Genomic DNA, 57671 nt, shown 5'->3' on the forward strand with positions numbered 1-57671 from the left:
GGCGGGCGGAAGCCTGGCGCTGGCCGCAGGGCACGATCTGTCGATCGCGTCGAGCGTGACCACGACCCATCCGTACGCGTGGAGCAACACGATCACCGGCACCACGGCCAATGGGCTCACGCTCAGCGCCGGAAAGGACCTGTCGCTGGTCGCCGGCAACGACATGACGCTGTCCGCCACCACCTTGAAGGCGGGTGGCAACGCGGCCTTGCAGGCAGGGAACGACCTTACCCTGGGTGCAGTGCAGAGCGGCACACGCTGGAAGACGGAGACGACCGGTAGTTCGATCGACGCTGGTGGCTCGCTGTCACTGCAAGCGGGTCACGATCTTGCCGTGCAAGCCGGCACGCTGAAAGCCGGCGGCGACATGGCCCTGCTGGCAGGCCACGACCTGTCGCTGACTGCGACCAGCAACGGCACGTCGACCAAGGTCACCCACGATGTGACCACCCTCGACGCAGGCGGCAACCTCGCGGTGGCCGCCGGGAACAACGCGCTGCTCGAAGGAACGCAGATCAAGGCAGGCGGCACGGCGGCGCTCCAGGCCGGCAACGACCTCGACCTCACCACGGTAACCGACAGCACGACGAAGACGGCGAGCTGGAAGGAGGGAAAGAAGCGCGTTACGGAGACGACGACGGATGAGACCGTTCGCGGCGTGACGATCGACGCCGGTACGGGTGTGCAGATCGCCGCCGGTCACGACGCCACCCTGGATGCGACGACCGTCGCTACCAAGACCGGCGACATCACCTTGGCCGCGGGACACGACCTCACGCTTGGCGCCGAGGACGAAACCCATACCGTCGTCACGGACACCAAGAAAAAGAAGAGCGGCCTCTTCAGCAGCAAGACGACCACGACCCACGACACCAGCGAGCAGACGTTGGCTGTCGGCACGTCGCTCAGTGGCGACAACATCCGCATGGTGGCCGGAAACGACCTGACTGCCATGGGTGCGACGGTCCAGGCAACGGGCGGCATCGCCTTGGCGGCGGGCCACGACGTGAACCTGCTCGCGACGACGGACACCTATAACGAGACCCACGACAAGACCGTCAAGAAGTCCGGCTTCACGCTCAACCGCGGCGGCGGCATCGTCCAGGCGGGCAAGAAGACGGTAACGAACGACGACACGGCGCAGCATGTCGCCAACGGCACCCTGCTCAGTGGCGATTCGATCTCTGTCGCTGCGGGCCACGACGTGCTTGGCGAAGGCGCGAAGATCGCCGGTACACACGACGTGGTGGTGGCAGCAGGGAACAACCTGACGCTCACCACGGCCGTCGATATCTACGACGACAGCCACAGCAAGACGGTCACCAAGACGGGCTACTCCAAGAGCGGGATGAACGAGCTTTACGGGCAGGCGAAGGACAGCCGCTCGGATAGCTCGCACCAAGTAACTCACACGGGTAGCGTCGTCGGCTCCACCGATGGACAGGTGACGCTGACGGCGGGTGGTGACCTCCACCTGACCGGCACGGACGTCATCAGCAAGACCGGCACGACGATCGTCGGCAAGAACGTCACGATCGATGCCGGGCTGGACACGCTGGATACGACGCAGTCGCAGAAGCATAGCGAGGGGGGTGTCACCGGGGGATTGGGCGGCGCTGCGTACGACCTCGCCATGAGCGCACGGGATTCGACGAAGCGCGCCAGCAATAGTGATGACGATCGTCTGAAGGCGCTGTATGCGGCCCGAGCAGCGTACGAAGCGAACGACGCTGTTAACGCAGTCGGCGATTTCAGCGGCGTGACTGACGCACAGAGCGCCGCGGGCGCGGCGGGCATCAACGTTCAGGTCGGTATCGGCGGTAGCAGTGCGAGCAGCAAGACCACGACGCATGACAGCACGTCGTATGGCGGCCACATCACCAGCGGTGGCAACGTCACCATCGGTGCGACGGGCGGCGACCTGACCATCATCGGCGGCGAGGTGACCGGCAAGAACGTTGCCCTAGCAGCGACGCACGACATCAACCTGCTCAGCCAGTCCGAGGAACACAGCCTAAAGAACGACTCGAAGAATTCCGCTGGGAGTATTGGCGTCAGCTTCGGCTCCGATGGCTTCGGCATCTATGCATCGGCTAGCGTCGGCAGTGGCAAGGCCCACGGCAACGGCAGCACTCATGCCGAAACCACGGTCAATGCCGGCGACAAGCTGACCATCATCAGTGGTAACGACACGACCATTGAGGGCGCCCAGCTGAAGGGCAATCAGGTGGTGGCCGACATCGGCAACAACCTGACCATCCGCAGCGAGCAGGACACCGACGACTACGCAAGCAAGACCATGCAGGCCGGTGGCAAGCTCATGGTCGGCATCACCCAGAGCGGATTTGTCAGTGGTAGCGCCTACTACGCCGCAAGCAAGGTCGACAGCCAATACACCAGCGTGAACGAAGTCAGCGGGATCAAGGCCGGCGACGGCGGCTTCCAGATCGACGTTGGTGGCACGACTCATCTGGTGGGAGGGCAGATTGCCAGCTCGGCTGACGCTTCCAGGAACGTGCTGAGCACAGGCGATCTGGTCTGGGAGGATCTGCACAACGAGTCGAAGTACAACGCCAGCCAAGTCAGCTTTAGTGGCGGTAGCACGATGTCAAGCAATGTTGCCGGAGCCATTGGCGCGGCGATATCCATGGCTACACCGCACGAAGGGAACAGCAGCAGCGACACTCATTCGGGCATTGCTGAAGGCGCCATCATCGTTCGGAACGATCCGGGTAAGGATCTCAGTAGCTTGGATCGAAATCCGACGCTTGACGACGAGGCGTTGAAGAATAGTTATGACCCCAAAAAGGTGTCCGAGCAGCAGGAGTTGGCTACGCAGGCTGGCTATGTCGGAATGCGCACCGTCGGGGCTATTGCGGAGTACATGCAGTACAACGCAACTACAGACGAGCAGCGTGCGGCTTGGGCGGACGGGAGTCGAAACAAGGTCATTCTTCACGGTGTCGTTGGCGCGGCGATGGCATCGCTTGGAGGCGGTAATGCGCTGCAGGGTGCGCTCGGAGCGGGTGCTGCCGAAGCCGCCTCGAAGGCCATGCAAGACTATTTGGCTACGACGGACGCGACGCCAGAAGAGAAGAAGACCTATATGGAGCTCGGCGCTGCCGCCATCGGTGGTGCCATTGGCGGCTCGCGTGGTGCCGCTGCTGCCCTTAACGGTGAACTGAACAATCGCCAACTTCACCCCGACGAAACCGCGTGGATCAAACGGCACGCGACGGACTTCGCTCGGCAGGAGTGCGGCGGGTGCGATCCGTCGCAAGAGCAAATCGAAACGGCCACAGCACGGCTCGGTCAGCAGGCATCCAAGGATGTCGACTTCATCTGGAAGAGTGTTCTTGGCTCGGGGGACGATTCCGCAGCGCAGGCATTCCTCGCGTCGACCGACGCGACATTCACGAACGATCTTGGTAAGCAGCAAATCATGTTTACCGCTGAGCGCGGCCAGTTCTTTGCGCCAGCGCAGAATGCGCCAGACGCCGATCTCGACTTTATCGGCAAGTATGTGCGCCCGGCTGTTACCCGTGATCTAACCACCGGAATGGCTGAGGAATCAGAAAAGTACGCATCGGCTATTGGAGGAGCGATTAAGGATGATCCCTTTGGAGTGGGTAAGAACGTAGTGATCGGCTTGGGTTCCGCAATTGGTGGTGTGTTTGCGCACCCGATAGATACCTACTATGGGCTGAAGGATGGATTCGTTTCGGGCGCCCAGAATATGGGCGAAGGCGCTGCCGTAAGTTTTAACCAGTCCCTTCAAGATCGGATGCAGCTGATCTATGGACAGGACGTAAGCGGTGCTATTCAGACGGTGACGGCATTGCAAGTTACCGCCGCCCTGGGAAATGCTGTTGGTGCCGGCAAAATTGTTGGTGCTGGCGTGAAGGTTGCTGGTAAGGCTGTCGAAGCCACAGCAGAGAAGGTTGCCGTGTCTCTTGAGAAAGAGGCAGCGAAGTCGACTGTCGACGATGCGACGAAGATATTGGCATCGACGGGGGACGTCGCGCCCTCTGCCGAGGCATCCGGAAGTATTGGTGCGACCAAGGGCGCGTTAAAGGGCGAGCCGGAGGTACCTCCGAAGAATGCGCCGCCGGATCAGGTGCGTGCTATCGCCAGGCAGAACGAGGCGGCCGAACTGCTCGCAGGTGCAGGGTTTGATGTGGAGCAATTGCCTAATACTGGAAAGGTGGGGCCAAATCCCGATCTCAAGATAAATGGTGCAATAGCCGACGTCGCTTCACCTACAACCTCTAGCGTCGGATCAGTGCTCAAAACAGTGAGTCAGAAAGTGGAGAAGCAGGCGGATACTATTGTGCTTAATCTCGCCGACTCGCCGCTTGGTCCGGATGACATACAGAATGGAATAAGGTCTTTTCCTGTGAATGGCCTTAGCCGACTCTATGTTATAAAAGATGGAAAGATTACGCTTATTGAGGGATCCTAATGTCGCTTCATTTTACTCTCGAGATTGAAGAGGGCATCCCCGTAAGTTCGCTATTTCGCCTTGCGGAAGCTCTAGGTGGCGTCAAGTCCGATGATCACATCTGGTTCGAAGCGTCGGGTACGAACTTATTTATCGAGGACGCCAGGGGTAACTTGGTCGTCGGTGCGGAAGAACCGTCGCTCACTTGGAGGGTGGGTGCGCGTTGCTACGCATTCATCAGACCGAGCACTTATGACGACGGTTGGCGCGATCTAGAGCGTTTCGTAAGGTCACTCGCCGAGCATTTCAGTCAGCGATTCGTTCTCTCGTTCGAATATTCGTCGATCTTTGCGGTACGAGATGAGAGTGGATTGCATTTCCTGAAATCAGGGCTTGCAACCTGAATCCTTCTGAGGAGCGCGGAGTCGAGCCCTGCATAATTACGGCGGTTGGCAAGTGTGGCGGAAAGGTTTGCAACTGACCATGAAATTTGATCAAGAGAAGAAGCAGAAGATCATGAAGGAGTTCACGATAGCCTACGTGAACGGCACCGAGTTCAGCCCAGACAGGCCTATGGGGAAAGTTTCCAGAAGCCGTATCGGTGCCATTGTTGAGGCGGCCTTCGTGGATCTTTTTGGTGAAGTTAGCGGATCGCTTCCCAAGTGCTTGGAGTGGCTTCGTGGAGCGATTGTTCCGAGAGAAGATTTTGGTTCGGCGCCAGAATTCCATATCTATCGGCTCAATGAAACATTTGGAATTGCGAAATGGCTGTCCGGCGATGCGATCGATGTGTAAGTGTGGAAGGCGGCAATGAAATCTGAACTCGTCGCTTCCCATGAAGAGCACGTTTATCGACCCTCAGACATGAGGACACTCCGCCTGGATGACTTCATGCCGGTCGCTCTGCTGGCTGGTGAACGCGATCTTGCGATAGCCGAGTACGAAGCGATTCATGGTGCTAGTCAGGTGAAACGGGGAAGCTCTCCGCCGCTGCGAAAGTTCGGTTATGCCGTGGCGTTGTCTTGGGATAGTCTCGACAAGGATCGAGAAGCGTTCTTTGACTGGGGGCGCAAAGTCCTTGCGAAGAATCTGGATGGCTGGATATCCCACGGTCAGTACATCGACGCTGCGAAGTGGGTATGCCTTGTATTTACAATGATCGGTGGACAGCAAGATGCAGCCATGGCGCTAAGGACTGCACTCGCCGATGCGAAGGCTTATTCGCCGTGACCTGCCACCTCCTACCTGACTGTCGGTGTGAACGTCATTCAGGCCAAGTGTTTCCTCTCCTGAGAAATCGTACATGGGCCATTCCCTTCTTTACGGATGTAAGAGCATGTCCCTTCCTGAATCCAGGGAGGAGGTTGAGCGGTGCTTTGGTGTAAGCCTGGACGAGCGTGAGAGCGATTACCACGGCGGACTGTACTACCTGCATAGGGCTGGGAATGGTGGAAGACTGATGCTGAAGGCGAATGTCGACCTGTACGACGATGAGCCTGCGGAGCGAGCATTTCCCGAGTGGGCAGTCCTGTTGTACGTCGATTTTGTTGGGGATATAGGTGCGTCTCCCGAGTTTTTGCCTCCATCGTTCACTCTCCTTGCCGCCCTCGAGTCGGGCTTGCCGGCAAAGAGGCGACGTCCCCCCGATTTTGAGTAGGACGGTGCTGGTTAAATAATGGTGGCGCTGGAGCTCTGAGCCCATATATCTATGGGAACGTATTGGGGCCTACGACGTCCGAAGCCATCCAAAGCACCATAGATAAGGTGCCCGGTTGGACCTCTAAAGGCTCAAAAAAATGAAGCTAAGTAGACCGGTGCGTATTCTAATGGTGGGCGGCGTCCTTGCGATTGTTTTTTTATGCTTATCGTAGCCATCGTATTCGTCCGCTGCCTCATTGCGGGAATTGCTTTCAATTTTGAAGCCATCTGGCATACCGCGTTTAAGAACAGCATTTTTATCGGATTCGTAGCAATACTCCTGACGGCGGTGGGGGCGCCTAGGCCACGGCAGAAGCATTGAAATTTGTTTGCTACATCGACACGTCACCACCACGTGGCGGTTGACCGGCGAGCGCAACTAGAACGCAGAACGATACGCACAACCTGCATCACGCCCCATCTGCCGCCATGCACTAGGAAACGGCACGACGCGGCTCCCCGCAAATTGTTCCGCCAGGGCTCGACGAAGAAAGCGGATAACACGATCGCCCCTGCCGGCGAACAGGAGGTCGCAGGCGGTCTGTTCGCCCGTGCCGGGCAGGGGCGTGCTCATGAACCACTGCCATGTCGCCGAGGGATCGGGCTCGATGAGGCTCGCCAGGGCGAAGATGCGGCGGGTGACGGTGCTCATGCTCAGAAGCGGTACGAGAGCGCGACGAGGTAGCTGCGGGTGCTGCTGCCCGTCACCATGGGGCTGTCTTTCACGGCGTCGGGAAGGCGGCTGAGGCGTAGCGTGGCGAGCAGGTTCCATCGCGTGCCGAGCTTCGCGTTCGCCGTCACGCCCGCGTACGGCGCGGTGCCGGAGCCCGCCCGGTAGGCTGGCAGGCCGCTTTTGAGCGCCTCTTTGTCGGTAATGCCGTAGTAGTAATCGTTGAGCGCGTCGCTGGTATACGTGGCGCCGACCATCGGTATCAGTACCAGCCCGCCCCCGAACGGCAACGGGTAGCCGTAGTTTGCGTCGAAGACATGACCGCCGCCGTGTCCGGTCACTTCCTTCTGCGCCGCGAGCTGCACCACGCCCCACGTGCCTCTCGATCGCCATTGCACGCCCAGTTGCCCGGAGATATCGCGGTCGGACAGACGGCGTAGGCGGGTGTCGTCGGTGTCGTCGTGGCGGAATCGGTTGCCGATCGGCGAAGCGACCAGCGACAGCTCGTTACCTTCATCGCGCCACAGACGCATGCCCACGCCGACGCCACGGATGAAGAAACGCTCGCCTTCGTAGTTCGCCACGGGCAGTGGCCATGCCTTGTTGTCGTACGAGCGATAAGGGCTGGGGCTCCATGCGAACCCGACGCCGAGGCTGAATTGAGATGTCGATGGGGCTGCCATCGGCACACTGGGTATCAGCAAGGCGCCTGCCAGAGCGAGGCAGGGGAAGGTCATCTTTGCCATCGGGACATCCGTTCAAGATCCGGTCCCGTCATGCTGCGCCAGCGAAGTTGTCTGAACATTGCGCCGCGTGCATCCAGTGCGGCGATCTGTGAGCTTGTTCCGTTAATCGAGCTCCTTCAGCAGATAACCCACGCCGCGGATGACACTGATCTCCACGCCGGCACCGGCTTCATCCAGCGCGCGGCGCAGCTTGGAAATGTGCGCGTCCAGCGCATTCGATTGGATGGCATCGTCGAATCCGTAGACGGCTTCGCGCAGGGCCTCGCGGCGCACGGTGCGTCCTTGCCGGTAGATCAGGGTTTCCAGGATGAGCAACTGGCGACGCGGCAGGCGCAGCATGCGCCCGCCGACGGCGGCCTCCCGTGCGCCGAAGTCGTACGTCAGCGCGCCCATCGCCGCCTGGGGCAGCGCGATGGTGGCGGGGCGGCGTGCCACGGCACGGATGCGCGCGAGCAGCTCGTCCGTGGCGACGGGTTTCACCAGGTAATCGTCGGCCCCTTCGTCCAGGCCCTCGATACGCTCGGGCAGTTCGCCCCGCGCCGTCAGCACGATGATGGGTAAGCCCGGCAGCATCCTGCGTGCCTGTGCGATCAGATCCACGCCATCGCCGTCGGGTAGCGAGCGGTCCAGTACCAGCAGGTCGTGAACACCGGAGCGCAAGGCCGCCGCGGCGACAGACAGCGATCCGGCGATGTCTACCAGGAGACCATGGCGCTGCAGTGCGCTCCGCATCAACAGCGCCAGTGGTTCGTCGTCTTCGACCAGCAATAGGCGCACGTGTGTCGGCTCCGTCCTGCAAAGGGCAGCATGCTAGCCGATCGATCCGGAGTCACCGGCAACGTTCCGGCAATGTTGCCGGTGGGGCCGGGCAGGGTAGACGTCAGGCTGGCTCGGGAGCGGGGAGCTGGGGCTGCGACAGCGCTTCGAACGTGACGGCGAAGCACGCACCGCCTTCCGCCAGGTTCTCCACCGTGATGTGCCCGTTTTGCCTGCGCACCAGTTCCAAGGCGAGATGGAGACCGAGGCCGTGCCCCGGGTCGCCCGTCTGCGCGCGGTAGAACGGCTCGAAGATGCGCTCGCGGTCCTGTTCGGCCACGCCGGGCCCCTGATCGCAGACCCGCAACGTGTTTGGCGCGACCACGCGCAGGCTGATGGTGCCTGCACCGCCGCCATGGACCACCGCGTTCTGCACAAGATTGGTCACCACGCGGCCGAGCGAGAGGGGTTCCGCGGATACCCACACGGGATCGTCCGGCGCATCTACTTCCAGGCAGTAACCCTGCGCGGACGCCAATGGCGCCACGTCAGACGCCACGTCTCTCGCCACTTCACACAGGTTTACCGGCGTCCGCTGGACGCCTTGCGCCTGGATGCGTTGAAGATCGAGCAACTGTTCCGCGAGCGTGGCGAGCCTGCTGACGTCAGCCCGCAGCAGTGCCTTGTCGGGCCCCTTGGGCATGGTGTCGATGCGCGCCATCAGCACGGCGATGGGCAGACGCAGTTCGTGCGCGGCGTCGCGCAGGAACTGGTCGCGGGCCACGTAGGTCGTGCGCAGGCGGTCGATCGCTTCGTTGAACGCCGCCACCAGGGGGCGGATCTCGCGTGGCACCGTGTCCAGCTCCAGTTGCACGGCCCGGTGCGACAGGTCGATAGCCGCCGCCGACTGTGCGAGCTTGCGCACCCCCGCCATGCTGCGCCAGATCAGCAGGGGCGCAATCACGAGCGTCGAGAGGATCAGCGGCACCGACACGATGGGGCTGACGACACCACTGACCACGGCCACCCAGCGTCCGAGGTCGTCGCGAGACGCGCCGCCGGTCATGATGTGGATGCGCCGGCCATCGACCTTTTTCACGTCGATGCGTACGCCGTAGGGCGCGCGCTCTTCATAGGCGTGGATCTCGGAGGGCCCGATCCAGGCGAGCTGCTGTGACAGCTCCGTGTAATAGGAGGGCGGGTTGCCATAACGCGCGGAGTGCCCATCGGCGTCCGCCACCATGAGCCAGAACGACGGATATTGGCGGCGCAAGTCCTCCAGCCGTTCCGTGTGCTCGATCGAAAGGCCTGCCGGGCTGGTGCGGACTGCCTGCGCGGCCGTCTTGATCACGCCGTCCGAAATATAGGTATTGCGGCCGTCCAGCAGCAGATAGAGCAGGCCGCCGAAGGCGAAGAACAGCACCACGGTCTGCACCACGGAAAGCGACACGAACAACTGCCACAGGAGCGATTTACGTTTCACCGGGGGTCTCGGAGGGCTGCGGACGGCGCGGTACGCTGAACCGAAGCGTGACCAGAGCGACGTCGCTGCACGAAGCGGATAGGGAGGCTGACCGGCTCGCATGGTGGCACAGCTCGTATCGCCGTCGCCCTGTCCCTCGGTGGAGCGCCACCTCCCCTAAAGCTTTCCCTCACAAAGCCGATAAGCCCATCGAACGACCCCAAGGCGATGTGCGCCAAGGGTCCCAACGGTACGGACGATGGCGAAGAAATCCTCCAAAGACGCCCCTCGCGCCCCGCTGGCGCTGGATGCCGACCTGCGCATCGGCGCTGCGCCCGCGCTGCGCGACGCCCTGCTGGGTGCGCTGGCCGCGGGCGAGGCCGTCCAGCTGGACGGCACGGCGGTGACCCAGATCGATACGGCCGGGTTGCAGGTGCTCGCGGCGTTTTCGCGCGATGCCCGTGCCGCCGGTCTGCCGGTCGCCTGGACCGGTGTCAGCGATCCCCTCCGGCGCGGCGTGTCCGTGCTGGGTCTTCATGCTTTGATCGAACTGCCGGCCGAAGCCGGCGTGAACTGAAGGTGCTCCCATGGCAAAGATTCTTGCGGTAGACGATTCGGCTTCCATGCGCAGCATGGTCGCCTTCACCCTGCGTGGCGCGGGCCACGACGTGGAAGAGGCCGAGAACGGCCAGGCCGCGCTCGATACCGCCGGTAACCACAAGTTCGACCTGATCCTCGCCGACGTGAACATGCCGGTGATGGACGGTATCTCGATGGTTCGCGAGATTCGCACGCGTCCGGGTTACAGCGGCGTGCCGATCCTCATGCTGACGACCGAGTCGAACCCCGAGAAGAAGATGGAAGGCAAGGCGGCCGGTGCGACCGGCTGGCTGGTCAAGCCGTTCGATCCCGACCAGCTGCTGGCCACCGTCGCCCGCGTGCTCGGTTAATTCCCTTCGCAAGACGTTCCGGTAATTCAGGGTCCACCATGTCCAAAGTCGATCTGGCGCAATTCCACAAGGCGTTCCATGAAGAGAGCCTCGACGGTCTCGACGCCATGGAGCAGGCCCTCCTCGCGCTGGACGAGGGCTCCGACGATCCGGAACTGATCAACGTCGTGTTCCGCGCTGCCCATTCGATCAAGGGCGGCGCGGCCACGTTCGGTTTTACCGACGTTGCCGCGTTCACCCACGTGGCCGAGAACCTGATGGACGAGGTCCGCAGCGGCCGCCGTCCGATGGAAAAGGCCGTGGTGGAGCTGCTGCTCCGCTCGGGCGACACCGTGCGCGACATGCTGTCCCTGTCCATGGCGGGCCAGCCGGCGGCCACGCCCGAGAGCCAGGCTCTGCTCGCCGAACTGTCGGCGATGGTGTCCGGTGGCTCTGCCGCGCCGGTCGCCGCCGCGAAGGCTGCGGCCCCCGCGGAGACCGTCGAGGGCTGGGACATCACGTTCCGTCCGTTCGATTACTTGCTCAAGACGGGCAACGATCCGGCGCGCATGTTCCGCGAGCTCGGTGCCCTCGGCCCGCTGCGTGTCGAATGCGACGCCAGCAAGCTTCCCTCGCTGGCCGACATGGACGCCTCGTCGTCCTATCTCGGCTGGTCGCTTCATCTGGACGCCGGCGCCAAGCGCGCCGCCGTCGAAGGCGTGTTCGACTGGGTGGACGGGGATTGCGAGCTGAATCTCGCGCCTCGTATTGCTGCCCCGGCCCCCGCGCCGGCTCCTGCCGCCGCGCCTGCGGCACCGGCCGCGCCGCGTGCCGTGCGCGATCCGGCTGCCAACAGCGAGGCCAGTTCGGTCCGCGTCGGTATCGAAAAGATCGACACGCTGATCAACCTCGTGGGCGAGCTGGTCATTACGCAGTCCATGCTCAGCCAGTTCCAGGACGGCGTGGACGAGTCGCAGTTGGAAATGCTGCGCGATGGTCTGGCCCAGCTCGGTCGTCACACGCGCGAGCTGCAGGAAAGCGTGATGAGCATCCGCATGCTGCCCATCAGCACGGTGTTCAACCGCTTCCCGCGCCTCGTGCGCGACCTGGCGCAGAAGCTCGACAAGAAAGTGGTGCTCGACCTGCGTGGCGAGACCACCGAACTCGACAAGACCGTGCTCGAGAAGATCGGCGATCCGCTGGTCCATCTCGTCCGCAATGCCATCGATCATGGCCTAGAAGTACCGGCCAAGCGCCTTGCCGCCGGCAAGGGCGACACCGGCACGCTGCGCATGGAAGCCTTCCATCGCGGCGGTGCCATCGTGGTTGAAGTGGCGGACGACGGCGCCGGCCTGAATCGCGAGGCCATCGTCGCCAAGGCCGTGCAGCGCGGCATCATCGCCTCGGGCGACGGTATGTCCGACGACGCCGTGGCGGAACTGATCTTCGAGGCCGGCTTCTCCACGGCCGCCGCCACCACCGATCTTTCGGGGCGTGGCGTGGGGATGGACGTGGTCCGGCGCAACGTGATGGATCTCGGCGGCACCGTCGCCATCCGCAGCACGCATGGCAGCGGCACCACCTTCACGATCACGCTGCCACTCACTCTCGCCATCATCGACGGCCTTACGGCTGCGGTGGCGGAAGAAACCTACATCGTGCCGCTGGTTTCCATCGTGGAATCGGTGCAGGTGCAGCCCGACGGCGTCCGCAGCGTGGTCGGTGGCGGCGAGCTGTTCCGCTTCCGCGACCAGTGGTTGCCGATCGTCCGCCTGTTCGACGTGTTCGGCTGCCAGGGCAAGCGTCCCCCGGTGGACGAGGGCATCGTCATCGTGGTTGAGGGTGAGGGCACGCGCATCGGCCTGTTCGTGGACGAGTTGATCGGCCAGCAGCAGGCGGTGGTGAAGTCCCTGGAGGCCAACTATCGACGCGTGGCGGGCGTGTCCGGGGCGACGATTCTCGCCGACGGCTCCGTGGCGCTCATTGTCGACGTGGCCGGCCTCGTACGCATGCAGGCGCGCCGCAAGGCCGCCTGACGACAGATGTAAGGAAGCGCCGCAAGGCGCTTCATATTCCCCCTCAAGTCCCCACGGCCACGGCCGATACCCCTTGAGAAGGGGTCCCGGACCGCCACTGATCCGACGTGGGAACGACATGAACCAGCCATCCAGCACCAATACCGCCACGCCCGAAGAGGCTGCGCAGTACCTCACCATCAACCTCGGCAACGAGGAATACGGCATCGATATCCTTGCCGTTCGCGAAATCCGTGGTTGGACCGCGGTCACGCGCATCCCGCAGGCGCCGACTTACGTGCTCGGCGTGCTGAATCTCCGCGGCGCCATCGTCCCCGTGCTCGACCTGCGCCTGCGCTTCGGTCTGCCGCGCGAGGAATACACCGTCACCACCGTCTGCGTCATCGTCATGGTCGCCGGCCGCCAGTTCGGCGTGGTGGTCGATGCGGTGTCCGACGTGGTCGATGTCCTGCCTGGCGCGGTGCGTCCGGTGCCCGACATGGGGACCACGGTCGACACCGAGTATCTGAAGGGCCTGACCTCCGTGGGCGAGCGCATGGTGCTGCTCCTCGACGTGGATCGCCTCCTGCAGCCGCAGGACGCCCAGATGCTAGAAGCCGCCTTGGCCTCGTCGGATGTGAAGGCCGTCGCCTGAGCTGTCGAACGCCGATAGCCGCCAAACCCTCACTGGCTTGCCCTTGTCGCCCTTGCCGATTGGAATCGTGATGAAGAAGTTCAAGTTCAAGATCCCCGCCTTGACTGTCCGTGGCCGCCTGTACGGCGTCGTCGGCATGCTCTCCTTGATGCTCATTGGCGGCGCCGCCATCGGCCTGGGCGCGCTGCACTTCCAGAACGAAGGCATGCGCCGCATCTACGAGGAAGAAGTCGTCCCGGCGGAGATGCTCGCACGCATCAATCAGATGTCGCTGATGTCGTTCGTGGTGCTCGGCGAGGCTGCCGCCAAGGTGGGCAGCCCCGACCAGGTGAAGCAGAAGGTCGCCGAATTCCAGAAGTTCCAGGACGAGACGAACAAGGCCAAGGCCGAGTTCGTGAAGGTGCCGATGTCGGCCGACGTGAAGAAGCTCTACGACAAATGGCAGGCCACCAATAGCGACTATGATCAGGCCAAGTCGGACATGGTCGATGCGCTGAACGAGGGCGACCAGGGCGCATCCGACGTGCTCGAACTGCAGGTTCGTCCGTTGTTGATGGACCGCCAGTCTCATCTTGGTGCGTTGATCAAGATGAAGGGCGACGAGGCATCCAGCATCTATGCCGCGGAGTCCTCGCAGTACAAGATGGTCCGCGCGATCTGCATCGCTGCGTTGTCGATCGGCCTCGCGCTGTCGCTGCTGATCGCGGTGCTGGTCGTTCGCTCGATTCTGCGCACGCTGGCTCAGACCGTCGCCGTCGCCCACCTGATTGCCGAGGGCAAGCTCGGTCACGACATCCAAGTCACGCGCAACGACGAACTCGGCCAGTTGCAGGGGGCGTTCCGCGCGATGGACGAGCGCCTCAGCGCCATCGTGTCCGAAGTGCGCCACGGCGCAGGCTCGGTCAGCACGGCCGCGCAGCAGATTTCCCGCGGTAACGACGATCTGTCGCAGCGTACGCAGGAACAGGCGTCGAGCCTCGAGGAAACGGCCTCGTCGATGGAGGAAATGACCTCCACGGTGAAGCAGAACGCCGAGAATGCCAGCCACGCGAACCAGCTGGCGCGCGGTGCCCGCGAGCAGGCAGAGCAAGGTGGCGCGGTGGTCGCGCAGACGGTCGTCGCCATGCGCGAGATCAACACCTCCAGCAAGAAGATTTCCGACATCGTCAGCCTGATCGACGAGATCGCCTTCCAGACCAATCTGCTGGCGCTGAACGCGGCGGTGGAAGCGGCGCGTGCGGGCGAGCAGGGTCGCGGCTTCGCGGTAGTCGCGACCGAGGTGCGCAACCTCGCGCAGCGTTCGGCGAATGCGGCCAAGGAGATCAAGGGTCTCATCAACGACAGCGCGAGCAAGGTCAAGACGGGCTCGGAGCTGGTCGACCAGTCGGGCAAGGCGCTCGCCGAAATCGTGGAGAGCGTGAAGAAGGTGACCGACATCGTCGCCGAGATCGCTGCTGCCAGTTCGGAACAGTCGGCCGGTATCGATCAGGTCAACCACGCCGTGCTGCAGATGGACGAGATGACACAGCAGAACGCGGCGCTGGTGGAAGAATCCGCCGCCGCGGCGCGCGCCATGCACGAGCAGGCGACCGAGCTGAGCCGTCAGGTCGCGTTCTTCCAGATCTCGGGCCATGCGTCCCAGGCGCCGGCTGCCAAGGCCGCGCGCAAGGATGCCGCCAAGGAAGAAATGGAAACCGTCTTCGCTGCCGTGCGCAGCGCCCCGGCGCCGCGTGCGTCGCGCCAGGCGGAACCGGCTGACGCTGGCGCCTGGAAGGAGTTCTGATCGATGAATGCGCTCGTCAACCACGGCGAAGCCGCCGGAATGGCGGGCGCCGGAGGGCCTAACCTCGGCGAAGCCGAGTTCGCCTTCCTTCGTGAATTCGTACTGCAACACTGCGGCATCGCGCTCGGCGATCACAAGCGGCAACTGGTCCAGGGGCGTCTGCTACGCCGCCTGCGCGCCCTGGGTCTTCCCGGTTTCGGCGCGTACTGCGACCTCCTGCGCCGCGATCCGGCATCGGAGCTGGGCGAGTTGGCGAGCTGCATCAGCACGAACGTCACCTCGTTCTTCCGCGAGATGCATCACTACGACATGCTCGTGGACGAACTGCTGCCGCGTTGGCTCGAAGAGAAGCGCGGCGGTGGCCGGTTGCGCATCTGGTCCGCCGGTTGCTCCACGGGCGAGGAACCGTACGCCATCGCGATGGTGCTCGCCGAAGCGCTCGAGCGAACAGGCAGCAGCGTGGATGCGAAGATCCTCGCCACCGATCTGTCGCCGCAGGCACTGGAAGCCGCGCGCAAGGGCGTCTATCCGGTGGATCGTCTCGGCGGCGTGAGCGATGCGCGTCGCAAGCGCTGGTTCCTGCGTGGCGAAGGCTCGTTCGACGGGTATGCGCAAGTGCATCCGCGTCTGCGCGAGCTGGTCACCATCCAGCCGTTGAACCTGTTGCATGAGTGGCCGATGCAAGGTCGCTTCGACGCGATCTTCTGCCGCAACGTCGTCATCTATTTCGACAAGCCCACCAAACAGCGTCTGTTCTCGCGCTATGCGGGCATGCTGGAAAGTCGCGGTTACCTGTTCCTCGGGCATTCGGAGTCGATGTACGGCCTGTCCGACGACTTCGACCTCATCGGCCGCACCGTCTACCGGAAACGCACATGAGCGATGCGTACGCGATTCAGCCTCGTACCTTCGCCGGATTCGATCCGAAGAGCGTGCTGCCGGGCTTCGAACACGTGCGCCGTTTCTGGGATCCGGCGCAGGAAGTGGTCACGGTCAAGATCCTGCCGGGCGAGTACTACGTCAGCGTGCAGGAGGAAATGATCTCCACCGTGCTGGGCTCGTGCGTCTCTGCCTGCGTGCGCGATGCACGCCGACGCATCGGTGGCATGAATCACTTCATGCTACCCGAGCCGGCAGGCGAGCGGGACGGCTGGAGTTCCACCGTGGGTCGTGCCGCGCGTTACGGCAACGACGCCATGGAGCAATTGATCAACGCGATCCTCAAGGCCGGCGGCAAGCGCGACGACCTCGAGGTAAAGATCTTCGGCGGCGGGCGTGTGCTCGCCACCATGACGGACATCGGCCAGCGCAACATCGCTTTCGTGCAGCGGTACATCGCCACGGAAAAGCTGAAGCTCTGCGCGGCCGACGTGGGCGACATCTACCCGCGTCAGGTCCAGTTTTTTCCGGTGAGCGGCAAGGTGCGCGTGCGCCAGCTTCGCTCCATGCACGACCACAGTCTGGCCGATCGCGAGAAGCGATACCTCAAGCGATTGGCTGACGATCCGATAACGGGAGAGGTGGAACTGTTTTGACGCGTCGCGTCGGCAGACCACCTTGTCATTGTCATCCTGTCGGTTCGCCGACGTGACCGTCCTTCCACCGAGTTGCTAGAACCCATGCAGAAAGTACGCGTTCTCATCGTCGACGATTCGGCCCTGGTGCGTAAGGTGCTGTCGACCATGCTCGAGTCCGATCCGGGCATCGAGGTGGTGGGCACGGCCGCGGACCCGCTGATCGCGCGGGAGAAGATCAAGCAGCTCAATCCCGACGTGCTCACGCTGGATGTCGAGATGCCGCGCATGGACGGTCTCACCTTCCTCGAAAACCTGATGCGCCTGCGGCCGATGCCGGTGGTGATGGTGTCCACGCTCACCGAGCGCGGCGCCGACGTCACGCTGCGCGCGCTGGAACTCGGTGCGGTCGATTTCTTCACCAAGCCGTCGGCCGACCTCGCCAACACGTTCATGGAGCACGCGCCGGAGATCTGCGCGAAGGTGCGCCTGGCCGCCGGTGCGAAGCCGCGCGAGCGCAGCTCCGTCGCCAAGCTGGACGTGGCGCCGCGCCTTTCGGCCGACGCCGTGTTGCCGCGTGCTCAGACCGCAGGCAGTCGTGGCGGTACGCGCATCATCGCGATCGGCGCGTCCACCGGCGGTACCGAGGCCATCCGTGTCGTGCTGGAGGCCATGCCGCCGACGGCACCGCCGATCGTCATCACCCAGCACATTCCCGCCGCTTTCAGTGGCCCGTTCGCGGCACGCATGGATACCTGCTCCGCGATGCGCGTCTGCGAAGCACGCGACGGCCAGCCCATTCAGCCCGGCCACGCATACATCGCCCCCGGCAGCCAGCATCTGCTGGTGATGTGGGACGGTGCGCGTCACGTGTGCCGTCTCCACGACGGCCCGCCCGTGAACCGGCACAAGCCGGCCGTGGACGTGCTGTTCCGCTCCATGGCCGCCAGTGTCGGCGCCGCCACCATCGCCTGCCTGCTGACCGGCATGGGCGACGATGGCGCGCGCGGCCTCGGTGAGCTGAAAGAGATCGGCGCGCCGACCCTCGTCCAGGACGAAGCCAGTTCCGTGGTGTGGGGCATGCCCGGCGCCGCCTGGAAGGCCGGTGCCGCGAGCGAGATGTTGCCGCTGGACGCCATTGCCGCGCGTCTTCTCGCGCTTGCCCAAACCCCCGTGTCCGCCGCCGCCCGCGTCGGCACCTGATCACCGAGACGTCATCATGCAGATACCAAAAAACGAACGAACCATCGGCTTCGCCGCCAGCGCCGTGGCGCTCGTGCTGGTGCTGGTGTTCCACTCGCCCTGGGTTGCCCCGGTCGTTGTGGCCCTGCTGACGGCGACCTGGATCGCGATCAGCCTGATTCCCGCGCCATTGCCCGCGGTGGAAGTGGTGCTCAATTCCACGTCCAGCGACGAAGCGTCGGTGCGCGAAGCGATGGAAGACGTGCGCAGCGCGATTGTCGACGAACTGGGTCACGCGAGCCGTGAACTCAACCAGGCACTTGATCTGTTGCGCGACGCCGTCGCGGAATTGGGCGGCGGCTTCAACGGCCTGTCGCACAAGACCGGCAAGCAGCAGAAGCTGCTCAGCGAAATCATCGAGGGTGGCGGCAAGGGCATTTCGGTGCAGGACTTCGCCGACCGTACCGCTGGCCTGCTCGAACACTTCGTCGGCCTGATCGTGCAGCTCTCGCGTGAAAGCCTCCGCATTGTCTACCGCATCGATGGCATGGCGAAGGAAATGGACGCCGTGTTCGCGCTGCTGAAGAACGTGAACACCATCGCTGAAGAAACCAACCTCCTGGCGCTGAACGCAGCCATCGAAGCGGCTCGTGCAGGCGAGTCCGGTCGTGGCTTCGCGGTGGTGGCCGGCGAGATCCGCAACCTTGCGCAGCACAGCAACCAGTTCAACGAGAAGATCGGTACCCACGTCGAGCGTTCGCGCACGGCCATGGAGCAACTCCGCGAGCTGGTCGGCAACATGGCGTCGCAGGACATGAACGTGGCGCTGTCGGCCAAGGGCGGCATCGACGAGATGATGGCCACCATCACCGAGTCCAATGCACGCACCAGCGCGGCGGCGGACGAAGCGGCCTCCATCAACCGCGGTCTGGGCAACGACGTCTCGACCACGATCCGTTCGCTGCAGTTCGAGGACATCCTGAGCCAGTTGCTGCATCAAACCCGTTCGCGCCTGGTGGAACTGCAGGAGATCACCGCCGACTGCACGCGCGATATCGAGGAACTGGCTTGCGTGCCCGCCGACGCCGCCGATCTTGGCGCGCGTGCCCAGCGCGTCCGCTCCCGCCTTGCCGAGCAACGCGAGCGCGCACGGCTCCGTGCGCGTGGCCCCGCCTTGCAGCAGTCGATGGCTGCTGGCGACATCGACCTGTTCTAAAGGAAAGCTCTCATGGCCATCAACGTCCACCACGATTCCGAACAGGGCTGCCTCACCCTCCACCTGGGCGAGCGTTTCGATTTCTCGATCCACCGCGCTTTCCACGATGCCTGCCTGGGCGACATCGCGCCGGTGCGCAGCTATGTGCTCGACCTGGAGCAGGTCACCGGCATGGACAGCTCGGCGCTCGGCATGCTCATGCTGCTGCGCGAACATGCTGGCGGCGATCGTGCCGAAATCCGCATCGTCAACGCGAGCGCGGACCTTCGCAACACGCTTCGCATCGCAGGCTTCGATAAGCTTTTCACCGTGCACTGAAACGGCATTTCGACCGCTAAGGTTTCACGGAAACGCCCCGAGCGATCGGGGCGTTTTTTCTTGTGGTGGTGGGAGCCACCCTGGTGGCGATCGGGATCAGCCTCACCGCTACACCGCTTCGTTGGTTTTTCGCCATCAGGATGGCTCCCACCGGCGAGCCCACCTCGCCGCCATGGCGGCTCCCACAACAGTGCCGCACACCTGTGGGAGCCGCTATAGCGGCGAGAAGCCAACGTCCCCTCGCCGCCATGGCGGCTCCTAAAACGACATCGGGCACAGGTTGAATCTTTCATGCGATCTCGCCGTGGGCGTCACACGGCTTCGACAACTGGCCGAAATCACAGGCATCTCATGATTCAACTTGCCGCTTTTGCCTAACCCGAAACGGCAGCGTCGCGTCTCATGACACCGTGGATGTGACCGACCTCACATCCAGCCGTTCGGCTCCCTTGGCAGGGGGCTTTGCCCTTCGGGGCATCGTCGGAGGAGTGTTCATCATGAGCGAACAGCAGTTCGGAAGCGTCCTTACGCGTACGTTGCTCGCAACGTGCATCGCTGCGGCGGCCATCTCGGTCACCGCGTGCAGCGGCCACGGGTCCACCCGTTCGGGTGGCAGTTCGGGCGGCACGGTCCAGCCAGGCGGCGCCGGAGACACGGGCGGCGGTGGTGGTAGTGGCGACGGCGGCGGTGGCAGTACGGGTGGGACGGGCACCGGATCGGGTGGCACAGGCGGCTCAGGCACTGGCACAGGCGGCACCGGTGGAGGTACTGGCGGCACCGGTGGCGGTACTGGTGGGACGGGCGGCGGTGGCACGGGCGGCGACGGCGGCACTGGTGGTGGTACGGGTGGCGGCACGGCCGCGCCGAGTAACGCTGTCGGCGCCGTGGCAACAGGCGCCGGGAACATCATCGCCGCTGTCGGCGGCACGGTGTCCGGCGTCGGTGCACAGTTGCCGGCGACGACCGTGCTCGGTGGCACCAGCGGTCTCGCCGAAGGGACGGGCAGCGCGGTCGATGGCCTGGGCAACGCGATCACGACGCTGGGCAACGGTATCAGCGATGGACTCGGGCAGACGGGCAATATCGCCAATCCGGTAGGCACGACCACGGATAGCCTCGGCAACGTCGTAACGCAGGTGGGCGCCGCGGTGAACGACCTTGGTGGCGGTGTCAGTACCGTCGGTGCCGGAACGCCGATCACGCCGATCACTGCTGCGGTCGGCACCACGGTATCGCTTGTCGGAACCGGCGTGGAACAGGTCGGCACGCGCCTGGACGGTGCACTGGAATCGTCGACGGCCCACAGCCTGACCCAAGCCGTCAGTGACGTCGTTTCGCCCTTGGCCGGGGTGCTCGGTGACAGTGCCTCGCCGATCGCGTCCGGCAACCTCGTGGCTGCGGCGGGCAACGCCGCGGGTGGTCTCGTGGGTGGAGGCAGTGGGGCCGTCGCTGGACTGGGTGCAAATATCGCCAACGCGCCGATACCGGGAGCAGGAGGCGACCTGACCGCATCGCTCGGTACCACGGTGCAGAACGCAGGCAATGCGCTTGCGCCGCTGAGCACGGGGTTGCACAGCGGTCTCGGCACGGCTGCCCCGGGTGCGGGAGATACCGTCGGGACCACGCTCTCGGGCGCGACGACCACGGTGTCGGCGCTCGGCAGCACGGTGACGGCGGCGGCTTCGGGCCCGCTGGCCCCGCTCTCGCCGCTGACGTCAGCGGTCGGGAACACGGTTAGCGGTATCGGTAACGGCGCAACAGCAGCCGTCGGCTCGGGCGGTGCACTCTCGGGCGTGACCGGTACGGTAAGCACCGTGGTCAACGGCGTGGCCGGCGCTACCGGGACGGGTGGCACCGGCAGTGGTGCCGGTGCGAGCGTGGGTGGTGTCGTCGCAGGCGTGACCAACACGGTGGGCGGCGTCGTCGGCGGGCTCGTGGGTGGCGTCACGGGCGGTACGGCAGAGGCAGACAACCGGCCGCTCAAGGGGCTGCTAGGTTCGCGCCGCTAAGTCGTGATGGGCGGGGGCGGCGCATGTGCGTCGCCCCCGCGAGATCCGTGCCACCCAAGGAGTGTTCATGAATCGATGGCTCGGTTGCGTCCTGGGCATGACCGTCGTGTGTTCCACCCAGGCGCAGGTTCGTGCGCCAGCCAACCCACTGCAAACCCTCCCACGCACCGAAACGCCTCAGCAGGCACCGTCGGTGAAGGTGAGCGTGCAGGCGCCGAACCCGGCACTGGAAGCCTTGCTTGCCACGCACCTCACGCCATCGCGCTTCGACGTCGTCGGCGTAAAGTCCATCCCCTTTGCGGATGTCGCGGCGATCTTTGCGCCCATGCGCGGAAAGGACTGCACCGTGCGCGATCTCGTGGCGGCGTCCGACCGTGTGACGGCGCTTTACAAGGCGCGCGGTTACGCACTGTCGTTCGCGTTCGTGCCCAACCAGACGCTGGCGGGCGGTGTCGTGACGATCCAGGTGGTGGAAGGCTATGTCGCTGACGTGGCGATCCGCGGCGATGCCGGAAACCTCGAGCCGCGCATCAAAGCGATGGCAGCTCACATCGTTGGTGAACGTCCGTTACGACAGGACACGTTCGAACGCTACACCCAACTGCTGGGGCAGCTGCCGGGCCTGAAGGTGGCCGCGAACGTTCCTCCGCCCACGACGACGGACGGCGCCACCCGGTTGGAACTCGACGTCTCGAGACAGCGTTACGACATGAGTTACGGCCTCGATTTCAATCACCCGGGAACGCAGGGCGTGATGTCGCTGATCGAAAATGGCGCCACGCCGTTGGGCGAACAATTAAGCGTTTCCACGCTGTACCCCAATGGCGGTGGTCAGCGCCTTTATTCCGCGGCTTACGTGCAACCGATCGGGTCGCGGGGATGGCAGGGCAAGGTGGACGCCAGCCGCTACTGGGGGCGGCCGGATACGGACGACCAGTTGCCGTCGTACCTCGATCATCGGCTGACACAGGACCGCCTCGCATTGACCGCGACCTATCCGCTGGTGCTTGCCAACCAACGCCGCGTCAACCTGTCGATGGGCGTGTATGCATCCCGCCAGGACGACCGGTACAGGAACGTCGATACCGGCGCGATGATCGCGTTGCAATCCAGCGTGCGCGTGCTCAACGCCGAGCTCTCGTCGCTGAGCGTGGAGAAGGCGCGCACGCTTCAGTTCGCCTTTGCCGTGGCGCACGGCTTCGATGGCATGGGCGCTTACTCGCGTACCGTAAGCAATCTCGGGGTACTCGGCATCGCGATGCCGGACGTGGCATTCACACGCTACACCGTGAACGCCATGTGGTCGCAGCAGTGGGCGCACAAGTTCGGAACGGTCATGCGAGCCACCGGCCAATACAGCCACGATGCCTTGCCGTCGACCGAGCAGATCAACTTTGGCGGGCAGAATTTCGCGCTCGCCTACGACCCCGGCGACGCGGCAGGCGACAGTGGCTGGGCGGCGTCGGCGGAACTGAATCGGGCGTTCTCACCGGGGGCTAAATGGATCGCTTCGGTCACGCCGTACGTTGCCTACCAGGCAGCACGCGTCTATCTCAACGGGGCCCGGCCGCTTATCGATCGGCTCGATTCCGCCGCTGTTGGCGTGCGTGCCTCGGACAACAAGCACTATGCGATCGACTTCGCTCTCGCCTGGCCGACGGGCGACAAACCGCCCGAAAGCAAGGATCGAGACATGCGGTGGAACCTCACGTTCAGCTACAAGCTCATGTGACCGGGTCTTCACGAGTTCGGCGGCAAGATCGTGCGTCCGCACGTATCGAGTCTTGTCATGCCCCTGTCGCTGGTTCCCCCACCCATACGCTTCGACGAATCCCTTGAGCGCGTGGAGGCGGACGAAGCCGAGACGGTAGAGCAGTTGATCGAAACGTTGACGCGAATCAACGAGACGACGCTTGCGCACGAGAAGCACGCGCATCGGTCCGTGCATGCAAAGAGCCACGCGTTGCTGACCGGCGAACTTATCGTTCCCGATGATCTTCCACGTGAGCTTGCACAGGGCATCTTCGGCAGGGCGGGACGCTACCCGCTGGTCATGCGCCTGTCGACCGTGCCGGGTGACCTTTTGGATGACTCGGTGTCCACACCGCGCGGCATGGCGGTCAAGATCATTGGCGTGGAAGGCGAGCGTCTGCCCGGCAGCGAAGGTGACGTGACCCAGGACTTCGTACTGGTGAACGGCCCGGTATTCGCTGCACCTAATGCGAAGCGATTTGCGGCGTCGCTCAAGCTGGTGGCGGCGACGACGGACCGCGCCGAAGGCGCGAAGAAGGCTTTGTCCGCTGTATTGCGTGGTACGGAGCGGGTGATCGAGGCACTCGGTGGAAAGAGCACCACGTTGTTGAGCCTCGGTGGTCAGCCCGAGACGCATCCGCTCGGCGACACGTATTACTCGCAGGTGCCGCTGCGCTTCGGCGACTACGTGGTGAAGTTTTCCATCGCGCCGCATTCGCCAAACCTCACCGCATTGACCGACGCCGAACTCAACGTCAACGGCAAACCCAACGGTCTGCGCGAGGCGATGGTCGAGCACTTCGCGATGCAGGGCGGTGAATGGGACGTACGCGTGCAGTTCTGTACCGATCCCGAGAGCATGCCCATCGAGGATGCCTCCGTGGCATGGCCCGAAGAGAAAAGCCCGTACATCGACGTGGCACGCATCGTGGTGCCACCGCAACCGGCATGGAATGCGGCGCGGCGTGAAGCGATCGAGGATGGCCTCGCCTTCAGTCCGTGGCACGGGGTCGCCGCGCATCGCCCGCTAGGCTCGGTGATGCGCGCACGTCGCGTTGTGTACAAGGTGATGGCCAAGTTCCGCGCGCACCACAATGGTGTGGACATCCGCGAGCCTCGGTCGATGTTGGAGCTTGGCCTGTAGCTGGTATAGCTGGGCGGAGCCGGCTGGTTACCAACCCATGTAGTGGCCGCCGTTGATCGCCAGGTTGGAGCCTGTGATCCAACTGGACTCCTCGGCGGTGAGGAAGGCGACGGCATGGGCGATTTCCTCGGGGCGACCGAGGCGACCGACCGGAATCTGCGCCACGATCTTCGCGCGGACATCTTCGGGCACGGCCATCACCAGATCGGTGCCGACATAGCCGGGCGATACCGTGTTCACGGTGATGCCGAAGCGCGCGTTTTCCTGGGCGAGTGAAATCGTGAAGCCATGGACGCCGGCCTTGCTTGCCGCGTAGTTGGCCTGACCGTACTGGCCCTTCTGCCCGTTGATCGAACTGATTTGCACGATGCGGCCCCACTGCCGCGAGCGCATGCCTTCGATCACCGGGCGGGTGACGTTGAAGCAGGCATTGAGGTTGGTGTTCACCACCTCGATCCACTGCTGGTAGTCCATCTTGTGGAACGTGGTATCGCGGGTGATGCCGGCGTTGTTGATGAGGATCTCGATCGGGCCGGCCAGTTCCTCGACGCTGCGGATCATGGCTTCGGCCGAGACCGGGTCCGCGACGTCGCCGGGGACCATCACGACGTCGATGCCGTCGCGGATCATGTCCTCGCGCCAGGCGGCCGCCCGCGCATCGTCGCGGTAATTGGTCGCCACACGGTGACCCTGGCGGGCGAGGTAGCGGACGATCGCCGTACCGATGCCGCCGGTGCCACCGGTCACCAGTGCCGTGCGTTGCGTCATGCCTTGCTTCATCCTCACCAGCTTCCGATAGGGGCCCGGGCGCCGGGCAAACGATTCTTATAACGTCGGGCTGGCGCCAAGACTACTGCGGCGAAGCGCCGCAGGGGCGAATCCACGCAGCGCCTCGTCCAGCAAGGCGGTGGGCGTGCCTCCGCGGGACGGCACGGGTAGGCCCAGACGGTCGAGTGCAAGGCGCAAGGCGGGCATCGGATCGGCGGCATCCACGGGCAGGGCCGCGGCGGATTTGGAGAGCTTTCGCCCCTCGGCGTCCAGGACCAGCGGTAGATGCAGATAGCCGGGCGTGGGAAGCCCGAGAAGCCGCTGGAGATGGATTTGCCGGGCCGTGGAATCGAGCAGGTCCGCGCCGCGAACGACGTGGCTGATGCCTTGCTCGGCGTCGTCCACCACGCAGGCCAACTGATACGCCCAGAGGCCTTCGACCCGGCGGATTACGAAATCCCCCGCTACGTCTCGGAGATTCTCGGCCTGGGGGCCTTGGAGGTCGTCCTCCCAGCGCACCGTGAGGTCGGGTGTACGCAGGCGCCAGGCGGGCGGACGCGTCGGGTCGGGCGGCGCCACGCAGTGGCCGTCGCGGTGCAGCCCTCCGTGCGCCGCCAGTTCGGCGCGGCTGCACCAGCAGGGGAAGACCTGATCGGCGTCGCGCAGCTGCGCGAAGGCGGTTTCATACAGGGGCTGACGTTTCGACTGGTAGACCGGCGGTCGATCCGGCGACAGGCCGAAGGCATCGAGCGTGGCGAGGATCGATGCCGCCGAACCGGGAACCTCGCGCGGGGGATCGATGTCTTCGATGCGGACCAGCCACTCCCCACCAGCGTGGCGCGCCACCAGCCAGCTACCCAGCGCGGCGACCAGCGAGCCGAAGTGCAGGGCACCGGTTGGGGAGGGCGCGAATCGTCCTCGGTAGCGTGGCGTAGAGACCATGAGGCGTGGTTTGAGAGGTTTCTCAATCGTTCTGGTGTGCGACCTTGTCAGTGTAGGCGAAGGTCGTGCCAGCGGACCCGCGCGCGCCAAGCGTTCCGCCCCGGGTAGCGGCGTTCGCCATTGAATCGTTCAGCCTTCGCCCCGAAAACTTGCAGCACGGCGGCACTCCGATGCCGGCCGGTATGACAGAGAGAATCGACCATGTTCAAACGCATTGCCTTGTTCGTTGCCACCAACCTTGCGGTCATCGTCCTGTTGACCTGCGTGTGCCGCGTGCTGGGTATCGACCAGTGGGCAGCGCAGCGCGGCATGGGCCTCGGTGGCCTGATCGTGTTCGCCTCCGTGTTCGGCATGGGCGGTGCCTTCATTTCGCTGGCCATTTCCAAGTGGACCGCGAAGATGTCCACCGGCGCCAAGGTCATCACCGAGCCGCGTAACGAGTCCGAGCGCTGGCTGCTCGACACCGTGCGCCGTCACGCGGAAAAGGCCGGTATCGGCATGCCCGAGGTGGCGGTCTACGACGCGCCGGAAATGAATGCCTTCGCCACGGGTATGTCGCGCAACAACGCGCTCGTGGCGGTCAGTACCGGTCTGCTCCAGCAGATGGACCGGGAGCAGGTTTCGGCGGTTCTGGGACATGAAATCGGTCACGTCGCCAATGGCGACATGGTGACCCTCACCCTCATCCAGGGCGTGCTCAATACGCTGGTGATCGTGTTGGCCCGTATCGTGGGCCGGGTGGTCGATAGCTGGATGAGCGGCGGCCGCGAGCGCGACGGGGAAGGCGGCATCGGCTACTTCGTGGTCGTGATGATCCTGCAGGTCGTATTCGGCCTGTTCGCGTCTCTGATCGTGATGTGGTTCTCCCGCTGGCGCGAATTCCGTGCGGACGCGGCGGGCGCCCAGCTTGCCGGCCGGGCCTCGATGATTTCCGCCCTGCAGCGCCTGTCGGCCAACCATGGCGACAACACGCTCCCGCAGACCATCCAGGCGTTCGGTATCTCCGGTCACCTGGCGACCGGCGTGAAGCGGCTGTTCATGAGCCACCCGCCGATCGAAGAGCGCATCGCCGCCCTCCAGGCGGCCCGCTGAAAGCCGGGGCGGCGCCTTTTTTCCCCTTGATGCCGCCCCCATAATCCGGTGCCTGTCCCAACCTGAAGGAACGGCACCGTGAGCCAGGAAACCCGAAAGTTCGAAGCCGAGGTCGCCCAGGTCCTGCACCTGGTGACCCATTCCCTCTACTCGCACAAGGAAATCTTCCTCCGCGAGCTCATTTCCAACGCCTCCGACGCCTGCGACAAGCTGCGTTTCGAAGCGCTGGCCGACCCCAGCCTCACCGACGGCGATGCCGACCTGCGCATCCAGGTGAGCTGGGATCCGGAGGCGCGTACGATCAGCGTTCGCGATAACGGCATCGGCATGAGCCGCGACGAGGTCGTGGCCAACATCGGTACCATCGCCAGCTCCGGTACTCGCCGCTATCTGGAAGCGCTTTCGGGCGAACAGAAGGCGGATGCACGCCTGATCGGCCAGTTCGGCGTGGGCTTCTATTCCGCCTTCGTCGTGGCCGACAAGGTCACGGTCATCACCCGCCGCGCCGGCCAGCCCGCCACCGCGGGCGTGCGCTGGGAAAGCGACGGCAAGGGTGAGTATTCCCTCGAAGACACCAACGTCACCGAGCGCGGCACGACCGTCGTGCTGCACCTCAAGGCGGAAGAGGACGAGTTCCTCAAGGCGTGGGCGCTGCGCAGCGCCATCACGAAGTACTCCGACCACGTGGCATTCCCCATCCGCATGCCGGCCGAGAAGGACGGCAAGCCCGATCCGACCGAATGGACCACGATCAACTCCGCCTCGGCGCTGTGGTCGCGGCCGAAGAGCGAGATCACGGACGAGGAATACCAGAACTTCTACAAGGCGCTGGGCCACGACTTCAACGATGCGCTCGCCTGGACGCACAACCGCGTCGAAGGCAGCCAGAGCTTCACGACGCTGCTCTACGTGCCGTCGCAACCGCCGTTCGATCTGATGATGGGCGGCCGCGACGAGCGGAAGGGGCTGAAGCTCTACATCAAGCGCGTCTTCATCATGGACGCTGCCGAAGAACTGCTGCCGAACTACCTGCGCTTCGTGCGCGGCGTGGTCGACGCCGACGACCTGCCGCTCAACGTCAGCCGCGAAATTCTGCAGCAAAATCGCCAGCTCGAGCAGATCAAGGCGCGCTGCGTGAAGGGCGTGCTGGATCTGCTGGAGCGCGTTGCGCGCGACGAGCCCGAAAAATTCGCCACCTTCCTGGCGGGTTTTGGCAACACGTTGAAGGAAGGCATCGTCGAAGACACCGCCAACCGCGAGCGCATCGCCAAGCTGCTGCGCTTTGCCTCCACGAAGGGCGACGGGTCCAACAAGACCGTCTCGTTCGACGACTACATCGGCCGCATGGCCGTGGGTCAGGACACGATCTGGTATGTCACCGCGGACAGCTATGCCGCAGCGGCGGGTAGTCCGCAGCTCGAGGCGTTGAAGGCGAAGGACATCGAGGTATTGTTGATGTCCGACCGCGTCGACGAATGGATGCTCGGCTATCTCACCGAGTACGGCGGCAAGCGCCTGCGCAACGTCGCCAAAGGTGAGTTCCCGCTCGACGAGGCGGATAAGGCGAAGCAGGAAGCTGCGACCGCTGCGGCGGCGCCGCTGTTGGAACGGACCAAGAGACTGCTCGGCGACCGCGTGAGCGACGTGCGCGTGTCGGCGCGACTGACGGATTCCCCGTCGTGCCTTGCGCTGGCGGACTTCGATCTTGCCCCGCATCTTGCCCGCCTGCTGCGAGAGGCAGGACAGGACGTACCGGACAGCAAGCCTGTGCTTGAGCTCAACCCGGAGCACGCGTTGGTCAAGCGGCTCGCTGCCGAGACCGACGACGCGAAGGCGGGCGATCTTGCGGGCCTGCTGCTGGAACAGGCGGAGATCACGGCCGGTGCGCAGCTGCCGGACCCGGCGGCTTTCGTGCAGCGCATGAACCGCGTGCTGCTGGGCTGATCCTCCCGCGCCAAGCCGCGCGCGATGAGTCGGTCATCGCGCGCGGGCTTCTTCGAGGCCTCATGGCGAGGTCATGAGCGCCAGCCACGCTGACGCGGGTACGGGCTCTGCTATCGTTCCGCGTCATGTCCGCACTGCTCATTCTTTTCGTCTGTCTCGCCCTCGGCATCCTTTCCCGTCGCTACGCGTCGCTGCCCGAGGGCATCGTTCCCGGCATCAACTGGTGGGTGCTGAACATCGCGCTTCCCGCGCTGGTGCTGGCACTCGTGCCACACGTGACGGTGGATGCGCGGCTATGGTTTCCCGTCGCGGCGATGCATCTGACGTTCTTCGGCGCCTGGGCTCTGTTCGCCACGCTCGGGCAATGGCTGGGCTGGTCGCGTCATCGAGTGGGCTGCCTCACCCTGGTCTGCGGGCTGGGCAATACCTCGTTCATCGGTTACCCCATGATGGAGGCCTTGCACGGTAAGCCGGGCTTGTCGCTCGCCGTCATCGCCGATCAGTTGGGTTGCTTCCCGCTGCTCGCCGCGGCCGGGATCGTGGTGGCGTCGATGTACTCGGGCAGGAGCGCCAACGCCGCCACCATTGCGCGTCGCGTGCTCACGTTCCCGGCTTTTCTCGCGCTGCTTGCTGGCGCGATGGTCGGACTGTTTGGCGGATGGCCAGAGTCGGTGGAGAAACTGCTGATGCAGATCGGCCAGACGCTGACGCCGCTCGCGCTGTTTTCGGTGGGTCTGCAGTTCCGCCTGCATCTGCGGCGGGAGCAGGTCGGCGCGCTCGCCGCGGGCCTGGGTTGGAAGCTGCTGCTCGCGCCGCTGGCGGTGCTCGGTCTGGGACTGGCGGCGGGCGTGGGCGGTCTGCCGTTGACGGTCGGCGTGCTGCAGGCGGCGATGGCGCCGATGATCTCGGCGGCGATCCTTGCCGACCAGTACGGTCTTGAGCCACGGTTGGCGAACACGGTGCTTGGCGCCGGCATCCTGGTCTCGCTCGTGACGATTCCCGTGGGCAACCTGTTCCTGCCGGCAGGCTGACGCTTGGATTCCCGCGGCGTGGCCACATCCTCCTTCCCATGACCGATCTCATGACTCAGGGCGTGCGCGCCGACGTGTGGCTATGGGCCGCCCGCTTCTTCAAGACCCGCAGTCTGGCGAAGCAGGCGATCGACGGTGGCAAGATCGAACTCAACGATGCCGCATGCAAACCGGCCAAGGTCGTGCACGTCGGTGACACCTTCAAGGTGACCCGCGGAGAAGAGCGGCTGACGTGCGTGGTGGTGGGCCTTTCCGAGAAACGTGGCCCCGCCTCGGAGGCGCAGAAGCTCTACGCGGAAACGGAGGCGAGTGCCGCTGAGCGCCAACGCCGGATCGAAGATCGTCGCCTTACCGGCGGTGCCTTGCTGCGTCCCGATGCCCGACCCGGCAAGCGCGATCGGCGCCTGATCCAGGACCTCAAGAAGACCCTCTGAACACGCGAAACCGCCCCCCGAATCCCTGCCCGGGCTGCTGACTCGGGAGGGGTGGGGGACGCCACGGTGCCGGAAGATGGAGAGTCGTAAGACACCGTGGAAAGCATGAGCGCTGTCGGTGTTCAGCGCCCATGCGGATGCACTATAGGCAGGCGACTCGCCGCGGTGAATTCGTTTGTTCCAATCGGTCCGATAGCGGCGCCCAATCGTTCAGCGCAGCATCTTTTGCAGTTTGTAGAGCTGCTCCAGCGCGTCGCGCGGGCTGAGGTCGTCCGGGTCGATGGCTCGTAACGCTTCTTCGACCGGTGAGGGCAGCGGAGGCGCGAACAGGCCCATCTGCGGGGTTGGCGTGGGTGGCGCTGCCACGGCCGCCGTCACCTCATGGCCTTGCTCCAGCGCCGAGAGATAACGCCGGGCGTCGGCAATCACGCTCTTGGGCAGGCCCGCCAGCGCGGCCACCTGCAAACCGAAGCTGCGATTGGCGGGACCGTCCTTCACCGTATGCATGAAGACCAGCTGCTCGCCGTACTCCACAGCATCGAGATGCACGTTGGCGATGGTCGGATACTCGGCGGCCAGCTCCGTCAGTTCGAAGTAATGCGTGGCGAAGAGGGTGAATGCGCAGCTGGTAGCTGCCAGATGCACCGCAGCCGCCCTCGCCAGCGACAGACCGTCGTAGGTGCTGGTACCACGGCCGACCTCGTCCATGAGCACGAGGCTGCAATCCGTGGCGTTATGCAGGATGTTGGCGGTCTCGCTCATCTCCACCATGAAGGTGGACTGGCCGCGCGACAGATCGTCGCCCGCGCCGATGCGCGTGAAGATGCGATCGATCGGCCCGATCGTCGCCGCCGACGCCGGCACGTAACTGCCGACGTGAGCGAGTAGGACGATGAGCGCGTTCTGGCGCATGTAGGTGGACTTGCCGCCCATGTTCGGGCCGGTGATGACCAGCATGCGCCGACGCTTGTCGAGTATCAGATCATTCGGTTCGAACGGCTCGTCGCGCACCTTCTCCACGACCGGATGGCGACCGCGTTCGATGCTGATGCCCGGCACGTCGGTGAGTACCGGTGCCGACCAGTCCAGCGCTTCCGCACGGTCGGCGAGATTCGACAGCACGTCCAGCTCGGCCATGGCGGCAGCGGCGATCTTCAGCGCCGGCAGATGTTCGATCAGGCGGTCCAGCAACAGTTCGTACAGTGCCCGCTCGCGCATCAGCGAGCGTTCCTTCGCGGAGAGCACCTTGTCCTCGAACTGTTTCAGTTCTTCCGTGATGTAACGCTCGGCGTTCTTCGTGGTCTGCCGGCGCGTGTAATGCTGCGGCGCCTTGTCGGCCTGTGCCTTGGTGATCTCGATGTAGTAGCCGTGGACGCGGTTGTAGCCGACCTTCAGCGTCGGAATGCCACTGGCAGCTTTCTCGCGTTCCTCCATGTCCACCAGGAACTGGTCCGCGTTGGTGGACAAGCGGCGCAGCTCGTCGAGTTCGTCGTCGTAGCCTTCGGCCAACACGCCGCCATCGCGCAGCAGCACGGGCGGCTGCGCAATGATGGCGCGGGCGAGCAGGGCGGCGGTGTCGGCGTGATCGCCGATGCGTTCCACCAGGCTGTGCAACAGCGGGCTATCGAGGCCGGCGATGTCGTCGCGCAGGCCTGGGGCTGCAGCAAGTCCGTCGCGCAACGTGGAAAGATCGCGCGGACGCGCCGAGCGCAGCGCCACGCGAGCCAGGATGCGTTCGAGATCGCCCACGCCGCGCAGACGCTCGCGCAGGGTCAGGTGCCGACGCGAATCGATGAGGCTGCCGATGGCCTGGTGCCGACCGCGCAGGACCTGGCGGTCGCGCAGTGGGCGGTTCAACCAGCGACGCAGCAGGCGCGCGCCCATCGGCGTCACCGTTTCGTCGAGTACGCCGAGCAAGGTGTTATCGACGTTGCCGCTCTGGTGCGTGTCGATTTCGAGGTTGCGGCGCGTCGCCGCGTCCATCGCGATGGTTTCGCCCGCGTTCTCCACCGCAAGCCCGGTGAGATGAGGCAAGGCACTCTTCTGGGTTTCTTCGACGTACCCCAGCAGGCAACCTGCCGCGGCGACGGCCAGCGGCATGCCCTCCACGCCGAAGCCGAGCAGGTCGCGCGTCTTGAAGAAGCGGCACAGCTCGCGCGTGGCGGCGTCGACGTCGAAGTGCCAGGGCTGGCGTTTGCGCAAGCCGGGCAGCGCGGACACCAGCTTCGGCCAGGCGACGTCTTCGCTGACCAGGGTTTCGGCAGGTTGCAGGCGCGCCAGTTCGGCGGCGAGCCCTTCGGGCGTCGGTGTCTCGGTCAGCAGGAAGCGCCCGGTGGAAAGATCGACCCAGGCGAGACCGTAGCCCTTCGGGCCCGCGGCAATGGAGAGCAACAGGTTGTCGCGGCGTTCTTCCATCAGGGCCGCATCGGTGACGGTGCCCGGCGTCACGATGCGCACCACTTCGCGCTTTACGGGGCCCTTCGAGGTCGCCGGGTCGCCGATCTGCTCGCACAAGGCCACCGATTCACCGAGCTTGACCAGCCGCGCGAGATAGCCCTCTACCGCGTGATACGGAACGCCAGCCATGGGGATCGGCGCGCCCGCCGACTGACCGCGCTGAGTCAGCGTAATGTCGAGCAGACGGGCCGCCTTGCGCGCATCGTCGTAGAACAGCTCGTAGAAGTCGCCCATCCGGAAAAACAACAGGATGTCCGGATGCTCCGCCTTTGCCGCCAGGTACTGGCGCATGAACGGCGTGTGGCCCGTGACATCAGTGGAAGGGGTGGGGGAATGCTGTTCCATCAGTGCCTTACGCAAAATTAGCGAATGTCCGGCGCCGACGCCGGGCGGAAAGGTGCGCTCCGAGTCGAATCCGGGCCTCAAGCCCTCTATCGTATTCGATGAGCCCCCGCACGTGCCTCCCAAATGGGGATGCACTTGACCCGCCGGGCGGGAAGGCCAGCGTCATGTACCGCTTAATCGGGGCGCGGGTGGAGGGTCCGGGTCGTTAAGGCCAGGGCAGCATCCGAGCTTGATCCGAATCTCTCACAGGCTCACTTAGGCCATTCAACGATCATGTCGTTCAGCGGCAGCGAACCGTTCGCCGCGTGACACGGCGATGGGGTCCACCGGTCGCCTTGCCCGAACAACTGCGCCTCGTGTTCCGTCCCGCACACGTTGAGCCGGTCGAAGACGTACGGCAGTCCTTGGGACCCTTCGAATGTCGCTGCGTTGCTTACCTGGAAATGGAGATGCGGCGCAGCCGAACTTCCCGACTCGCCCAGCTCGCCGATAACCTGGCCGAGCGTCACCTGCTGCCCCGGTGTCACACGAACCGTGCCTTTCCGTAGATGGGCGTAGGCGGCGAAGGAGCCACCGCCCAGGTCGATGACCACATAGTTTCCAAACAATCCATTGAGCGACAACTCGTTCGACGCCGGTGGCGGGGTCAATGGCTCATGGTCCGATTGGCCATCGCGCACCGCGACGACCTTTCCGTTGCCGACGGCAAGGACCGGCGTCCCGAAGCCAAACCAGTCGGCGAGCTTGGTCGCATTGGTCTCTTTATTTGGATTGAACGCGCGCCCTTGGGCATCGATGCCAACGAAGTCGATCGCGTAGCGCTGAGGAATGGTCAGGCGACCGTTGACCGCAACCAGGCTGCCCCAGTGATGCGAGCGTGCGTTTCCGGGACCCTCATGCGCAAGCCAGCGTCCGCCTCGTAGCGGCGGACCCAAGCGAAGCGAGGACGGCGGTGAAACGGTCGATGCCAGTCCATCAACGCTGCTCAACCCATGTCGTTCATTGGTAAAGACGATTTTATGTGTGAGCGTCCTCGGTAAAACGTTGGGCGGGAGCGTCACCCAGACAAAAACGGTGCCGGTTTTACCCGGGGCTATCGTTGCGGAGCCATCATCGGTCGGCGCCGGGCGAAATGAATGCGCCAGGTCGCTCTGGTCCAGGTGAAGGAGTAGATGATGGTTCTCATCCATGACCTCCAATTCGGAAACCTTCAGCGCTCCGGAGTCTTCGTAAACATTCGTTACCTGAAGCTCGTACGCCAGATGAGTAAAGCCATCGCTACCCAGAAACGGCGTAGGCGAGAAGGGAACGCGTGCTTCGACCGGCGCAGCGGACTGGGCCATGACCTCGACGCTCGATGCCAACCACAAGGCGGTAACGAGATAGGCCCAACGGACCTTGGGTGTTTTCAGCATTCGCGTGCTCCCCCGAGCGTGGTCGCCGACATAGCGACGCTGCGCATGAAAGGAGTATGGCCTGCAGGTCGCGAACCGTGCACGGATTTCTTCACGTTTTGCCTGTTAAAGTTGCGCAACAGGGGTGCGCACAGTAACCATCAGGAGTTCCAATGCTCGGTGGCAGAAAGGAAATAGTGCGGGCGAATGCCCATTTTCGGTGGCTGGTCATGGCTGCCTTCGCTTTCAGTGGTGCGGCTTTCGCGGCGCCGCAGGACAGCGCGTCCAGCAACTACGACGCGCAGGACGCCCGCTTGAACGCGGCCTATCGGAAGCTCTCCCAATCGCTGGACGATGCCGGCCGCAAGTCGCTTCGCGACGAAGAGCGGCAGTGGATCGCCGGCCGTGACAGGGCCTGCGGTGTCGCTTCAGGCAGCGTCGCCAAGAACGACTGCACCACGGATAAGACCCGCGCCCGTGCCGACGAATTGGAAAAGCGCCTTGCCTCCTCGCCGTCGAAGACGTCCGGCGCGAGCAAGGGCGCCATCGCTGGCGATTGGGGTTACCGCACCGACTGCAACCTCGGCCACTACGCCGAGTTGGGTGTCGCCAACGCAGGTGCCGCGCCCGAGGGCACTTGGTCCGACGGGACGCGAAACAGCGGCGAGCAGGGCCAGTTCAAGGGCGAGTGGCGCGACGGCAAGCTCTACCTGCGCTTCTGCGCCGAGACGGAGGAGCGCGGCGGCTATCCCGTGTGCCCGGCGTTTGGCGACGTGGACGCTTACGTCGTGCCCGAAGGCAAGCGTCTCGCTTGGTACCGCGTGGATGGGCCGGCCTCGGAAAACCATTTCAAGCATTACGTCACGCTGGATCGCGTGCCGAAAGGCGGCAAAGCGCCGCTGGATACCCAGTGCAAGGACGACTAATACGACGATCATGAGCCAGGAGTTGCAACATGCCAGGATTGACAGATAACGAAGCCCGGGCGTTGTCCTATTTCGCCATCGGCGTCAGCTCGGAGGGTGGCGACGTCGCCTACCGTCTGAGCTTCGCAGGCAATTACCGCACCGATGCCCACGGCAATACCGTGATGGATCCCATCGGGAACAGCGGTTTTTCCATCGGTACCTTGCAGACCGATCTGGGCCAGCACCCCGAAGTAGCGACGCAGCTCACCGACGCCTACCAGGCGTGGGCGCGCACGGCGCATCCCGATTGGGTGCTCAACGCCAACCAGCAGGCGCAGACGGTTGCCGACCTCGGTCGCACCGGCCGCCAGATCGAGGCGCAGCATGGGCGCCCGCTCGATAGCACGGTCAAGTCGCATCTCGACGCCTTCATGGCCAGCGATGCCGGCGTCGATTTCGTGCATCGCCACGATTCGGCGCAGGTCGAACGCCTGATGACCAATGCCATTGCGCCGCTGCAACAGACGCCGCTCTACCAGCACGCGTCCGAGCAGGATCAGGCGCGTCTGATCACCATGACCGCCAAGCTCTACAACCAGAGCGAGACCTACGGTGGCCGCCTCGTCCAGCAGATCCAGAACGGCCAGCATCACAGCGTGGACGACGTAAAGCACTCCATCGATCGTTACCCCGGTTACGTCACGGAAGGGCGCGATCATGCGCTGGCTGGCGCGGCGCTGTTCAACGATCTTCGCGCGACCGACGCCAACCATCCGCTGCGTCCGGCGTGGAATACGGTGGTGGCCGATCCGCTGGTCAATCCCACGCGCCTTGGCAACGACCCGACGCGGCCGAACCTGCCGCACGAGTACGCCGCCATCCGCGACGCGTTCACCGATCCGGCGCATTCGCGCCCGATGGTGCAGGCCCTGGGTGAAGGCGGTTCGTATGCCAACGGCAGCAATCACCGCGGCTTCTATGCGGAAGGCCGCGACCTGGTGACGTGGGACCGCTCCGGCAACGGCCACGCGCTGGTCAACGGTCAGTGGAGTTCGGTCAACAGTCGCGACGTGTCCACCCACGTCAATGCCGATCGCACGCTCGACGTGAACGTACATCGCAACGGTACCGACGAGCGCCTGCTGCACATCACCCATCCGGGCAACGTGCGCAGCCAGCCCGCGGGGCGGGCGGCGGGCCATGCGCCGGCTCATGCCAGCGGCGATCACGTGCAGCACGCAGGCACCTTGCGTGAACACGATCATTCGCCGCAGGTCGGTGCCTTGCAGGCCCAGCTCGCCCAGCTCGGTTATAAGGGTGCCGACGGGCGCCCGCTGCATCCGGACAACGACTTCGGTGCCAATACGAAGAGCGCTTTGCAGGCCTTCCAGCGCGATCACGGCCTGAACCCGGATGGCATCGCGGGAGCGAAGACGATGGAAGCGATGACCAAGGCGACGCAGCCGGCGCAGTCGACGCTTGCCGACGCCAACCATCCCGGCCACGCAATCTTTCAGCAGGCGCTCAATGGCGTGCATGCGGTGGACGCCCAGCAGGGACGTACACCCGACCAAATGAGCAGCAACCTGGCCGCGTCCCTCGCGGTGGCAGCGCACGCGCAAGGGCTATCGCGCGTGGATCATGTGGTGCTCAGCGATGACGCCAAGCGCGCCTACGCTGTGCAGGGCGAATTGAACTCGCCGTTCAAGCAGATCGCGGAAGTGGATGTGAGCCAGTCCGTTGGAAAGACGATGGCGCAGAGCAGTCAGGAATGGCAGCAGACGGCGCAGCAACAGCAACAACAGCCGCAGCCGGCAATCGCGCAGCAGCAGACCCCGCCACAACAGGTCGAGCAGCCGTCGATTCCGAGGTAAGAGGGGAGGGGCGGGCAACCGCCCCTTGCCGCCATGGCGGCTTCTCGCGGTGGGGCGTGGCCCTGACCGATGCCCCCGTATGGATCGCCATGGCGGCGTTGGCCTTTCTGCGCGTGGCCGCGTGGATGGACGTACATCGGAGCAATGACGCATCCCACCGAAGGGACGTGCCTTTGTCAGATGGAGAGCGGCTCGATCTTCACCTTCTCCATCAATCGCGACGTGAAGTACTTGTCTTGGTAGTAGCGGATCTTTTCGCACATGACCGGGTGAGGAATGCCCTCGTAGAGGAAGACTTCCTTTTCGGTGCCCATGGCCTTCAACTCCTGCGGCAACATGAGTGCGCGCTTTTCTTCCGTGTGGCTCTTCGAGACGTCACCCTTCTTGCTCTTGGTGATGTTCTCGCGACGCACCGTGGTGTAGCCGAGCATGTCGGAGTAATCGTTCGCGTCCTGCTGTTCGCGGGGGGCGTAGACGATTTGCAGAGCGTGGTTAGTGATGACGGTGCGCGAGACGTCCTTGCCGTAGGTGGCGTCGAGCTGGGCCATGCTCTGGATGATGGGCAGAAGGCGGATGTTGTAGCCGGCCATGTACGACACCGCCGAGGCGATGATCTCCACCTTGCCGATCGAGGTGAACTCGTCCATCAGCAGCAGGCACTGGTGCTTGAGCGACGGGTCGTTCTGCGGCAACACCTTGGTGTTTAGGTTGATCAGCTGACTGAAGAACAGATTCACGATCAGCCGGCTTTCCGCTAGCTTGTTCGGCTGGATGCCGATGTAGATCGTCATCTTCTTCTTGCGTACATCCGTGAGCTGGAAGTCGTCATCGCTGGTGGCTGCATCGAGAACGGGATTGATCCAGGCGTTCAAGGGTTCCTTGAACGTACCGAGGATGGATGCGAAGGTTTCGTTCGCCTGCGAAAGCAGGTTGGCAAAAGCCGACTGAGCGTTCGCACTCAGGAAGGATTCCTTCGACAGTCGCGTATACAGTTCGCGCAGGTCCGTGCCGTCACCCGACGAAAGGCGATAGATCATGCCGAGCGTCGGCTTGCTTCGGATGATTTCCGGACGCCCCTTCTTTTCGTCGTCTTCCCATTTCTCGCAGAGGTATAGCGAGAACGCCATGAACGCATTGCGTGCCTGGCTGACCCAGAACTTCTGATCGTCGGAGCCGTCGGGATAGAGCATCGAGGCAATGCTCATCAGATCCGACACGCGGAACGCCGGGTCCTTCGACACATAGCTCAGCGGATTCCAGCGATGTGTACGGCGATCCTCCGCGAACGGATTGAACAGGTAGATTTCCTGACCCTGCGACTTGCGCCAGCCGCTGGTCAGATCGAAGTTCTCCTGCTTGATGTCCAGCACCACCACCGATTCCTGGTAGTCGAGCAGGTTCGGAATCACCACGCCCACGCCCTTACCCGAGCGGGTGGGCGCGGCGAGGATCACGAACTGCTGACCGGGCAGGCGAACCAAGTCGCCTTTGAACTTGCCGACCAGGATGCCGTTGGGCGCAGGCGAAAGCATCTTCTGCTTGCGCAGGTCAGCCGCCGTGGCGAAGCGGGCGTCGCCGTGCATCGCCTGCTTCTTGGGTTTCAGGAGGAAGTACAGGGCGATCAGCACGGCAATGAGCGGCAGAACGAAACCGATCAGGCCTGCCGTCTCGATCTTCCAGACATACGGCTGTACCTCGGGGCGTCTCAGCGCCCGTATGTAGGTCCAGTAGGTGTTCCAGCGAACGTGCTCATCCTTCAGGCCGAGGAAGAGCAGCGTCAGGTAACCCGACAGAAAGTTTCCGCAGCAAACCGCCGCCGCCATGAGTGCGGCGGCGGCATATCCCCTGTTCTTGCTCATGCAAAAAACCTTTCAACGCCTAGGTATTAGTGGTAGTTGGGAACGAACTCAGGCTGGCCAGCTGCCGAGTCCCAACCGCCGGGCCTCTGACCCGCCGGACATACGGTCGCGTATTGCTCAAACGATGCGACGTCGTCGGCCGACCATGGCTTGCCGTAGGGGTTCGGTTCGCAGGCAGGATTAACCATGTAGGTGGTACCAAGATACGGCGGCATTGGCCACCAGCACCGACTGGGGTCGTCCCGCCCCTTGGTACAGAACAGGAAGGGGTCGCCTTGACGATAAGTCAGTACCTGCGCCTGCGAGGCGAAGCCGAAAAGCATGAGTGCGATGAATAATCCGATTTTCATAAGCCTTCCTGTCGTGTCCTGTATGTATCCACCGTAGTGAGTCTCTGGGGGCGCGGCCGATTAGGGCGGTGCCAGCGTCGGAGGCTGTGGCGTCTGCTGAGCCTCCTTAGCCTGCATCGCTGCGCGCGTCTGCTGCTCGTTGGCCTGCTGCCAGGCTTGGGTGCTTTGCTCCACAGGCGTGTTGATCGCACGTTGAGTGTTCACCTCGGCGATCTGCTTGAACGGCGATCCGGCGTCGCCCTGGACGGCGTACGTGCGGCTCGCGTCACCATTGAGCGTCACGTGGTCGATCCGTTGCATGCCCTCCTGGCGTGCCGCTGCCGTCAGCGACGCAGCCAGGCGCTTACTGCTCTCGTCGGAACCTCGCTGATGCTCAGCGTCCAGACGCTCGACGCCTGCGCGTGCCTGCTGGAAGAGCGCGTGACCCGGGTGATCCGGGTGATCGACGCGTGCCGGCGGCTCCTTGTCCTGGAACCACGAGCCGGGGTGAGTGATCGTGTTCCAAGCACCGGTAGCCTTGCTCCCGATCGCATGGCCTACCTCGCTTACGTCGTTCGCGATCTCGTGGCCGGCGCGTTTTGCGGCGTCGGCGACCTCATGGGCGGCGTGGCCTACTGCACGCCCTGCCGTTGTAACGCCGTCCACGACCTCGTGGCCGGCACGCTTCGCAGCATCGGCAACCTCATGCGCGGCGTGTCCGACCGCACGCCCGGCGGTAGCGACATCGTCCGCAACCTCGCGGCCGGTACGCTTTGCGGCGTCGGCCACCTCGTGAGCGGCGTGTCCGACGGCGCGTCCCGCGGTAGCGAGGTCGTCCGCCACTTCGTGGCCAAGCGCGGTCGCGCCTTCGACGATTTCCTTCGGCACTTCCCACTTGGCCGACAGAACCTTGCGGACATCCATCACGTCGTCGCGATAGCGATCGATCATGCCTTCGTGGGCGCGGTAGCGGGCCTGACTTTCGGGGCTGATGATCGACTGCCCGAGCAGCTTGCTGTCCGGCACGAAGTTGTCGATCGCGTGGGCGTCGAAGTCCGTCGCCTTGATCGGATTGCGCGGGGAAAGGATGCCGCTGTCGTCGCGATAGCCTGCCTTTGACAGGGTATCGATGTCCTGTTGCGCGGCGTAGATCCGTACTTCGCCGAAGTGCGGACTGGCAGCGCTTACGAGGTCGCCCGCGCGGACGTGATCGATGACCTGATTGCCGCCCTTAGGGACGCCGAAGAGGCTGCCCGCACCGTAGGCGTTGAAGGTCTCACCACGCAGGCCAAACTTCGCCGCGTTGATCTCGGCAAGCGTGCCACCCAGCGAGTGACCAGTGACCGTGACTTCAATGGGCTTCGAAAGCGTTTCCGATTCCTCTGCGGCGTGCTTCAGTACCCGCTGGGTGAACTCGGCGGCAGCGGGTTGCTGGGCGTTGACGCCGAGAAGCACCATCCCGGCGTCCACGCCGCCGTCATGGATGGGCTCGCGATCAAATTCAGTTCCCCTGTACGCGATGACGATCTCATGGGTATCCTGCCGCTGATACGCCGTGGCCTGAAAGCCTGTGACAGGATCGTCGATGGTGTCGATGGCTTGATAAGCAACGCCATCGCGTTCGAAGACCTTATTGAGCGTCGGCGTTTGATAGCTCTCTTGCGCCAGTAAGGCGTAGTCCGTCGACCGCATGCTCATGGAAATTTCTCCGTAGAACTAAGAGTCACCGAGAACGTGTCATCGGGCCGCTTGTAGTCCTTGGGATCGCTGTTTCCGATGTCGATCGACGATCTGTCTCTGAAGGTATAGGAGGCATTGGCGAAGTACTTCGTTATCGAGGCGCCAGTAAAGATGTCGTTCCGATACATGGCTGGGCTGAGGGTGTGTGAACCGACGATCAGATCGGCGCTCAGTCCTTCGACGACCCAATGGCACACGCCCTTACCGAAATAGTCCTCATCAAGGAACTTGTCGGCGTAGATTTCCGCCTTGTAGACATTCTCGCTGACCTTTTTGAACTCGACGGCCTCGTGTCGTTGGGGCTCAACAGTAGCGCCCGAGAACGGGGTCAAGGGGACGCTGTCAGGATTGCCGACCTTGTAATCAATGCTGCCTTCGATCCGATCAAAGGGGCCGGGCGCGCCCTTGATTGTCATGGTGATCTCATAACGCATGCGCGGATTCGGGTTGAGCTTGACGTCAGGCTGTTTCATGGAGGCACCGTAGGCATGTGTGGACAGGAGCAGGAGGAGGGCGGTGAATACGCCGCGTTGCGGCGCTGTCGTCCTCATGGGCCTGCGCCCGGCAGGGTCGGCGCCGCCTGTTGCTGCTGTTGCGCCTGCTGTTGTTGATGGGCCGTGTTGGGGGCCTGCTGTGCCACCTGTTGCCAGGCGCGGCTGCTTTCCTCGACGGACGTCGCCATGGCCTGCTGGGTGTTCACCTCAGCGACTTGTTTGAAGGGCGATTGCGGGTCGCCTTGCACGGCGTACGTGCGGGTGGCGTCCTCGTTGAGTGCCACGTGGTCGATGCGGTGCAGGCCTTCCTGCTTCGCGGCGACAGTCAGCGATGCGGCAAGCCGTTCGCTGTTATGGTCCGGCGTACGCTGGTGCTGGGCGTCCAATCGATGGACGCCTTCGCGTGCCTGGCGGTAGATCTCGTGGCCTGGATGCGACGCGTCGTCTAGCCGCGGCGCGCCGTGCGTTTGGGCCTTCTGCAACGCTTCCGTGGTGCGCGGTCCGACGATACCGTCAGCAGGAAGGCCATGCGCGCGCTGGAAGTTTTCCACCGCTTCCTTCGTATGCGCACCGAAATGGCCGTCCGGCGAGAGTGGACGACCACGCTCGTCGCGAACGCCGAGTGCATTGAGGTTCTCCTGCAACGCCCGCACGCTGGCGCCGTGATCGCCTTCGCGAACGACATGCGGAGCTTCGGCGTGCGTGCGTGCGGTTGCGGGCGCGGCATGGCTGACGTGCCCGACCTCGCGATCGCGCCAGAACGTCTCTGGATTGACCGGGCGCCCGTGCGCGTCCTTCATTTGATAGTGGACGTGTTGGGCGTACTGCGTGGCGCCATCGGGGCCACGACCGCCCATGTGGCCGATCGCGTCCCCCACCTGCACGTGCTGGCCCACTTTGACCGACTGCGATTGCGTGTGCAGGATCTCGTGACTGTTGCCTTCGGCATCGCGGATCTTGATCGTGCCGTACTGGCCGCCCACGAAGGTGACTTCACCGGCGATCGGCGAATGCAACTCGGGATGGGTCAGGTTGACGCCGGCCTGGCCGCCTTCGTAGTTGAAATCCGAACCGCCGTGAGGCCCCTTGGCGCGGTGTTCGCCGTAGTGGCCGGTGATATGTGCCGAGTGGTTACCCTGCTTGGGCAGGATGACATTCATGACGTCTTGATATGGCATGGGTGCATCCTCCGGGTCAGAGCGAATCGTCTTTCACGCGATACAGGTGCCAGCAATCGTCCTTCCGGAAAAAGAACGTCATCTGGTAATCGGTATCCGGTTTGACCAGCTTCACGGCGATATCGGTAGCGCTGGTGTCGGTGCGCTTGGCCGTCAGGCCATCCTTTGCCTGATCGGACTGGCTCGGCATGATCGGGAAGGTGACCTGATCCTTGGGCAGCGATTTCGAAACCGGTTTCGGTTCCGGGTCGGCGTTGGGATCGACCGAATCGCTCTGCAGGGGATCGGTCACATAGGTCTTCTGCACGCTGACGTCGTTTTCGAAGAGCGGCAGGAACTGGTCGAAGCTCTCCGCCGGGCAGGTCGTCGCGCTGGCGGATGCGGCGGAAGGCGCAGCTACCGTCGCCGCGTTGGCTGCGCTGGTTGCCGCCACCGGGGAGGGTGCCTGCGGAGGCGGCGGAGACGACGGGCCGCAAGCCGCCAGAAGCGCGGCAGCCAGGAGGCATGTTGCGCTTCGCGCAGCAGTACGCAGCGCGCGAGAAGGCGGGAGTCCGTGAAACTCGTGGATGGCGTGAATCATGCGGTTCTCCATCATGGCGCTCCCATTCCCGGATGCGTGGGGGCGTTGGTCTGCTGCTGAGGCGCTGGCGCGGTCGCTTGTTCCGGCCGAGCCTGGGGCAGGGCGGATGCGCTCAGGTCCACGGGCGTGTTGACCGCCTGCGCTGTCTGTACGTCGGCAACGCGCTTGTGCGGCGACTGCGTATCGCCGGCCACGGCGTACACACGGCTGGCGTCGTCGCTCAACACCACGCGGTCGATGGACGTCATGCCTTCCTTCTTGGCCGCCACGGTAAGCGCCGCGGCGAGGTTCTCGCTCTGCTGATCCGGCGTGCGATGGTGCTCCGCGTCGAGCTTGTGCACAGCAGCGCGCGCCTGCTCGAACAAGGCATGGTCCGGATGCGACGGGTCGTCGAGGCGAACGACAGGCTGCCGGGTCGCCGCATCGAGTGCGGCACGTGTCTTTGGTCCGGCCACGCCGTCAGCTGCCAGATGATGGTCGCGCTGGAATGCTTCGAGCGCAGCCTGAGTGCCAGGACCGAACTTGCCGTCGACCTGCAAAGGCTGGCGATGCGCGTCGGTGTAGCCAAGCCCCGCGAGACTGGCCTGGAGTGTGCGTACCTCGTCGCCGTGGGCGCCGGTGCGCAGGGTCGAGCTGTGGTCGGCATGATGTGCGGGCGCGGAGTGCGAGGAATGCGTCGGCAGCGAAGCGGCGCCGTGCTCGAGACGCTGCATCACCTCGGGCGTGAGCCGTCTCTCCCAGTCGTGGAAGCGCGTTTGCCGATCTTCCAGGCCGTTGTACTTGCCGTTGACGGCGTGCGTCGCCGCCCGCACGTCTTCGCGCGCCTGCTCCGGCACGCGGTTCTCCCAGTACCACACCGCAATGCGCGAAGCATTCTGCGGGTCCGCTGCGAGTTCCGGGTGCTTGACCAGATCGAGGTCCAGTGCCTCGCCAGCGGCGCGGTAGTTGTCCTTGCCGGTGAGCTGGATGTAGCCACGACCATGGTATCGCCAGCCGTCACCGGGGGCGTCGTTGCCGTTGCGGCCGCCATACATCAGTTCGGCAAGGCGTTCGGGGCGCCCCTGCAAGGCCTGCAGACGGGCGGATTCCAGGGCTTCGGGGCCTTCGCGCCAAGCCGACTGGACGGGAATCTGCGAAATATTCCGCGTGTAGCGGAAGCTTTCCTCCAGCCGGTTCAGGCCGTTGGATTCATGAGTGACCTGGGCCATGAAATTGGCCAGCTCCCTCGGGGACCGGATCCCAGCCGCATAGGCTTCGGTCAGGACCTGCGTTTCACGATCAATCGCCATGTGTAGCTCCTGGTTGACTCACGGAATTGCTCGCTTCCTGCGTGTTTCAAACCAGCCGGTCCTGGCGGTTTCACATCAATGCGTAACGCTCAGGGCAACGTCACCTCCGGCAAGGTCGAGGGATCGAAATCGGAAAAGGCCACGGAGCCAAGTTCCTTCGGGGTCAGCTCCGACGACTTGTGCTTCCCGGTGATCGTGTCGTCCACGCGGCGTACCACGCGGGTCACGAACCAGTTCTTCTTTTCCGGCGCATAGGTAAAGGTGTATTCGTCGGACCAGTGCTCCCGGCTGCCGCCACCGTTGACGATGGTGAAGTGCCCCGCGTCGATCTTCGTGAAGCCGTAGGGATCGCCGGCCACGCCACCGCAGGTTGCACATGGCACCACGTGCGAATTGGATGCGGCCTTCTGCAGCACGCCCGAGGCGTCGCGCACGAGCAACAGCACGTCGCGTCCTGGCGAGTCATCCGTCTTTGCCGTCGCCGAAGAGGGCGGGTCGAGGATAAGAATGACATCGGCTTCGCCCTTGTCGGTCAGCGCACCCTTCACCGAGTCGAGGACCTTCGCCCCACCTGTCGCGAATCGTGTCAGGTCATCCATCTTGCTTCCTTTGGTCGGTGCGGATGCGGGTACCGAGTGGGACGTGGGTGCGTACGGGTTGTTCTGCGCGTTGGCCCATGGGCTCAGAAGCAGCAGGGCGCAGGTACTAAGGCAAAGCAGGGTCGGATGTTTTGTCATAGGTCACCATTACTGCGGTGGTTCGTGTTGCTTATGCGTGTGTTCAAGCGACGTCTGAGCGGTCGGCTTGTTGTTTGCACATTTTTTCATTGATCTGCCGGGGCATTCCTGCTCGTAGAATCAGGTGCGTTAGACGTACGCGGATCAAAACAGCTTTGTACCCAGGAAATATTTCTTGAACTAAAGCTCTCGTGGCGAGCGGAGAGAAGCCTTATCCACCACAAAGGCCAGCGCACGAAGCGCCGAACGCTCGCACAATGTTCACTGGACGCGCCGCGCCAGACTGCATCCGCTGTAGACAACCTTGCATTGAGACGCAGACTCATTGCAGGAAAGCATGGCATCGTCCTCCGCCTTGGCTTTGTCTGGCCCTCGGGCGATTCCATGGCCTCCAACGCCCCATGCGACTGCAGCGCATTGGTTGTAATAAGTCATCTCAACTTTACATCCTGTCGCGCCGTGGCTTTCGCAGTCACGCGTGGCGTCGCGGATCGCATCTGATTTAGTGTCTCGATCAGTCACCGTCCCAGCACCACCGGTGGCGCTGTCAATAACAATGGCTCCCCAGGTATCTCTCCAAACTGGAGCTGGAGTCGGAGGGACATTGCCTTGAGCGGGTTGGTACCCCGGCATGCCAGAAGCATCTGGAGGTACGCAGTTTCCACCGCCAGTATTGACTCCGGTGGCGCACTGAGCCCAGGCACAAGACGCCGTTATCAACGCAGCGATCCCAATGGAGGCAAGCAAGACATGCTTGCGACTTGCCGCGGTGCTCATGTCATCTCTCCGTCTTTCTTGATTCGATCAGGAGTACTTGCGTAACTGGATCCTGTGCCGGTCAATTGTGTGTAACTGCCAAACGTGTTGCTCTGCCCACCGTACTGATGGGTGTCCCTATGCGAAGTCTGATTGGCCACGGGCGGCACGTAGCTCGGGGTGCCTGGCACGCCGTAACCTCCGCGCGAGTTCGGCGGCTCAGGCTTGATATGTCCAAACGGCGAGTACGAGTTGAACTGGCCCAGGGTGCCCTGGAAGAAGGAGGCGGCCATGGGTGGGGCGCTGATGATCATGGTGGTGAGCAGCAGGCCGAGACCGCCCTGCTGAAGCGCCATGCTGTTGATGCCATCGGTGCTGCCCGCGCCACCCAATTCCGGCATGGATAGCAGGTACTTCACGGCGAAGGAGGCGGTGACGGCCGCCATCATCTTCATCGCGATGGTCACCATGACGCTCAGTACCGCCAGCGAAAACACCGTGCCGATGCCATAGAGAAGCCACTTGCTGAATAGTTGCTTCGTGGGCTCGAACAGCAAACACATGATGAAGATGGGGCCGAAGCCCACGAAGAGGGCGAGGGCGATCTTGTTGAGCAAAAGCATGGAGCCGGCGATGACGCTCGGTCCCGCGATGCCTATACCGGTGAACCAGCGATCGCGGTCCTTCGCATCTTGAGCAGCCTGGTCGCCGCCCGTGTCGATGGCATCGATCGTGCCCATCGCCACTTCCATGCCCGCGAGGTTGTTGTCGATGTGCTGGAAGGGGCTACCGCTCTCTCCCGTGACGTACTGAGCGATCGTCGTCGACATGCCGTCGCTCAACGTCCAGTACACGGAAGACGACGAATAAGCGGCCGTCGTGGCGATGAAGACCACGAGGGTTGCTTTCAGCGAATCGCCGACGAGAACCATCATCGGCTGTCGCGACTGCCCGGTGACGATGCGGAATCCCTGGAACATGATCCACACCGTCAGCACCGAGACGGCGACGAAGCCGATGATCGTTGCCGAGCTCGACAGCAGCTTCCACTGCATGATGTCGATTTCAGTGCGCAGGAAGTCGTTGATCGTCTGAAAGAAGACGAAGTTCGTCGCCGTGTCGAGCGGCCCTGCAAGCATGGCAAGCGCCGAGTGACCAGCGAGCATACCGGTGATGTCAACCATGACGCCGTGTTCCGTTCATGTGGATGTGAAGAAGCGAATCAGAAGCCATTGGAGTCACCGATGCTCAGGGTCTGCATGCCAGAGGGCTTGGCGCTTTGCACGCCGTCCAGCGATGCCTTCAGCGCAGCGCCCGTAGCCAGGCCACTGATCGCGCTGCCGATGTTGACGTCTCCGATGCCGGGCAGGGAGATCGAACCCCAATCCGAAGGCTGCTTACCCGTGCTTGCCGCGTTTGCAGCGATGGTCTGCTTGGCGCGCAGGAAGCGCAGGTTGGCCTCGTAGGCATAGTTCACGGTCTGCATCTGCTGCTGGTCGAGCGCGATCAGGTTGTAGAGCGCGGTGAGCTTGTTGGTGTTGTCTTCGAGCTTGCCGAACTGGTTGGCATCGCTTGCCTGGATGGCTGCCCGCTCCTTGAGCAGCTCGCGCAACATGGCGTCACGCGTTGCGGTGTTCTTGTACATCGTCAGCATGTACTGGTACTGAGCGTTCTCGATGTCGACGATCTGCTGGCACGTCGCCTGCTGCGGTTGAGCGACGGCCTTGCAGCGCGTGCCGTCGTCAAGCTTGGTCGTGTCCTCCGGCAGGGTCTGCGTGGGGTCCTTCACGCGAGCGCCCGGCTGCTTCTCGTCGTACGTGCCGATTTTCAGCTTCTCGTTGATGGCATTGATGTTGCCATTCACCGTGGAACCATCGCCCAGCGTCTTGCCGAGCACCGAGTTGATGTCCGTCGTCTGAGTGACGGTGTCGTTGGTGTGTGTCTCGATCTGCTTGAGCGTGGCGTTGGCGTTGGCGTCGTTCACCGCCCACTGCGCATGGGCAGCGGGGGCGGCCAGCGACAGCGCCAAGGCGAAGGCGGCTGCGCCGAGCAGGCGGTGAAGGAGGGCGTTTTGCCGACGGAGGGTCGAGCGAAGGGTCATGGTTGGGTTCTCCAAGGTCAATGCGTGCCTGGGTCAGCGGGCCGCCGAGCGGGCAGGACGCGTCGAGGGGGAGGCGGGCGACGGCTTCTTGCCGCTGCCCTTTCGGTGTTCGTAGAAGGAGGGAAGCCACTGGTCCGGCGTGAGTTCGTCTGCCGGAACGCCCAGGTCCTCCGCTTGTCGAGCAAGGACCTCGTGCATGATCTCGATGTTGTCCGTGGACGCGGAGATCACTGCCAATGCGTCATCCATGCCACGCAGATTCAACTGGCACACTGCAGAGGCGTGCCCCTGTTTGACCAGGAAGCGGCGAGAGCGCTCGTCCAGGCTCACCACCACCTGGTACTCCGCGTCGGTCAGCTTGAGGCCGTTGACGTAGTCCTCGCGGCTGGCGTTCGGATTGGGTAGCAGGATCATCGTGGCGGTCTGCTCGATGAGTGCCGCGGAGATGTCGCTAGCCAGCGCATCCTCGGGGCTTTGCGTGGCAAAGATGCCCATGCCGTTCTGCTTACGGATGGTCTTCTGCTTGTTCTTGGCAAATTCCTTGAGACCGCCCTTACCGTCCAGGATCTTCCAGAACTCGTCCATGACGTAGATGAGGCGGCGGCCATCGATCAGGGCTTCGAGGCGGTGCAGCAGGTAGTTGATGACCGGCGCGCGGACTTCGGGGTTGTCGATGATCTCGGTGTAATCGAAGCCGATGATATTGGCGCGGGAGAGGTCGACCGTATCCTTCGGATTGTCGAAGACCCAGCCAAGCGAGTTGCCCGCAGTCCACTTGCGCATGCGAATGAAGAGGCCGTCGTCGCCGAGATTCGGCAAGCTCTTCTGGAAGTTCGTCATGTTGCGAAGATGCATGGGGGTGTCGAGGATCGCCTCGACGGCCCGGTAGATGTCTTCTTCCTCACGGGAGCTGTAGACGCTCTTGCCGGCCAGCACCTTGATGAGATCAGCCAGGAACTGGACGTTCTCCTCCGTGCGCTCGCACTGGAACGGATTGAAGCCGGTGGGCTTGCCGTTTTCCAGGGCGAGATAGTTGCCACCGCAGGCGCGAACGAAGATCTCGGCGCCGCGATCCTTATCGAAGAAGAAGATCGTGGGCGCCGGGTCGAGCTTCTGCACCTGGCTCAACAGGAAGTTGATGAGCGCCGTCTTACCGGTACCGGATTTGCCGATGACCATGGTATTGGCGATGGCCTTTTCACCGAACGAGTTCTCGGCCGGATGCGTGGCGTGGAAGTTGAAGTAGTACGGCTGGCCGTTGGTCGTCTGCAGTGTCGTGACGCAGTCGCCCCAGGGGTTGTTCTGCTTCTTGCCCGTGGCGAAGTTGTGCAGTGGCGACAGGCCGAGGAAGTTGAGCGAGCTGACATTCGCCAGACGAGTGCGGTATTTCCAGTTGCCTGGGAACTGCGCATAGAAGGCCGAAGTCACCGCCAGGTCTTCCTTCACCGACACGAACCCTGCATTGGACAGCTCGGCGCGCGTGGCGGCGATCTGCTGCGACAGGGCTTCCTGCGCGGTCGAGTAAACGGCCATGGTGAAATGGTACTCGCCAAGCACGAAATTGCCCGACGCGAGCTGGTCCATCGCCTGGTCCATTTCGATGATCTGGCTGACGGCCTTGTCGCCGGAGGAGATCATCATGCCCTTGGTGCGCTCCAGGGCCTTGAGCGCATCCTGGCGGCCCATGGGGCTGAAGGAGTGGGTGATGACGTATTCGAAATCGAGGTACTTGAGCCCGTTGAGGATGCCCGGATAGGTCCCCTCGACGTACTCCTTGATATTCAGGATGGCGCCGAAATGGTTGACGCCGTTAGGGGTCGTCAGCACGAAGTCGCCCGTCTTCGACGAAAACCGTTGCCGGCTGACCGGCAGGTAGTCCTTCACTGGGGCGGAAAGCACCGGCACTGGCTCATCGAGGCGATTCAGGATGTACCCGTAAAGTTCGAGCACTTCGGAAAAAACGACCCCGTTGGGTGCTTCATACATGCCCATGCGCGTGGGCGCATAGTCCTTGAGTACGGCCTCCACGTTGCCGGCAAGTTCCAGGATCGTGGCGATCGCTTGCGCTTGCTCGGCCTGAAGCCGTTCGACGTTCGAGGATTTCTCGACGAAACGTTTTCCCGAGACGACAGGGCGATAGATCATCGTCAGGTAAAGCTCGTTCTGCATGAGCTTCTGACTCGAAAGCGAGTCGTAATAACCGTCCGAGAGCGCCTGATTGAAGCTATGTTCGAACTTGCTCTTGTCCTTGATGCTGCGGCGGCGACGGATATCGTGCACCCAGAACGCCACGTTCACGAAGTCGGGCGCTCGCAGCGTCTGCAGCATGCGGTTGAACGTGTTATGGCGGTGTTCGATTTCCCACTCCTCCCTGCCCACGAACGGCAGGCCACCGAGGCGCCACACCAGCAGGAAATCGCCCCCCGTCGTCTTGAGGACGGTCGGCGAGACGTGGGTCGAGAATGGAATGAATTCGCCGATCGCTGCATCAGGAATGAACATGGCTCTGCCTACCGTCAAACGCACTGGAAAGGCCCTGGCAGAAATCTGCCAGGGCGGGAGTCGCCTTATCGCTTCGCCTTGCCTGGCTCGCGATAAGTGTTGGGCGTGAAGACCCACATGCCGTCGTGCTCGGCCAGATTCTTCACTCGGGTCCTGAACTGAAGCCGCAAGCCAAGCAGGCGGAAGATCAGCTCATCGCGGCGTGCCATCTGGCGCATCACGAAGATCGAGCAAGGAATCCAGAGGAGCCACCACATGTTGAAGTACATCGCCATCAGCAAACCGCTGCCCGCCCCAAGAAAGAAGGGCACATAGGGCACGCCCATGAACATGGGTGGGCGCGTGCAGCCGCGGAAGAGCGCGTTCTTATGCATGGAAGTGAAGCAGGTGCATAGCCATCTGCACCGAGTCCATGAGGAACGTAGCGGCGCCACCGCTGCTCGACGTGCAGGCGGTCGAGTCACCGCTGCCGCCCACAACCATCTTCGCTACCTGCGCGGCTGCACCGATCAGCACGCCGCCTACGAGAGCCGGCGCCACGTCGGCGATACGCTTGTGGGCGAATGCGATCTGGTAGCCGGAGAAGATCACGGCGATGGTAACGACGACGATCGAGGCGGCGTTCAGCAGGGAGTTGATGTTCTGGAAGAATCCACAAACCTTCTTCGAGGTCTCGGCCACGTCCTGGGCAAGGCCGATCGACGGCAGGAGCAGGACGGCGGCGATCATCAGGAAGACGGCCATCTTGTTGAGCGACGTGCGGTCAGCCGGGGTGCTGGGAAGTTTGGACATCTCGTAGTTCCTTCGTGTTACTGGGCTGGGTACGGTTGCGCGAGCACAACCGGGTTGATGACGGCTACGGCTTCCGTAGCCGGTTTCGCAATGACCTGCTTCGTGCAGGGCGAGAGCAGGTCAGAAAACAAAGGCGCCATCGCCTCCTCCCTGGCGCAGATCCGCCGGATCGCCGGCGGGTGTCGAGGGTGGCGTCGGGGCAGCGGCGGCGGCTGGCGCAGGGTCGTTCGGGCCTTGGACCTGCGGCACGAAAACGCCGTTGTCGTTGGCCGGCCCCGTGCCTGTCGCATTGGCCGATATGCCGATCTGCGACATCACGGCGGCGGTTGCCGGATCCGTCGGGATCCTGCCCGATGTCACCGACGGACCTGTGCCAGGCACCGCACCGGGAAGAGGGAGTGCCGCGTTGCCTTGCAGTATCGGCGCGATCTGATTCTGTGCCGCTTGGGCTGCCTGTAGCGCCTGGGCGATCGATGCGGCGTCCGGCTCCAATCCGGTCATGTTGGCATTGGGGACAGGCGCCTGCGCTCGGCTCGGTGGCGGCAGGCCCGCGGCCCGAGCAACGGCGGGAGCGACGGCGGCCGCGACGGCGGCATCGGCGACGCTGCGCATGGCCACGCGGTAGGCGGACCCGTCCACAGGAACCACGGGCGTTCCCTTGTTGGCGGCGTTCGTGGACGTGCTCACCAGGGGGATCGCCACGGCATTTGCGGCGAGCGCGCTCTGGCGTGCCATCGAATCGAAGATTTTCTGGACGTAACCGTCCTGGTAGCCCGTCGTGAAGTTGCCGGAGTAGTAACAGCTGAACGCCTTACCCCAGTCTCCCCCAGCACTGGTGTAGCACTGGGCGAGGATCTGCGATCCGGCGACGAGATTCGGGCAGACCTCGAACGCCTTCTCGTAGGTATCGAGGCCGTACTTCCCGAGGTTGGCGCGGTTTACCTGCGCCACACCCAATGAATAGTTGTAGCCGTTGGCCTCGAGCATGCGCACGGTCGCCACCGCTTCACCAAGGTTTGCGGGCTGGCGCACGAGTTGGCCGCCGACGACGCCGATCGCAAACGGGTTGCGAGACGATTCGACGTTGACGACGTGCTGCATCACCTCAGCCCGTACGGCAAGGTTGGGGCAAGCCATCATTTCCATTCCTGGTACCACCGTTACAACTCCTGTCTAATGACCGATGTGTTTCGTGTGTTACCCCCCGTCCGGGGCCAGGCCCCGAGCGGGGTTGAAGTCGATGCCGGTAATGTGGCGGCGCCCGGCATGCGCCTTGATGTGGACAATGATGTCGATGGTGAGCATCAATAGTCGCTTGATCGTCGAGAACTCGAGTCCTGCACCTTCGTTGGATGCCTTCACCATCAGGCCCAACTGGTCCCACGTCTGCTCGACGCTGCCGGCGTGGCAACTGGTGATGGAGCCGGGGTGACCGGACGCGCAGTTTCGAATGAAGTAGAAGGACTCGTCGCCGCGAAGCTCGGCCAGGATGATTCTGTCGGGCTTCATGCGCAGGCACGCCTCCATGCAACTCTTCGCGGTGACGTTGGCTGCGCTCTGACCGCCCTTCGAATACAGCAGATGGACGACGTTAGGCTGGTCGATGAACAGCTCTCGCGCATCCTCGATGGTCACCAGCCGCTCGTCTTCCGGAATGTGCCCTACGAGCGACTTCATGAAGGTGGTCTTGCCGCTGCCAGTGGCGCCGGCCACCACGATGTTCTTCTTGCTCAATACCGCGTGACGGAAGAAATCCGCGTAACGCCGCTCCGCGCGGAGTTCGAGCAGCTCGCGATCCGCTTCGCTGATGGTGTTGGCACCTTCGAGGACCTGATCGAAGAAACCGTCTTCCTGGTATTGCGCCAACGTCTTGCTCTGGCGCGAAGGAAGGCGGATGGTGATCGATACACGGCCCGCCTCGCATGCGGGCGGGATAACGAACTGCGCACGCTGCCCGGTGGGGAAGGTCAACGAAACGACCGGGTCTACGTCGGTGATGCGCTGACCCGTATTGCTCTCGTTGACCACGGCGGTGCAAAACTGCCGAGCCCGCTCGTAGGTGAGCGACGGAACGTCCACCCGCTCCCACTTGCCGCGGCGCTCCAGATAGAGCTCGCCGGGCTTGTTGATGCAAATCTCGGTGACATCGGACGACGAAAGGTAATCCCGGATACCCAGTACCTCGTACTGGTAATCCAGAAAGTCGTTACCGACGGCGGCGAGAGCGGGTTCGTTCATCGATCAGTACCGTGCCACTACGCCGCTGAAGTCCACGTCCTTGGCGACGTAGATGGCCAGCACCGTGCCCTGGTTGATCGTGACCGTGGCAGGACGATTGGCGGCGCGCTGCACGGCCTGGTTCGCGAGCTGCTGCACGGTTGCCGCAGTGTTGCTCTCGAACGGGCTCTGCGTCACCACGCCGTTGCTGATGGTGGTCTGGCGAGGACCGTGCTCCGCGGCCTCGTACTTGAACGCATCGCTGAGCATCGAGATCAGCAGGGCGGCGCCGATACGGCTGCCCCAGTGAGCGTTGTAATAGCCAGGATGGCCGGCGCCGCCGAGGGTGTCGATACCCGGGCTGGCCATGTTCACGTCGATACCCGTAGGCGTGACGATGCGATCCCAGATCACAGCGACGCGCGGGCCATTCGGCTCCATCTCGTACTTGCCGAGAACCTTCGAGCCCTTGGGAAGCAACAGCCGCTTGCCAGTGAACGAGTACACCGGTTCGGTGACGATGCAGGACGTGAAGCCGGGGATGTCGGTGATGATCCGTGTCTCAAGTACGCAACGAATGAACGTGCCGCGCAGCATGAGCGTGTCGGGGTGGGTGAGTGGCGAGGCATTCGAAACGTCCGGCAGCGGCTTCGCGCCGTAGGCCGAATTCACGGGCACACCGCCCTGGGGCGAAGGACCGAGCATGCCCGGCATCATGCCGAACGCGCCACCGGGACCACCCTGGCCGCCCATACCCATAGGCTCGCCGGCTGCGGCAGCCGCCTGTGCCGCCTGGGCGTCCATCATGCGACGTTCCAGAAGCGTCGGACCGGTGCGCACCGGCGCAGCGGTCGTCGTCCGCTGCGGTAGCGTCGACGGCAGCGGCGGCGGTGGGGCCAGCGCGATGGGCTCGGGCAGCTTGGGAGCCGCTTCGGGTACGGGCGCGACCTTGGGTGCCTCGGGAATGGTCACTGTTTCCTCGGCCTTTGGCTTCTTCGGCGGCGGCGCGGAGTTGCCGGAGCTGAGGAAGAACCAGGCCGCAAACAACAGGAGCGCCACGATGCCGGCCAGGAAGGCCAGCGCGCGACGATTCATCCGACGGACGTCGGCGGCGGCAAGCTGTGGCGCGCCAGCATCGAGGTCGGGCGGCGGCGCCTGGCGGCGCTGGTTGGCGTACGGATTTCCCGCGAGAGGATCGGCATGCTCGCTGCCCGCTTCCGTGTGCGGCACGCCGTTGTCGCGGTTCTCGTCGTCCGGATGATAGGGATTATTCGGGCTCACTTCTTCGTGTTCCTTCGCAGACCAACGACGTTGTTGTCGTGCCGGATGACCAGGTAGTTATAGGTGCCGTGGACCACGATGGTGTTGCCCTCCACCGTGGTGTTCACCACCGAATCCTCGCCATGTTCCTTTTCGCGCATGTAAACGGTCGGGAAGTTTCCGGTGGGAAACTGCTTAAGGTCAGGCATCTTGATGTACGTGAAACGGCCGTCGTCGTAGACGTTGACCGGCACGAGCCACGGCGCCGTCTTGCGCTTCACGGCATAGTCGTAGTCGAAGTTGTAGTCACGCCCCTTGACCAGCGAGGTGTCGAGTTCCGGCGTTTCAGCGACCTTCTTGGTTTCCGCAAGGAAACTCGTGTCGGACGGGTAGGTGAACGTGATCTTGTACTGGACGCCGGCACGACGAGCCTGGTCGAGGGTCTTCCAGTCGGTTGCCACGACCTTCAGCTCGAAGATGTACGAATGCGTGGCGGTACGAATCATCATGTTCGTATCGACGTCGACGTTCTTCGGCTTTACATAGAACACGTTGTCGCGGCGGGTCAGTTCCCAGCCGCTGCTGAAACCGGTGCTGTAGTCGAGGATCTTTTCGTTCGGGCTCAGCTCGATCTGGGTAGTGATACCCAGTCCCGTGCGCACGGTGTAGATCTTGTCGGGTTCGTACTGGTATGGGGTGACGACCTGTGCATGCACGACGCTGGTCGCGCAGGTGGTGAGCAGCAAGGCTGTCAAGCTCAGTCGGAGCATATTCTGACGCATCATCGACGACGCCCTCCATTGGCGGCGTTCGGTTGGGTGGGGGCGGCTGCCTGCGGTGCGGCCGTCTGCGGAGACGTGTTGTTCATCGTTGCGTTGTCGACGGGAATGGGCGACTGAGGCATGGCCTCCATGGACGCCGGCTGCTGAGCGGGCGCGGCGGCCGCGGCAGGTGCCTGTGCTGCGGCAGGCGCCTCGCTTTCCGTCGGCGGCGGATCCGCATAATCGTTGTCCACGCGATAGTCGGTGACCTGGAATCCCAACGGGTTCTCGACGCGGTACTGGTCGTCCATCTTGAGATTCGGGTTGTACGTGAACGCGAGCGTCGCGATCTTGCTGTCGAGCGGCACGGTCTGGCCAGTCAGCTTGTTGTAGACGCTGCGCTGGAAACGTACGGTGGCACCCTTTGGCGTGGTGCCGTTTTCGCCACCAATGAAGATGATGCTGGAGATCTTCACGCGGACGGCGCGATCACGTCCGTACGTCTTGTAAGGCGCGTCAGGATTGGTCTGAGCGTGCAGATCCGTATAGGCCTTTGCGATCTTCGGCGTCGACATCGTCAATACCGTGGCCCAGTCACGCAGGTTGATCATGGTCACGTCGAACGATTCGCGAGCCAGGATGAAATGCGTGACGTTGCTACGATTGATCGCCTCGCTCGCCGTGATGCGCCGATTGACGACATCATCGGTAAGGCGCGTCACCGAACTCATGCCGGTATACGCGTCGGCAAGCACGATGTATGGCACCTTTTCCTTCAACGGCAGCATGTAGAAATAGCCGGCGGCGAGGATCAGCGAGAGCGAAATCGAGCAAAACGCCACCATCCACGCGCGACGTTCGCTGCGCTGGGCCAGGTCCGAAACCGTGGTTTCGAAATCGACCGATCGCGCTACCGCGGCATCGATCTTGGGAGATTGTTTCTTGTTGAACATCAAGTAGGCCTGGCGTGACTGTCGCGGTAATTACTGAGCACGAGACACGGGGGCCGCACCGGCGGAAGCCGCGTCGGTCGGTGCCTGTGCGAGAGGAGCTTTCGCTGCGACGGTCGGCTGCGAGCCGTGCGTATCAGCCGACGCGGTGGGCACCGGGGAGGCAGGCGTCGGGGGCACGATGGCAGCCGTTTCCTCGACCACAAGCTCCGGCCCGTTCGCTACGACCGTCACGCCTTGCGGCGCGAAGATCGCGCTGAGCTGTGATGCCGCGTCGCGTAGCTCGGACGTATGGATCTGCGCAGCCGATTTGGGCAGTGTGAAATCCGAACGCAGGCGATAGGAGAGCTTGGTTCCCGTATCGCTGGTCCAGCGCGTGAGCATGGTCTTCAGCGTGCCGTCCATCGGCGCGGCGTAATACGTGTACGGCACCGCCAGCGGAATCTCGACCGGCTTGTCGTCATAGCGGTTGACCGGCTTCCAGCGGCCGCCGAAATCCTTCGGGGCAGGCGTGCCGCATGCCGAAAGCGTGGCGGCCAGAACGGCCACCAGGAGTGTGGTGAGTTTGGGAGGCAGGGCAGTTTTCACGCTTGGCTCTTATTTTTGAAGGATGTGATTCGAGGACGACGGGCACGGCGCCACGTGCC

The 57671-nt window shown here is 63.5% G+C and carries 49 protein-coding genes and 1 pseudogene (1 of these 50 running past the window's edge); 23 read left to right on the forward strand and 27 right to left on the reverse strand.

Annotation, left to right across the window (positions count from 1 at the left end; all coding sequences use genetic code 11):
* The 4 genes from BT115_RS13005 to BT115_RS13025 form a co-directional block, all read left to right on the forward strand.
* Positions 1–4462, forward strand: the 3' end of a protein-coding gene (locus tag BT115_RS13005; RefSeq protein ID WP_072322993.1) for a hemagglutinin repeat-containing protein. The gene continues 8381 nt to the left of window position 1, outside the view; the window shows 4462 of its 12843 coding nt (coding positions 8382–12843); the start codon falls outside the window, past its left edge; its stop codon occupies positions 4460–4462.
* Between the two features lie 462 nt (positions 4463–4924).
* Positions 4925–5236, forward strand: a complete 312-nt coding sequence (locus BT115_RS13015) for a hypothetical protein (protein WP_072322995.1) — start codon at positions 4925–4927, stop codon at positions 5234–5236.
* 15 nt (positions 5237–5251) lie between these two features.
* Positions 5252–5671, forward strand: a complete 420-nt coding sequence (locus tag BT115_RS13020) for a hypothetical protein (protein WP_143144557.1) — start codon at positions 5252–5254, stop codon at positions 5669–5671.
* 106 nt (positions 5672–5777) lie between these two features.
* The gene (locus BT115_RS13025; protein ID WP_072322997.1) at positions 5778–6098 is read left to right on the forward strand and encodes a hypothetical protein; all 321 of its coding nucleotides are present in this window, start codon (positions 5778–5780) and stop codon (positions 6096–6098) included.
* A gap of 420 nt (positions 6099–6518) precedes the next feature.
* Here the strand turns inward: BT115_RS13025 and BT115_RS13030 are convergent, their stop codons facing one another.
* From BT115_RS13030 to BT115_RS13045, 4 genes are all read right to left on the reverse strand, one after another.
* Positions 6519–6791 carry a hypothetical protein gene (locus BT115_RS13030; RefSeq protein ID WP_072322998.1) on the reverse strand — a complete coding sequence of 91 codons (273 nt, stop codon included), beginning with the start codon at positions 6789–6791 and terminating at the stop codon, positions 6519–6521.
* Between the two features lie 2 nt (positions 6792–6793).
* Positions 6794–7555 carry a MipA/OmpV family protein gene (locus BT115_RS13035; protein ID WP_143144558.1) on the reverse strand — a complete coding sequence of 254 codons (762 nt, stop codon included), beginning with the start codon at positions 7553–7555 and terminating at the stop codon, positions 6794–6796.
* A gap of 102 nt (positions 7556–7657) precedes the next feature.
* Entirely contained in the window at positions 7658–8332 is a 675-nt protein-coding gene (locus BT115_RS13040) for a response regulator (protein ID WP_072322999.1), read from the reverse strand.
* Between the two features lie 103 nt (positions 8333–8435).
* The gene (locus BT115_RS13045) at positions 8436–9794 is read right to left on the reverse strand and encodes a sensor histidine kinase (protein ID WP_072323000.1); all 1359 of its coding nucleotides are present in this window, start codon (positions 9792–9794) and stop codon (positions 8436–8438) included.
* 238 nt (positions 9795–10032) lie between these two features.
* Between BT115_RS13045 and BT115_RS13050 the strand changes: the two genes are divergently transcribed.
* The 13 genes from BT115_RS13050 to BT115_RS13110 all read left to right on the forward strand — a co-directional run bounded on the left by BT115_RS13050 (position 10033) and on the right by BT115_RS13110 (position 24290).
* Positions 10033–10350: an STAS domain-containing protein gene (locus BT115_RS13050; RefSeq protein WP_072323001.1), complete on the forward strand. Its 318-nt coding sequence runs from the start codon at positions 10033–10035 to the stop codon at positions 10348–10350.
* Between the two features lie 10 nt (positions 10351–10360).
* Positions 10361–10723 (forward strand): response regulator, encoded by a 363-nt coding sequence (locus BT115_RS13055; protein ID WP_072323002.1) that lies wholly within the window; start codon positions 10361–10363, stop codon positions 10721–10723.
* A gap of 38 nt (positions 10724–10761) precedes the next feature.
* On the forward strand, positions 10762–12738 hold the full coding sequence (locus BT115_RS13060) for a chemotaxis protein CheA (RefSeq protein WP_072323003.1): 1977 nt from the start codon (positions 10762–10764) through the stop codon (positions 12736–12738).
* 118 nt (positions 12739–12856) lie between these two features.
* Entirely contained in the window at positions 12857–13372 is a 516-nt protein-coding gene (locus BT115_RS13065; RefSeq protein WP_072323004.1) for a chemotaxis protein CheW, read from the forward strand.
* Positions 13373–13442: 70 nt separating this feature from the next.
* Entirely contained in the window at positions 13443–15155 is a 1713-nt protein-coding gene (locus tag BT115_RS13070) for a methyl-accepting chemotaxis protein (protein ID WP_072323005.1), read from the forward strand.
* Between the two features lie 3 nt (positions 15156–15158).
* On the forward strand, positions 15159–16034 hold the full coding sequence (locus tag BT115_RS13075; RefSeq protein WP_083527447.1) for a CheR family methyltransferase: 876 nt from the start codon (positions 15159–15161) through the stop codon (positions 16032–16034).
* On the forward strand, positions 16031–16690 hold the full coding sequence (gene cheD / locus BT115_RS13080; RefSeq protein WP_072323006.1) for a chemoreceptor glutamine deamidase CheD: 660 nt from the start codon (positions 16031–16033) through the stop codon (positions 16688–16690). Before BT115_RS13075 ends, cheD begins: the two co-directional genes overlap by 4 nt.
* An 84-nt stretch (positions 16691–16774) precedes the next feature.
* Positions 16775–17872, forward strand: a complete 1098-nt coding sequence (locus tag BT115_RS13085; protein ID WP_072323007.1) for a protein-glutamate methylesterase/protein-glutamine glutaminase — start codon at positions 16775–16777, stop codon at positions 17870–17872.
* Positions 17873–17888: 16 nt separating this feature from the next.
* On the forward strand, positions 17889–19067 hold the full coding sequence (locus BT115_RS13090; RefSeq protein ID WP_072323008.1) for a methyl-accepting chemotaxis protein: 1179 nt from the start codon (positions 17889–17891) through the stop codon (positions 19065–19067).
* A 12-nt stretch (positions 19068–19079) separates the two neighbouring features.
* Positions 19080–19385, forward strand: coding sequence for an STAS domain-containing protein (locus BT115_RS13095; protein WP_177257411.1), 306 nt, complete (start codon positions 19080–19082; stop codon positions 19383–19385).
* Between the two features lie 497 nt (positions 19386–19882).
* A complete protein-coding gene (locus BT115_RS13100) occupies positions 19883–21394 on the forward strand; it encodes a collagen-like triple helix repeat-containing protein (RefSeq protein ID WP_072323009.1) in 1512 nt (503 codons plus the stop codon).
* A gap of 67 nt (positions 21395–21461) precedes the next feature.
* The gene (locus tag BT115_RS13105) at positions 21462–23126 is read left to right on the forward strand and encodes a ShlB/FhaC/HecB family hemolysin secretion/activation protein (RefSeq protein WP_072323010.1); all 1665 of its coding nucleotides are present in this window, start codon (positions 21462–21464) and stop codon (positions 23124–23126) included.
* 57 nt (positions 23127–23183) lie between these two features.
* The gene (locus BT115_RS13110) at positions 23184–24290 is read left to right on the forward strand and encodes a catalase family protein (RefSeq protein WP_072323011.1); all 1107 of its coding nucleotides are present in this window, start codon (positions 23184–23186) and stop codon (positions 24288–24290) included.
* A gap of 27 nt (positions 24291–24317) precedes the next feature.
* On the opposite strand, the gene phbB is transcribed toward BT115_RS13110, so the two are convergent.
* Together phbB and gluQRS are read right to left on the reverse strand one after the other, a co-directional pair.
* A complete protein-coding gene (phbB, locus tag BT115_RS13115; protein ID WP_072323211.1) occupies positions 24318–25058 on the reverse strand; it encodes an acetoacetyl-CoA reductase in 741 nt (246 codons plus the stop codon).
* 57 nt (positions 25059–25115) lie between these two features.
* A complete protein-coding gene (gluQRS, locus tag BT115_RS13120; protein WP_072323012.1) occupies positions 25116–26000 on the reverse strand; it encodes a tRNA glutamyl-Q(34) synthetase GluQRS in 885 nt (294 codons plus the stop codon).
* A gap of 201 nt (positions 26001–26201) precedes the next feature.
* On the opposite strand from gluQRS, the gene htpX reads away from it, so the two are divergent.
* From htpX to BT115_RS13140, 4 genes are all read left to right on the forward strand, one after another.
* Positions 26202–27092: a protease HtpX gene (gene htpX / locus BT115_RS13125; RefSeq protein WP_072323013.1), complete on the forward strand. Its 891-nt coding sequence runs from the start codon at positions 26202–26204 to the stop codon at positions 27090–27092.
* Positions 27093–27170: 78 nt separating this feature from the next.
* Entirely contained in the window at positions 27171–29036 is a 1866-nt protein-coding gene (gene htpG, locus BT115_RS13130; protein WP_072323014.1) for a molecular chaperone HtpG, read from the forward strand.
* Between the two features lie 125 nt (positions 29037–29161).
* Positions 29162–30067, forward strand: a complete 906-nt coding sequence (locus tag BT115_RS13135; protein ID WP_177257412.1) for an AEC family transporter — start codon at positions 29162–29164, stop codon at positions 30065–30067.
* 38 nt (positions 30068–30105) lie between these two features.
* Positions 30106–30501, forward strand: coding sequence for an RNA-binding S4 domain-containing protein (locus BT115_RS13140; protein ID WP_072323015.1), 396 nt, complete (start codon positions 30106–30108; stop codon positions 30499–30501).
* 210 nt (positions 30502–30711) lie between these two features.
* Here the strand turns inward: BT115_RS13140 and mutS are convergent, their stop codons facing one another.
* Both mutS and BT115_RS13150 read right to left on the reverse strand, forming a co-directional pair.
* A complete protein-coding gene (mutS, locus tag BT115_RS13145; RefSeq protein WP_255369421.1) occupies positions 30712–33303 on the reverse strand; it encodes a DNA mismatch repair protein MutS in 2592 nt (863 codons plus the stop codon).
* A 251-nt stretch (positions 33304–33554) separates the two neighbouring features.
* Positions 33555–34718: a M23 family metallopeptidase gene (locus tag BT115_RS13150; protein WP_072323016.1), complete on the reverse strand. Its 1164-nt coding sequence runs from the start codon at positions 34716–34718 to the stop codon at positions 33555–33557.
* A 209-nt stretch (positions 34719–34927) separates the two neighbouring features.
* Between BT115_RS13150 and BT115_RS13155 the strand changes: the two genes are divergently transcribed.
* Both BT115_RS13155 and BT115_RS13160 read left to right on the forward strand, forming a co-directional pair.
* Complete coding sequence (locus tag BT115_RS13155) at positions 34928–35623, forward strand: lysozyme inhibitor LprI family protein (RefSeq protein ID WP_177257413.1); 696 nt, start codon at positions 34928–34930, stop codon at positions 35621–35623.
* Positions 35624–35652: 29 nt separating this feature from the next.
* On the forward strand, positions 35653–37479 hold the full coding sequence (locus BT115_RS13160; RefSeq protein WP_083527448.1) for a peptidoglycan-binding domain-containing protein: 1827 nt from the start codon (positions 35653–35655) through the stop codon (positions 37477–37479).
* Positions 37480–37655: 176 nt separating this feature from the next.
* Here the strand turns inward: BT115_RS13160 and BT115_RS13165 are convergent, their stop codons facing one another.
* The 19 genes and pseudogenes from BT115_RS13165 to BT115_RS13260 all read right to left on the reverse strand — a co-directional run bounded on the left by BT115_RS13165 (position 37656) and on the right by BT115_RS13260 (position 57612).
* Complete coding sequence (locus BT115_RS13165) at positions 37656–39338, reverse strand: type IV secretory system conjugative DNA transfer family protein (protein ID WP_072323019.1); 1683 nt, start codon at positions 39336–39338, stop codon at positions 37656–37658.
* 26 nt (positions 39339–39364) lie between these two features.
* Positions 39365–39688, reverse strand: a complete 324-nt coding sequence (locus BT115_RS13170; protein WP_072323020.1) for a hypothetical protein — start codon at positions 39686–39688, stop codon at positions 39365–39367.
* A gap of 60 nt (positions 39689–39748) precedes the next feature.
* The gene (locus BT115_RS13175) at positions 39749–41365 is read right to left on the reverse strand and encodes an XVIPCD domain-containing protein (protein ID WP_072323021.1); all 1617 of its coding nucleotides are present in this window, start codon (positions 41363–41365) and stop codon (positions 39749–39751) included.
* Complete coding sequence (locus BT115_RS13180; RefSeq protein WP_143144559.1) at positions 41362–41880, reverse strand: hypothetical protein; 519 nt, start codon at positions 41878–41880, stop codon at positions 41362–41364. Before BT115_RS13180 ends, BT115_RS13175 begins: the two co-directional genes overlap by 4 nt.
* Before the next feature lie 74 nt (positions 41881–41954).
* Complete coding sequence (locus BT115_RS13185) at positions 41955–43079, reverse strand: XVIPCD domain-containing protein (protein WP_255369422.1); 1125 nt, start codon at positions 43077–43079, stop codon at positions 41955–41957.
* Between the two features lie 16 nt (positions 43080–43095).
* Positions 43096–43659: a hypothetical protein gene (locus BT115_RS13190; RefSeq protein WP_143144560.1), complete on the reverse strand. Its 564-nt coding sequence runs from the start codon at positions 43657–43659 to the stop codon at positions 43096–43098.
* A gap of 11 nt (positions 43660–43670) precedes the next feature.
* A complete protein-coding gene (locus BT115_RS13195; protein WP_072323024.1) occupies positions 43671–44948 on the reverse strand; it encodes an XVIPCD domain-containing protein in 1278 nt (425 codons plus the stop codon).
* Between the two features lie 89 nt (positions 44949–45037).
* Positions 45038–45547, reverse strand: coding sequence for a hypothetical protein (locus BT115_RS13200; RefSeq protein WP_072323025.1), 510 nt, complete (start codon positions 45545–45547; stop codon positions 45038–45040).
* Positions 45548–46458: 911 nt separating this feature from the next.
* Positions 46459–47580, reverse strand: a complete 1122-nt coding sequence (locus tag BT115_RS13210; RefSeq protein WP_083527482.1) for a type IV secretion system protein — start codon at positions 47578–47580, stop codon at positions 46459–46461.
* A gap of 83 nt (positions 47581–47663) precedes the next feature.
* Positions 47664–48542 (reverse strand): hypothetical protein, encoded by an 879-nt coding sequence (locus BT115_RS13215; RefSeq protein WP_072323028.1) that lies wholly within the window; start codon positions 48540–48542, stop codon positions 47664–47666.
* A 33-nt stretch (positions 48543–48575) separates the two neighbouring features.
* Positions 48576–51044: a VirB4 family type IV secretion/conjugal transfer ATPase gene (locus BT115_RS13220; protein WP_072323029.1), complete on the reverse strand. Its 2469-nt coding sequence runs from the start codon at positions 51042–51044 to the stop codon at positions 48576–48578.
* A gap of 65 nt (positions 51045–51109) precedes the next feature.
* Entirely contained in the window at positions 51110–51418 is a 309-nt protein-coding gene (locus BT115_RS13225; protein ID WP_072323030.1) for a type IV secretion system protein VirB3, read from the reverse strand.
* The gene (locus BT115_RS13230; protein WP_072323031.1) at positions 51411–51836 is read right to left on the reverse strand and encodes a TrbC/VirB2 family protein; all 426 of its coding nucleotides are present in this window, start codon (positions 51834–51836) and stop codon (positions 51411–51413) included. The genes BT115_RS13225 and BT115_RS13230 overlap by 8 nt, the downstream gene beginning before the upstream one ends.
* Positions 51837–52514: 678 nt before the next feature.
* Positions 52515–52982: pseudogene (locus tag BT115_RS18970) on the reverse strand (lytic transglycosylase domain-containing protein); the annotation flags it as partial.
* A 51-nt stretch (positions 52983–53033) separates the two neighbouring features.
* Complete coding sequence (gene virB11 / locus BT115_RS13240) at positions 53034–54074, reverse strand: P-type DNA transfer ATPase VirB11 (protein ID WP_072323032.1); 1041 nt, start codon at positions 54072–54074, stop codon at positions 53034–53036.
* A gap of 3 nt (positions 54075–54077) precedes the next feature.
* Positions 54078–55334, reverse strand: a complete 1257-nt coding sequence (locus tag BT115_RS13245; protein WP_072323033.1) for a TrbI/VirB10 family protein — start codon at positions 55332–55334, stop codon at positions 54078–54080.
* Positions 55331–56083 (reverse strand): TrbG/VirB9 family P-type conjugative transfer protein, encoded by a 753-nt coding sequence (locus tag BT115_RS13250; protein WP_250340064.1) that lies wholly within the window; start codon positions 56081–56083, stop codon positions 55331–55333. The genes BT115_RS13245 and BT115_RS13250 overlap by 4 nt, the downstream gene beginning before the upstream one ends.
* 11 nt (positions 56084–56094) lie before the next feature.
* Entirely contained in the window at positions 56095–57027 is a 933-nt protein-coding gene (locus BT115_RS13255) for a virB8 family protein (protein WP_072323035.1), read from the reverse strand.
* 30 nt (positions 57028–57057) lie between these two features.
* Complete coding sequence (locus tag BT115_RS13260) at positions 57058–57612, reverse strand: hypothetical protein (RefSeq protein ID WP_072323036.1); 555 nt, start codon at positions 57610–57612, stop codon at positions 57058–57060.
* Between the last annotated feature and the right edge of the window lie 59 nt (positions 57613–57671).

The sequence above is a fragment of the Luteibacter sp. UNCMF366Tsu5.1 genome, assembly GCF_900119235.1.
Taxonomy (GTDB): Bacteria; Pseudomonadota; Gammaproteobacteria; order Xanthomonadales; family Rhodanobacteraceae; genus Luteibacter; species Luteibacter flocculans.

Bases quoted from the DNA above. Each gene is read 5' to 3' on its own strand.
- BT115_RS13220 (WP_072323029.1), bottom strand. From the start codon at position 51,044: ATGTTCATTCCTGATGCAGCGATCGGCGAATTCATTCCATTCTCGACC.
- BT115_RS13140 (WP_072323015.1), top strand. From the start codon at position 30,106: ATGACCGATCTCATGACTCAGGGCGTGCGCGCCGACGTGTGGCTATGG.
- BT115_RS13030 (WP_072322998.1), bottom strand. From the start codon at position 6,791: ATGAGCACCGTCACCCGCCGCATCTTCGCCCTGGCGAGCCTCATCGAG.
- BT115_RS13225 (WP_072323030.1), bottom strand. From the start codon at position 51,418: ATGCATAAGAACGCGCTCTTCCGCGGCTGCACGCGCCCACCCATGTTC.
- BT115_RS13190 (WP_143144560.1), bottom strand. From the start codon at position 43,659: ATGATTCACGCCATCCACGAGTTTCACGGACTCCCGCCTTCTCGCGCG.
- BT115_RS13135 (WP_177257412.1), top strand. From the start codon at position 29,162: ATGTCCGCACTGCTCATTCTTTTCGTCTGTCTCGCCCTCGGCATCCTT.
- BT115_RS13230 (WP_072323031.1), bottom strand. From the start codon at position 51,836: ATGTCCAAACTTCCCAGCACCCCGGCTGACCGCACGTCGCTCAACAAG.
- phbB (WP_072323211.1), bottom strand. From the start codon at position 25,058: ATGACGCAACGCACGGCACTGGTGACCGGTGGCACCGGCGGCATCGGT.
- BT115_RS13180 (WP_143144559.1), bottom strand. From the start codon at position 41,880: ATGAAACAGCCTGACGTCAAGCTCAACCCGAATCCGCGCATGCGTTAT.
- BT115_RS13200 (WP_072323025.1), bottom strand. From the start codon at position 45,547: ATGGATGACCTGACACGATTCGCGACAGGTGGGGCGAAGGTCCTCGAC.
- BT115_RS13155 (WP_177257413.1), top strand. From the start codon at position 34,928: ATGGCTGCCTTCGCTTTCAGTGGTGCGGCTTTCGCGGCGCCGCAGGAC.
- BT115_RS13085 (WP_072323007.1), top strand. From the start codon at position 16,775: ATGCAGAAAGTACGCGTTCTCATCGTCGACGATTCGGCCCTGGTGCGT.
- BT115_RS13015 (WP_072322995.1), top strand. From the start codon at position 4,925: ATGAAATTTGATCAAGAGAAGAAGCAGAAGATCATGAAGGAGTTCACG.
- cheD (WP_072323006.1), top strand. From the start codon at position 16,031: ATGAGCGATGCGTACGCGATTCAGCCTCGTACCTTCGCCGGATTCGAT.
- BT115_RS13035 (WP_143144558.1), bottom strand. From the start codon at position 7,555: ATGGCAAAGATGACCTTCCCCTGCCTCGCTCTGGCAGGCGCCTTGCTG.
- BT115_RS13215 (WP_072323028.1), bottom strand. From the start codon at position 48,542: ATGACCCTTCGCTCGACCCTCCGTCGGCAAAACGCCCTCCTTCACCGC.
- virB11 (WP_072323032.1), bottom strand. From the start codon at position 54,074: ATGAACGAACCCGCTCTCGCCGCCGTCGGTAACGACTTTCTGGATTAC.
- BT115_RS13150 (WP_072323016.1), bottom strand. From the start codon at position 34,718: ATGCTGAAAACACCCAAGGTCCGTTGGGCCTATCTCGTTACCGCCTTG.
- BT115_RS13170 (WP_072323020.1), bottom strand. From the start codon at position 39,688: ATGAAAATCGGATTATTCATCGCACTCATGCTTTTCGGCTTCGCCTCG.
- BT115_RS13160 (WP_083527448.1), top strand. From the start codon at position 35,653: ATGCCAGGATTGACAGATAACGAAGCCCGGGCGTTGTCCTATTTCGCC.
- BT115_RS13175 (WP_072323021.1), bottom strand. From the start codon at position 41,365: ATGAGCATGCGGTCGACGGACTACGCCTTACTGGCGCAAGAGAGCTAT.
- BT115_RS13195 (WP_072323024.1), bottom strand. From the start codon at position 44,948: ATGGCGATTGATCGTGAAACGCAGGTCCTGACCGAAGCCTATGCGGCT.
- BT115_RS13065 (WP_072323004.1), top strand. From the start codon at position 12,857: ATGAACCAGCCATCCAGCACCAATACCGCCACGCCCGAAGAGGCTGCG.
- BT115_RS13255 (WP_072323035.1), bottom strand. From the start codon at position 57,027: ATGTTCAACAAGAAACAATCTCCCAAGATCGATGCCGCGGTAGCGCGA.
- BT115_RS13020 (WP_143144557.1), top strand. From the start codon at position 5,252: ATGAAATCTGAACTCGTCGCTTCCCATGAAGAGCACGTTTATCGACCC.
- BT115_RS13060 (WP_072323003.1), top strand. From the start codon at position 10,762: ATGTCCAAAGTCGATCTGGCGCAATTCCACAAGGCGTTCCATGAAGAG.
- BT115_RS13185 (WP_255369422.1), bottom strand. From the start codon at position 43,079: ATGCCATATCAAGACGTCATGAATGTCATCCTGCCCAAGCAGGGTAAC.
- BT115_RS13250 (WP_250340064.1), bottom strand. From the start codon at position 56,083: ATGCTCCGACTGAGCTTGACAGCCTTGCTGCTCACCACCTGCGCGACC.
- BT115_RS13025 (WP_072322997.1), top strand. From the start codon at position 5,778: ATGTCCCTTCCTGAATCCAGGGAGGAGGTTGAGCGGTGCTTTGGTGTA.
- gluQRS (WP_072323012.1), bottom strand. From the start codon at position 26,000: ATGGTCTCTACGCCACGCTACCGAGGACGATTCGCGCCCTCCCCAACC.
- BT115_RS13210 (WP_083527482.1), bottom strand. From the start codon at position 47,580: ATGCTTGCAGGGCCGCTCGACACGGCGACGAACTTCGTCTTCTTTCAG.
- BT115_RS13100 (WP_072323009.1), top strand. From the start codon at position 19,883: ATGAGCGAACAGCAGTTCGGAAGCGTCCTTACGCGTACGTTGCTCGCA.
- BT115_RS13055 (WP_072323002.1), top strand. From the start codon at position 10,361: ATGGCAAAGATTCTTGCGGTAGACGATTCGGCTTCCATGCGCAGCATG.
- BT115_RS13095 (WP_177257411.1), top strand. From the start codon at position 19,080: ATGGCCATCAACGTCCACCACGATTCCGAACAGGGCTGCCTCACCCTC.
- BT115_RS13110 (WP_072323011.1), top strand. From the start codon at position 23,184: ATGCCCCTGTCGCTGGTTCCCCCACCCATACGCTTCGACGAATCCCTT.
- mutS (WP_255369421.1), bottom strand. From the start codon at position 33,303: ATGGAACAGCATTCCCCCACCCCTTCCACTGATGTCACGGGCCACACG.
- BT115_RS13070 (WP_072323005.1), top strand. From the start codon at position 13,443: ATGAAGAAGTTCAAGTTCAAGATCCCCGCCTTGACTGTCCGTGGCCGC.
- htpX (WP_072323013.1), top strand. From the start codon at position 26,202: ATGTTCAAACGCATTGCCTTGTTCGTTGCCACCAACCTTGCGGTCATC.
- BT115_RS13075 (WP_083527447.1), top strand. From the start codon at position 15,159: ATGAATGCGCTCGTCAACCACGGCGAAGCCGCCGGAATGGCGGGCGCC.
- BT115_RS13050 (WP_072323001.1), top strand. From the start codon at position 10,033: ATGGCGAAGAAATCCTCCAAAGACGCCCCTCGCGCCCCGCTGGCGCTG.
- BT115_RS13090 (WP_072323008.1), top strand. From the start codon at position 17,889: ATGCAGATACCAAAAAACGAACGAACCATCGGCTTCGCCGCCAGCGCC.
- BT115_RS13105 (WP_072323010.1), top strand. From the start codon at position 21,462: ATGAATCGATGGCTCGGTTGCGTCCTGGGCATGACCGTCGTGTGTTCC.
- BT115_RS13165 (WP_072323019.1), bottom strand. From the start codon at position 39,338: ATGAGCAAGAACAGGGGATATGCCGCCGCCGCACTCATGGCGGCGGCG.